The sequence below is a fragment of the Limnohabitans sp. TS-CS-82 genome, assembly GCF_002943475.1.
The window spans coordinates 1-56,017 of sequence record NZ_PTQX01000016.1 but is presented as its reverse complement, the minus strand read 5'-3'; the positions used below and the strand labels follow the sequence as shown (position 1 = coordinate 56,017).

The window sequence follows — 56,017 nt, the reverse complement described above, 5'->3', positions numbered from 1 at the left end:
CAGGCCAGTTGCCATTGGCTGATTTGTTGTCTGGGTACCAACGTGGTGCCGAACTTTTGGGTTACTGCCGTGCACAACTGGACGCGGTGGAGCAGCAAATCAAGGTGCTCGACAACGGGGCTTTGAAATCTTGGACACCCACGTGAGCGCTGCGATGACCCCCTCTATGACGTCTAACGAACTCGACCAATGGACTAACCACTGGTTGGCTGTTGTTGAAGACGCGTTGTCTGACTGGATTAGTCCTCAAGCTCCCGCAGACTTGGGTGAGGCTATGCGCTACGCCGTGCTCGATGGCGGCAAGCGTTTGCGCCCCCTGTTGGTGTTAGCGGCGCGTGAGGCCGTGGCCCACGGCCAGAAAGATGCAGCACTGGACGAGGCCGCATTGCGCGCCGCTTGCGCCGTAGAGCTGATTCATGCTTATTCACTGGTGCACGACGACATGCCTTGCATGGACAACGATGTGCTGCGCCGTGGCAAGCCGACCGTGCATGTGCAGTTTGGTGAGGCCCAGGCCTTGCTGGCGGGCGATGCTTTGCAGGCCTTGGCCTTTGAGTTCCTCACGCCTGACGCATCTTTGATTCCCTCTTGCGTACAAGCTCGGCTTTGTCGTTTGCTCGCCACCTCAGCCGGTCACGCCGGCATGGCCGGTGGTCAAGCTATTGATTTGGCTAGCGTGGGTGTGGCGTTGACTGAAGACCAGTTGCGCCAAATGCATCGCCTCAAAACTGGCGCCTTGTTAGAAGGCAGCGTCATGATGGGCGCAGCGTGTGGAGAAACCACACCGCAAGCGCTGAGTGGCTTGAAGCGCTATGGTCAAGCCTTGGGCTTAGCCTTTCAGGTGGTGGACGATATTTTGGATGTCATCGCCGATTCAGCCACGCTTGGTAAAACTGCGGGTAAAGATGCCGCGAATGACAAACCTACCTACGTGTCGTTGTTGGGTTTGGAAGAGGCAAAGTCATATGCGCAGTCGTTGTTGCGCGAGGCGCTCGATGCCTTGCACAGCACAGGCTTGACGCACACCCACACGCTGGCCGCGCTGGCCGAGCGCGTGGTGAACCGGAACACTTGAATACACATGCCTAATTTGTTGCAAACCATCAATTCACCCGCAGACCTGCGGGCTGTGCCGCGCCACCAGTTGCCAGCACTGGCCGATGAGTTGCGTTCGTTCGTGCTCAATAGCGTGGCTAAAACAGGTGGACACCTCAGCTCTAACCTCGGCACGGTTGAGTTGACTGTGGCTTTGCACTATGTGTTCAACACACCGCACGACCGCATCGTGTGGGATGTGGGTCACCAAACTTACCCACACAAAATCTTGACGGGTCGTCGCGACCAAATGGGCACGCTGCGCCAACGTCACGGCTTGAGCGGTTTTCCGCGCCGTGACGAAAGCGAGTACGACGCCTTTGGCACGGCGCACTCGTCCACCAGTATTTCGGCTGCTTTGGGCATGGCCATCGCCGCGCAACAAAAAGGCGAACAACGCCACGCCATCGCCGTGATTGGCGACGGTGCGATGACGGCAGGCATGGCCTTTGAGGCTTTGAATAACGGCGGTGTGTCTACATCCAAGTTGCTGGTCATCTTGAACGACAACGACATGTCCATCAGCCCACCCGTGGGTGCGCTGAATCGCTACTTGGCGCAGTTGATGAGCGGCAAGTTTTACTCTGCCGCCAAAGAGGTAGGTAAGCAAGTGCTCAAAGGCGCACCGCCTTTGTTTGAACTGGCCAAGCGTTTTGAAGAGCATGCCAAAGGCATGGTGGTGCCCGCCACTTTGTTTGAAAAATTTGGCTTCAACTACATCGGCCCGATTGATGGGCATGACCTTGAGTCGCTCATTCCCACGCTGGAAAATCTCAAGCATCTAGAAGGCCCGCAGTTCCTTCATGTGGTCACCAAAAAAGGGCAAGGCTACAAGTTGGCCGAAGCCGACCCTGTGGCCTACCATGGCCCGGGCAAGTTTGACCCTGCTGTGGGTCTGGTGCCTGCAACTAGCCCAGCTAAAACTACCTTCACCCAAGTGTTTGGCCAATGGTTGTGCGATATGGCTGAGCACGACCCATTGCTGGTGGGTATCACGCCCGCCATGCGCGAGGGCTCGGGCATGGTCGAGTTCAACAAGCGCTTCCCCGAGCGTTATCACGATGTGGGCATTGCTGAACAACATGCCGTCACGTTTGCGGCGGGTTTAGCCTGTGAAGGTTTGAAGCCTGTAGTGGCGATTTATTCCACCTTCTTGCAACGTGCGTATGACCAAGTGATTCACGATGTGGCACTGCAAAAGTTACCGATGGTGCTGGCGCTCGACCGCGCAGGCATCGTGGGTGCGGATGGCGCGACGCACGCAGGCTTGTACGACATCCCGTTCATGCGTTGCATTCCCAATGTCAGCATGGCTTGTCCTGCCGACGAAAACGAATGCCGTCAGTTGCTGACCACGGCTTACCAACAAGACCACTGTGTGGCCGTGCGTTACCCGCGCGGTGCTGGCGCTGGCGTGCCTGTGACGCGTGGCTTGAATGCGTTGCCTTTTGGTAAAGGTGAGGTGCGTCGCGAAGGCAAGCGCATTGCCATCCTCGCGTTTGGCACGCTGCTGTACCCAGCGTTGCAAGCGGGTGAAGCGCTCAATGCCACGGTGGTCAATATGCGTTGGGCTAAGCCGCTCGATACGGAGCTGCTTGCCAAGATTGCAGCCACGCACGATGCCTTGGTCACGGTGGAAGAGGGTGCCGTCATGGGCGGCGCAGGTTCAGCCGTGCTCGAGGCTTTGCAAGATTTGCAACAACCTAAGCCAGTATTGGTGTTAGGTATTGGTGATGCGTTCACCGAACACGGTGATCCAGTCAAGTTGTTAGCCGAGATGGGTTTGGATGCAGCAGGCATTCAAGCGGCCATCGAAAAGCGTTTTGCAACGCTTTTGAATTAACTTTCCATTGAAGTAATTTCAAGCCTTCTGAAGAATTTTGAAATACAAGTTCTTCGGGGGTAAACCCGCGCCTCTGAGGGTGTTCGCAACTGCATACAATGCCCCATCGTTTTGAAGCGCTCATCACAAATGTGTGTCGCAAAACGGTTTGTTTTAACAACTCAAGGGAGTCTTTCATGGACCGTCGTTCCGTTATTAAAAACGCTGGTATTGCAGGTATTTTGGCTGCCGGTGCAGCCCCAGCAGTGCACGCACAAGCCGCTATCCGTTGGCGCTTGGCTTCGAGCTTCCCCAAGTCGCTCGACACCATCCACGGTGCTGCTGACACATTCGCCAAGGCTGTCAAAGCCATGTCGGGTGGCAAGTTCGAAATCTCGGTGCACGCAGCTGGCGAAATCATGCCTGCGTTCGGCGTGGTCGATGGTGTGCAACAAGGCTCTATCGAAATGGCTCACACAGCCCCTTACTACTTCTTCGGTAAGGACGAAACCTTTGCTTTGGGTTGTGCCATTCCTTTCGGTTTGAACAGCCGTCAAATGACTGCTTGGATGTACGAAGGCAACGGCTTGAAGCTGATGCGCGAGTTCTACGCCAAGTACAACATCGTGAACTTCCCAGGTGGCAACACAGGTGCTCAAATGGGTGGCTGGTTCCGCAAAGAAATCAAATCGTTGAATGATTTGAAGGGCTTGAAGTTCCGTATTGGTGGCTTCGGCGGCAAAGTGTTGGAGCGTTTGGGCGTTGTGCCACAAAACATTCCTGGCGGCGACATCTATCCAGCGTTGGAAAAAGGCACCATCGACTCAGCCGAGTGGATTGGCCCATACGACGATTTGAAATTGGGCTTCAGCAAAGTGGCGCCTTTCTACTACTACCCAGGTTTCTGGGAAGGTGGTCCAGAGTTGGACTTCTTCATCAACGACAAAGCATTCGCTGCCCTGTCGCCTGAGAACAAGGCCATCGTGGAAGCCGCTGCTGCCATGGCACACACCGACATGCAAGCCAAATACGACGCACGTAACCCCGCTGCTTTGAAGCAGTTGGTGGGCTCTGGCACCAAGTTGCGCGAGTTCCCGAAAGACGTGATGGCTGCTGCTTTCAAAGAATCCATGGCTTTCTACGACGAAATCAGCGCCAAGAACGCGAACTGGAAAAAGGTCTACACCGACTACGCGAAGTTCCGTGGCGACTCCAACCTGTGGTTCCAATTCACGGAAGCCAAGTTCGACTCGTTCATGCAAAAGCAAAAGCTGTAATTCAGCCTTTGTGCAGGAACAAAAAAACCGCGCTACGGCGCGGTTTTTTTATGGGCCTTTGTTTTCAGTCTTTTTAAAACTCGCGAAACGCTGCCAGCTCTGCACTCAGGCGTTCGCATTCGGCTTGCACCTGTGGGCTGCTGATGTAGAACACGGCAAATTTGCCCATCAAGGTCCGCACATAAAAGCGTGGCGCCATGAACCACTCCAAGCCACGAATGCGGATGAGTTTGGCGTAGGCCAGTTCGTCGTAGCTCATGTGTTTGTCCCAAATCCAGGTTTGGTGAATGCCTTTGGCATCGAGTCGTGCACGGCTGTGCATGACATGCCATGTGGTCCAGGCGAGCAGGGTCCAACCCAACACAAACCAGCCCGCATTGCGTAAACCATTGACGCTGGTGTCGCCGCCAAATTTGCCTTGCTGCCACAGGGTCAGCAGCCAATAACCTGAACCCACCAAGGTGGTCCAGGTGATGGCTTGAAACCAGCGTGAGAACGCTGGACCTTCAACGCCATCGTCGATGGAGGGGTGAAACACAAAGGGTGTTGGGCCCAGGGCTGGCGTGGTGGTTTGTTCGGTGGTGGTCATACGGATAGGTGTGATGTGACTGGCAAGAAAAAGCCCCTCAGGCGTACCGGAGGGGCTGGTCGTCGTTGGGGACGTTATTTTTTGAACAAGTCTTCCATGCGCTTTTGCTCTTCGGCAGCGGTTTCGCCTGCTGCAGGCTTGGTGCCATCGAGCTTGAGCTCGGCTTCGGGTGTCTCTTGCTCGGTGGGCATTTCAATGACCACTTTATCGAGGTCGACCTTTTCTTCTTTGTCCAAGAACATGGTCACAGTCTCGGGCACGAAGATCACGATCACCACCAAGACCACTTGCATGATCACCCATGGAATGGCACCCATGTAGATGTCGTTGGACTTGACGGGTTTTTCGATGCGACCTTCTTTGAACAGGGTGTCCGCAATGCCGCGCAGATAGAACAGCGCAAAGCCGAAGGGCGGATGCATGAAGCTGGTCTGCATGTTCACGCACAGCAGCACGCCGAACCACACCATGTCGATGCCCATCTTCTCGGCAACTGGGCCGAGCATTGGCAAGATGATGAAGGCGATTTCAAAGAAGTCCAAGAAGAACGCCAAGAAGAAGATGAAGATGTTCACCACAATCAAGAAGCCCACCACGCCACCAGGCAAGCCTGTCAGCAAGTGTTCGACCCACTTGGCGCCGTCCACACCTTGGAACACCATGGAGAACACGCGTGAACCAATCAGGATGAACACGACCATGGCGGTGAGGCGCATGGTGCTGTGCATGGCTTCCCAAATCAGGTCTTTGTCCAAACGGTTATGAATGGCAGCCAAGATCAAAGCGCCCACGCAACCCATGGCACCGGCTTCGGTGGGGGTGGCGATGGCGGTGTTGATGCCCGGCAAACCGCCCATCGAGCCCAAGACCGCGAAGATCAAGAAGGCTGATGGGATGATGCCGCGCAAGCACTTCATCCACAGGTGGAAGCCGTCGGCTGTGCGTGCTTCTTTAGGAATGCCTGGCACGTGTTCTGGTTTGATCAAGCCGAGGGCAAATGTATAGAGCGCGAAGATGCCGACTTGCAGAATCGATGGGCCCCAAGCACCTTTGTACATGTCGCCCACAGAGCGGCCGAGCTGGTCAGCCATCACCACCAACACGAGTGAGGGTGGTACCAACTGGGTGATGGTGCCTGAGGCTGCCAGCACGCCAGTGGCGTAGCGCATGTTGTAGCCGTAGCGAATCATCACGGGCAGTGAAATCAAGGCCATGGCAATCACTTGGCCAGCCACCGTGCCGGTGATCGCGCCCAAGATGAAGCCTACGATGATGACCGAGTAGCCTAAGCCACCGCGCACGGTGCCAAACAGCTGACCCATCGAGTCGAGCATGTCTTCGGCGAGGCCACACTTTTCAAGGATGGCACCCATGAAGGTGAAGAAGGGGATGGCCAGCAACAAGTCGTTGCTGAGAATGCCAAAAATGTTCAACGGCAAGTTGGACATGAAGCTCACAGGGAACCAGTCCATGCTGATGGCGAAGAGACCACAAGCCAAGCCTAAAAATGCCAGCGAGAACGCGACAGGGAAGCCAATCAGCATCGTCAGCACAAGGCCGCCGAACATGATGGGTGCGAAGTTTTCCATTTGCATGATCGTGAGTCCTTATTGCACTGGCTTTTCGTAGTGCGTGTCCATTTCAAACTTGCCTTGCAAGTAAGCCACGCGCTTGATGATTTCACTCAAACCTTGCAGGAACATCCAAGCAAAGCCCAAGGGAAGAAGGAGCATGGCGGGCCAACGAATCAGGCCGCCTGCGTTGCTAGACATTTCGTTGGTGACCAGCATCTTGAGAAACAGAGGAAAGCTCAACCAAGCCAACATGGCCATCACGGGCAACAAGAACACCACCAAGCCAAACAAGTCCACGTAGACAGGCGCGTTCTTTTTGAGTTTTCCGTAGAACAGGTCCACGCGCACGTGTTCGTTGAGTTTGAGCACCAAGGGTGCGCCCAACATGACCGTGGCTGCGAACAAGTACCACTGAATTTCGAGCCAACCGTTTGAGCTGATGTCAAAGCCGTAGCGGATGAATGCATTGCCTGCCGAGATGACAGCGGCTGCTAATACGCCGAATGCCGCCAAGTGACCAAACTGTTCACTGATGCGGTCAACGCCTAATGCAAATTTAAGAAGTTTTGACACTGAGTGCCTCCATTTTTTGCCAACCCGTGATGGTACCAAGACAAACGCTTGCTGTGTCTTCACCCACATGAAGATTTCAGAGGTGACTTGAAATTAGTTCACATGCCCAGTGGTCTTATCAACTGGCCTTTTTGGTCCGTCTGAAGGTCCACCACGGCAGCTGTTGGTTCAGTGATTGCACCTGCCCACTGTCTTGGGCTGCGTAGCCCGGTAGGGCGTTGAGTACCTCATGCCAAGTAGGCGCTTGCAGCAGTGTGCGCAGGGCTTGTGTGGCGGGTGTGTCAAGCGCGGATTTGAGGCAAACCAAATGAAATTGTTCACGCACCAAGGGCACAAAGCCCAGGCTTCGTGCTGCGGCAGTGCTTTCAATTCCCAAGCCCACATCGCCCCGTCCTGAGGCAATGGCTTCGGCCAAAGCGGTGTGGGATGGCTCTTCCTCAGCGCTGCTGTTTAAGGCGTTTGGTTGGATGTGGTCTTGCCGCAGCAAGTCGTCCAGCAGCACACGTGTGCCGGTGCCTGGGCTGCGCTGCACAAACCGAGCTTGGGTGCGCACTACATCGGTCAAGTTTTGCAGCTGCAAAGGGTTACCCGCAGCGGTGATGAGGCCTTGAGAACGCGTGGCAAAGCCAATGATTTTGTGCAGGCCCGGCTGTAATAAATTTTTGTAGGCGGCCGCGGTGTGTGAGGCATCGCCAGGGTGGCTTTGCGTGTGAAAACCAGCCAAGGTGCAACGCCCTTCGTTGAGGGCGCGAATGGCGTCTACGCTTCCGCAAAAACGGATGTCCAAATGCAAACCTTCGTTGGCTGCGTGTTCGCGCAGGCGCGGCAATGCGTCGTCGTGGCTGGCATACAGGGTGAGCACGTGGGCGTCGGGGTCAAAAGCTACGGCAAAAGTGCGTTCTAGGTCTGCACGCAAAGCTTCTAGCTGAGGGGCTAAGCGGGCTTGGGTTTGGCGTTCGGCCCACATGAGCTTGCCACCAAATTCGGTCAGCTTGGCCGATTGGCCTTTTTCCCAAATGATGAGTTCGTGGCCCAGCACATCTTCCCAACGTTTGAGCTCACCCCACACGTGGCGATAAGACAAGCTGAGCTGTCGTGCGGCCGCAGAGATGGAGCCTTGTTGATCTACTGCTTGCAGCAAGTCCATCAAGGGATGACGCAACAAAGCAGCCTCGTTGTTTGAGGTTGTATCGCTGTCATCTCTGTGACTAAGTGTGTAGTGAAGGCTGACGCTATGCACGGATTTACATATGGTGGGGTATTAGGTAGCTGGCTACGATAACTGAAGTTTTGATTGATTTATGACGACGTTCACCGATACCGCGCTGACTGCGCTTCATTTACTGACTGAATTAGACCCCGTGCTTTGGTCCATTGTTGGCCGCTCACTGTGGGTGAGCGTGCTGGCTACGGCTATGGCGTGCAGCATCGGTGTGGTGCTGGGCGCTTGGCTGGGCGTGGCCCGTTTTACCGGGCGCGATGCGTTGCTGACGGTACTTAACACTTTGCTGGCTTTGCCCTCAGTGGTGGTGGGTTTGTTGGTGTATTTGTTGTTGTCGCGTACGGGGCCATTGGGATCACTGGGCTGGTTGTTCAGCCTCAAGGCTATGGTGCTGGCGCAAACCGTATTGGTGTTGCCGGTGGTCACGGCGCTCACGCGCCAATGTGTGGAAGATGCTGAGCGTAACCACGGCGAGCAGCTGCAGTCGCTGGGCGCCAAGCCTTGGCTGCGCAGCGTGCTGCTGGCGTGGGACGAGCGCTACACCTTGCTCACCGTGTTGATCGCGGCCTTCGGTCGTGCCATTTCCGAAGTGGGTGCGGTGATGGTGGTGGGTGGCAACATCGAAGGCTTTACGCGGGTCATGACCACGGCCATTGCGCTGGAAACCAGCAAGGGTGATTTGCCTTTGGCTCTGGCCTTGGGGCTGGTGCTCATGAGTGTGGTGTTGTTGTTGAACGTGTTGATTTCTGCGCTGCGTCGCTGGCGACAACGCATCGACGGTGCTGGCGCTGACCCCGTGCAAGGGGTGCTGGTATGAGCGCGGTGTTGAGTTTGAAAGATGTGTCGGTGCAGTTCGATACGCACATGGCGTTGCATGGTGTCAACTTGCAAATGAAGGCTGGCGAGCGTGTGGCTTTGGTGGGCGCGAATGGCTCTGGCAAAAGCACACTGCTGCGCGTGGCGCATGGCTTGTTGAAAGTTTCAAGTGGCAGCGTGTCTGTGGCTCCTGAGGTGCACCAAGCCATGGTGTTTCAGCGCCCGCACATGCTGCGCACCTCGGTGTTGCGATTTGTGGTGTGGGGTTTGTGGCTGCAAGGCACACCTTGGCGTGAAGCGCATGTGCGTGCCATGCAGGCGCTAGAGCGCGTGGGTTTGCAAGATATGGCTGAGCGTTCGGCACGCACTTTGTCGGGCGGGCAGCAGCAGCGCTTGGCACTTGCCCGTGCGTGGGCCTTGAACCCTAACTTTGTGTTGTTGGACGAGCCCACGTCTAGCCTTGATCCGCATGCCAAACGCGAGGTGGAGCGCTTGTTGGCTGAGTGGGTGGCATCGTCGAATGTGAGCCTGCTGTTCAGCAGCCACAACTTAGGCCAAGTCAAGCGCTTAGCCACCCGTGTGATTTATTTAGAGGCAGGCCGTGTGTTGGCCGACCTGTCCATGGAAGAGTTTTTCAATCGACCTTTGGGTGAGAGCCACCCCGAGGCACATTTGTTTTTAAAGGGAGAGTTGGGATGACACGTCGTACACATTTGGTTTCGTTGGCTGGTTTGCTGGCTGTGGCTTTGACATTTGGCAGCAGCGTGGCCCAAGCGCAAGCACCTAGCATCGTGATGGCGTCGACCACGTCCACCGAGCAATCGGGTTTGTTCTCACACTTGCTGCCGGCTTTCAAACAAGCCACGGGCATTGACATCAAGGTGGTGGCTCTGGGAACTGGCCAAGCTTTGGACACTGGTCGCCGCGGCGATGCAGATGTGTTGTTTGTGCACGATCAAGTGGCCGAAGAAAAGTTTGTCTCTGAAGGCTTTGGCGTGAAGCGCTTGCCTGTGATGTACAACGACTTCGTGCTGGTTGGCCCTGCGAATGACCCCGCCAAAACACGTGGCAAAGACATCGTGTCTGCCTTACAAAAAGTGGCCAACACGCAAGCCGGTTTTGTGTCACGCGGTGACAAAAGCGGCACACACGCGGCTGAATTGCGCTTTTGGAAACAAGCGGGTTTAGACAACAAAGGCGCAGGCTACAAAGAGTGCGGCTGTGGCATGGGCCCCGCGTTGAACATCGCCTCATCCACCGGCGCGTATGCGCTGACCGACCGCGGCACATGGTTGAATTTCAAGAATCGCCAAGACTTGCAAGTGTTGGTGGAGGGCGATAACCGTTTGTTCAACCAATACGGTGTGATGGTGGTCAACCCCGCCAAGCATGCCCATGTCAAAGCAGACGTGGCGCAGAAGTTTGTGGACTGGGTGGTGTCACCTGCAGGCCAAGCATCCATCAATGGCTACAAGATTGGCGGCGAGCAGCTGTTCTTTGCCAACGCCAACAAGTGAGTTATTTGTCGCCTGATTTTTGAGGTGATATTTTTCGATACAGCGTGGCGCGGCTGATGCCTAAGCGCCGCGCGGCTTCTGCCACATTGCCGCGTGCTTGCTGCATGGCACGGCGAATCAAATCAGTTTCGATGGCTTTGAGCACTGGGGCAGGTTGTGCGGCGATGGTCGATGTGCGTGTGTGGTCATCGAGCTGAATTTGCACTTGCAACCCCGTCCACAGCGGCACTTCGAGGCGTTGCTGTGGCGCTAAATCAAACAGTGACTGCCATGCGGTGGCAAACACATCGCCTGCATGTTCGGCATTTTGTAAATTCAAACCAGTGATGGCGCGTGCAGTACGGTTGGCGCACACGATTTGTCCATCGCTGTTCAAACCCATCAACCCATCGCTGTCGCTGCCGATGGACAGCCCCGCCCAATTGAAACGCAGCAACAAGGCGGGTGCCATTTGTTTGACCCAGTTGTTTTCGATGCTGCGCGCCGATTGCGCTGCGAGGTGTTGCAGCTCGGGACGCTCGGGCACATCCACACCGGTTAAATCCAACATGCCCACGCATTCACCTGTGGGGCCAAACAGGGGTGCTCCTGCACAGCTGTAGGCGGTGTTGTCGTTGAAAAAATGTTCGCCTCGGTGCAACCAAATCGGTTGGTGCTCGGCCAGCACTGCGCCGATGGCTGTGGTGCCTGCGTGTTGTTCGGACAGGTTGATGCCCACACGCGCAATGCGACTGGCACGTGCATCGTGTTTGTCAAACTCACCGCGTGTGTCGATCACCATGCCGTGTGCATCGGTCAACAGTGCAAAGTAGCGTGTGCCAGCAATGGCACGACTGAGGCGGTCCAGCTCCTCCTTGGCGGCTTGCAACATCGGTTGGTTGACCTCTTGCAGGCGTTGAACCTGAGCGCGGCTCACCGCCTCAAACGCTACCTGTTGCGATGGCGTGTGCCCCCATGCCAAGCAGCGTTTCCATGAACGCTCGATCCAGCTCTCGACCAAGGGGGCTTGTAAGCCTGTGCCTTGCTCAATCACCTGTTGACGCGCCTGCGCAATGCGGCTCAAGCGAGTGGCAGGTGTAGGCACGGTGTTCATGGTTGCGATTTTGTCCAAATTTGAGCAGGCGATCGCTTGGGCTGTCTCAAGTTGAGAAATTCTGAGGGGTATGCCTAGGAAGTCAAGGGTTATTCCCGAGCGGTGGTGTTGGGCGTTGTTCACAAAATCCTATGCAACACATTACATAGCCTTAGGAGACACAGATGCAAAAAATCTTGCACATCAACCCCGACAAATGCACCGGCTGCCTGCAGTGCGAGATGGCTTGCTCATTTGAAAACTACGGCACCTTTGCCACGGCCAAGTCCCGCATCAAGGTGTTTGACTTCCACGAGACAGGCAAAAAAGTGCCCTACACCTGCACGCAATGTGACGAAGCGTGGTGTTTGCATGCATGTCCTGTTGAGGCGATCACGCACGACAAAGTGACCGGTGCCATGGTGGTGAATGAAACCACCTGTGTGGGTTGCAAGGTTTGCACCATCGCATGTCCGTTCGGCACCATCAATTACGTGCAAGAGACAGGCAAAGTTCAAAAGTGCGATTTGTGTGGCGGTGACCCTGCCTGCGCATCGGCTTGCCCCACAGGCGCCATCACTTTCGTGGACGCCAACTGGACGGGCCTCGACAAAATGAAACAGTGGGCCGACAAACTCGGTAACCAACCCTCAGCCGCTTAAATCCAATTAGGAGCACACATCATGACTTGGGCTGGAAAAATTCTCCGTATCAACTTGACCACAGGGTCTGTCAAAACCGAACCCCTCAACATGCAATGGGCCCGCGATTACGTCGGCTCGCGTGGCTTGGGTTCTAAATACCTCATCAACGAAATCGACCCCAAGGTTGATCCGCTGTCGCCAGAGAACAAACTCATTTGGGCAACAGGTCCCTTGACAGGCACCATGGCTTCGACGGGCGGTCGCTACACCGTCATCACCAAAGGTCCTCTCACAGGTGCGATTGCTTGCTCTAACTCGGGTGGTTACTTTGGCGCTGAGCTGAAGATGGCGGGCTGGGACATGGTGATTTGCGAAGGCAAATCGCCCAAGCCGGTGTACCTCTACATCAACGACGACACAGTCGAGTTGCGCGATGCCTCTGGCCTGTGGGGCAAGAGCGTGTGGGAAACCGAAGCCGAGCTGAAGAAAACATTGCAAGACCCGCTGACCCGCGTTTCGTCCATCGGCAAGGCGGGTGAAAACCATGTGCTCTACGCCGCAGTGGTGAACGACTTACACCGTGCCGCAGGCCGCTCTGGCGTGGGCGCTGTGATGGGCAGCAAAAACCTCAAGGCCATTGCCGTTCGCGGCACCTTGGGTGTGGGCAATGTGCGTGACCCCAAAGCCTTCATGCAAGTCACCGCTGAGAAGAAAAAAATCTTGGCCGACAACGCCGTCACTGGTCAAGGCTTGCCCGCCTACGGCACACAAGTGCTGATGAACGTCATCAACGAAGTGGGCGCTTTGCCAACACGCAACCATCGCGATGTGCAGTTTGAAGGTGCGAAAGATATTTCAGCTGAGGCCATGGCCACACCACGCGAGACCGATGGCAAAAAACACTTGGTCACCAACCAAGCGTGTTTTGGTTGCACCATCGCGTGCGGTCGCATCAGCAAGATGGATGAGACCCACTTCACCGTGCAAAACAAACCTCAATATTGGGGTGCATCGGGTGGCTTGGAGTACGAAGCCGCTTGGGCTTTGGGTGCCGCCAACGGCGTGAAAGATTTGGAAGCGCTGCAATACGCCAACCTGCTGTGCAACGAAGAGGGCATTGACCCCATCAGCTTCGGTGCCACCGTGGGCGCGGTGATGGAGTTGTATGAAATGGGTGTGTTGACCCAAGAGCAACTTGGCATCGATGCCAAGTTTGGTTCTGCACAAGCCTTGGCTTTCTTTGCAGAAGAAACGGTCAATGGTCGTGGCTTTGGCATTGAAATCGGTCAAGGCTCTAAGCGCCTGACTGAAAAATACGGCCATCCTGACTTGAGCATGAGCGTCAAGGGACAAGAGTTCCCTGCCTATGACGGCCGCGCCATTCAGGGCATTGGCTTGGCTTATGCCACCTCTAATCGAGGTGCTTGCCACTTGCGCGGCTACACCATCGCTTCTGAAGTGTTGGGCATTCCTGTCAAGACCGATCCGTTGGAGCACGAAGGCAAGCCTGAATTGGTGAAGGCTTTTCAAGACGCCACCGCTGCTTTTGACTCATCAGGCTTGTGCATCTTCACCACCTTCGCGTGGGGCTTGGCCGACTTGGCGCCGCAAATGCAAGCCGCATGCAACGAGGACTACACCACCGAAGAGTTGGAAAAAATTGGTGAACGAATTTGGAACATGGAGCGCGAGTTCAACAATGCCGCAGGCTTCACAGCCAAAGACGACAGCTTGCCCAAGCGCTTGTTGACTGAGGCCGCCAAAACCGGCCCAGCCAAAGGCAAGGTCAGCATGTTGCCAACCATGTTGCCCAAGTACTACCAAGCGCGTGGTTGGGACAGCGAAGGCCGTCCAACGGCTGAAACCAAAAAACGCCTCGGTCTGTAAACGCCATGACCCATCACGTCATCCTTGGCGCTGGCCCTGCTGGCGTGATTGCCGCTGAAACCATTCGCAAGCACGCGCCCAACGACCGCATCACCCTCGTGGGGGATGAGGCCGAGCCGCCTTACTCGCGCATGGCCATTCCCTACTTGCTCATTGGCAACATCGACGAGCGAGGCACCTACTTGCGTAAATCGTCCAATCACTTTGGTGATTTGAAGGTTGCGCAAGTCCATGCACGCGCTGTGTCTGTGGATAGCAAAGCCAAAACGATTCAACTCGACAACGGCCAAGCCTTACAGTTTGACAAGTTGCTGATTGCCACAGGTTCACGCCCTGTGCGCCCGCCCATTCCGGGCATGGACAGCCCGCAAGTGCATCCGTGTTGGACCTTGGAAGATGCGCGCGCCATCATGGCGCTGGCGAAGCCCGGGGCACGTGTGGTGCAAATGGGTGCAGGCTTTATCGGGTGCATCATCATGGAAGCCTTGGCTTCACGTGGTGTGTCCCTGTCGGTGGTGGAAATGGGCGACCGCATGGTGCCGCGCATGATGGGGCCCGTGGCGGGCAACATGATTCGCGATTGGTGCGAGGCCAAAGGCGTGCAAGTGTTCACCAGCGCGAAGGTGCAAGCCATCGTGCCCAACGGCAGCGAAAACCCAGGCTTGCTGTCCAAGCTCGCCAATGCCGTGGGCTTGAGTGATGAGCCGACCGATGCCCCAGTGACGGTGCGTTTGTCGACAGGACAAAAACTGCCTGCCGATTTGGTGATCAGTGCCACAGGCGTGAAACCCTGTATCGATTTTTTGAAAGATTCAGGCGTCACCTGTTTGCAAGGCGTGCTGACAGACGAGCATTTGCAAACCAATGTGCCCGGCATTTATGCCGCCGGTGATTGTGCGGAAGCTTTTGACAAGGTCAGTGGTACCACCATCGTCAGCGCCATTCAACCCAATGCCGCTGAGCAAGCACGTGTGGCGGCTTTGAACATGGTGGGGCAAACGGCCACACTCAAAGGCGTGACGCAAATCAACGTGCTGGACACCTTGGGCTTGATTTCCACCAGCTTTGGCAATTGGCAAGGTGTGCCTGGCGGTGATCAGGTGTCGTTGACCGCAGCAGGTCGTCATCTGAGCTTGCAGTTCAAAGACGATGTGCTGGTGGGCTGCAACAGTGTGGGTTGGACAGAGCATGTGGGTGTGATGCGCGGCTTGGTCGAAGGCCAAGTGCATTTGGGCGAGTGGAAAGACAAGCTCAAGCAAGACCCCACCAAACTCATGGATGCTTACCTTGCCAGTGCACAAGGCCAAGGTGCATGGACGGGCGCAGGAGATACGCGCCGTCGTTGATGACTTGGCGGATGCGTTAACCTTGGCTCATGGACATCACCTTCAAACTTTTCGCCACGCTCACTGACTATTTGCCACCGAGCGCACGCCGCAGCAATGTGATGAACCTAGAGGTGGACGATGATGTGACGATTGCACAAGTCATCGAACCCTTTGGCATGCCTGAGAAGTTGGTGCATTTGGTGTTGGTCAACGGCACTTACATCCCGCCAGAAGACAGAGCCACGAAGGTTTTGGTCGATGGTGATGTGTTGGCCATTTGGCCGCCGATTGCGGGCGGTTAAACCCGTACGAGTGACGGCACTGTGCAAGCTTTTTACGAAGCCACTTTTTCTCGTGAGATGGGTTGTACCGAGGTCGAGTGGTTGGGCTGGTTGCCAGCCGCCATGGGGACTCACCATTGGCAGCGCAACGGGCAAAGCGCATGCGTGGACATTCAAAATGCCGACGGTTCGCAAGGGCAACTGAACCTTCGTTGGCAAGAGGCTCAGCCTCGTCGAATTGCGTTGATCAGCATTCCACGCTTGCTCGTGAGCTTTCAGTTTGAGGGCTTGAACGACGGGCAACGCTACACCTTCATGCGGCGCTTTGACCTCTACATGCAACGCGGCGGCGGATAAGATGCGCGCATGTCTGTGGCTGTGTTGCTCAAAATGCCGTTGTTGGATGCGTCAAATGCGCAGGCCATGTTTGCCTACGCGCAGCGCTTGGCGATAGACCAAGGCCTCACCCTCAGAGCCACACCACCTGAACCTACCACCTGCTGTGGACGCGGTTGCAATGGGTGTGTGTGGGAAGGGTTCTTTGCAGCTGCCATATTCTGGCGTGAAGATGCCGTAGAGGCATTGAACGCTACATCTCAGGCTTAGCGCTGAATGCTTGGCCGTTCACCGTCAAGCCTTGTTCTGAAAACTGCTGCGCTTTGTTTTGACGAATGCCTGAGACGCGTTGCATCAGATCGTTCCAGTCTTTGAAGGGGCCTTGTGTGCGAGCTTTGAGCACCTTGGCGCTGAGTGCTGGGCCCATGCCTTTGACACTGTCTAATTCGGCCTCGTTAGCTTGGTTGATGTCTAGCGCTAAGGCCATGTCGCAGCACATCAGTGCGACAGCAGCGCTCAACCATACGCGCGATAAACCCTTCTGTACGCTGCGTATCGTCGCCTTGAACATCGAGCAACCACCGAAGTCGTTTTGCAAGATGTTCATGGACGGCGTGCTTACTTGCTCAAAGTCGCCATGTATTGCGTCACACCGCTTTGCACATCGGCAAATGCGTGGTCGCAGCCGCTGGCGCGCAGGTTGGTCAGATCGGCTTGTGTGTAGCACTGGTATTTGCCACGCAGTGCGTCGGGGAAGGGTACGTATTCGATCAAGCCCGCTTTAGCAGCACCGGTCAAGTCCAACGTAGCTTCAACTTTTTTGGCACGCATGGCGTTAACTACGGACAAGGCCACATCGTTGAACGGTTGTGCGCGGCCAGAGCCGAGGTTGAAGATGCCAGATTTGTCTGGGTTGTCTAAGAACCACAGGTTCACAGCGACCACGTCATCGATGAAGACGAAGTCGCGCATTTGCGCGCCTTGGGCGTAGCCGCCGTATTCGCCAAACAACTTCACTTTGCCTTCAGCGTTGAATTGGTTGAACTGGTGAAACGCCACGCTGGCCATGCGGCCTTTGTGTTGCTCGCGTGGGCCGTACACGTTGAAGTAGCGAAAGCCCACCACTTGGCGCTTGAACTTTTTGAAGTTGTTGTTGCACTCCAAGCGCATGCGTTGGTCGAACAGCAACTTGGAGTAGCCGTACACATTGAGCGGCAACTCGTATTCAGGCGTCTCAATGAAGGTGTCGCTGCCGCCGTAGGTGGCAGCTGACGAGGCGTAGAGCAAACGTGTGCCAGCCTGTTGGCAGGCATTGAACAAACCACACGAGAGCGTGTAGTTGTTGTCCATCATGTACTTGCCATCGCTCTCCATGGTGTCGCTGCAAGCGCCTTCGTGAAACACGGCTTCGACTTTGCCGAAGGCGTTTTCGGCAAAGAGTTCATAGAAGACATCCTTGTCGAGGTAGTCGGCAATCTTCAAATCGGCGATGTTGCGAAACTTGTCGCCTTCTGTCAGGTCATCCACCGCGATGATGTTGGTGATACCGCGAGCATTCAAGCCCTTGATGAGGTTGCTGCCGATAAAACCAGCGGCGCCTGTGACGACGATTTTCATAACTTCTCCAGATTCATCAAGGCACTTTGCGTAGCCCTTGGTTTTGTATTTATCGGGCCTGGACTTAGGCCATCAATTCTTCGTAGCTGACCGTGGCCGTACCAAACTTGCCCACCACCACGCCACCTGCTTTGTTGGCCAAAGGCATGGCATCACGTAAGCTCAAGCCAGCCGCCACGAGAGTGGCCAAGGTGGCAATCACGGTGTCGCCAGCGCCTGTGACGTCAAACACTTCGCGTGCTTGGGCAGACACAGTCAATTCGCCTTGCGCATCGAACAAGGTCATGCCTTCTTCGCTACGGGTAAGGAGCAGTGCGTCGAGTTTGAGCTCTTGGCGCAAGGCGTGGGCTTTTTGCACCAGCTCGGCTTCGGTGCTCCACTTGCCAATGACTTGTTCGAGTTCCGCGCGGTTGGGCGTGATGCAAGTTGCGCCTGCGTAGCGTGAGTAGTCGCTGCCTTTGGGGTCAATCAACACAGCTTTGCCAGCGGCGCGAGCAGCTGCAATCATTTGCGACACATGGGCCAAGCCACCTTTGCCGTAGTCGGAGAACAGCACCACGTTGTGTGTGGGCAGCAGTTGTAGAAATTGGTCGGTTTGCGAGGCCAGCACTTCGTTTTGAGGCGTGTTCTCAAAGTCCACACGCAGCAGCTGTTGTTGGCGGCCAATGATGCGCAGCTTGACGGTGGTTTTGAGTTGGCTGTCGCGCCCTAAGTGTGGCGCGATGCCGGTCTTTGCCACCAAGTCTTCCAGCAAGTGGCTGGCTTCGTCGTCGCCGACGACGGACAAGAGCGAGGCTTTGCCACCCAAGCTCACCACGTTGTAGGCCACGTTGGCGCAGCCGCCCAAACGGTTTTCTTCACGGGTGATGCGCACCACAGGCACGGGAGCTTCGGGGCTGATGCGGTCGACGGCGCCATACCAATAGCGGTCTAGCATCACATCGCCGACGACCAAGACGTGGGCAAGGCTAAGTTGTTGTATGTTCACTGTCATAGTTCTTCCACGCGACGGGCGGGGTAGCTGTCCCAAGCTTGGCAGCCTGGGCATTGCCAAAAGTGTTGGCTGGCTTCAAAGCCGCAGGCGGCGCAGCGGTAACGTTGCAAAGGTTTGGCGGCGCGCTCTAAGGCGCGTTGCACTTGCGGGTGAAATTCTTCGTGCTCAAATTTTTCGTTGGCAATCCACTGCGTTGCAGCGACCAACGAAGGTTCTCGTTCTAAATGCTTCGCAAACAAGCCACCCGTGTTGGTTTCACCTTGCGCTTTGCGCAGCGTGACGATGGCGTTGAGCACATCGAGTGAGGCTGTTTTGGCGTAGCTGGTTTCTAGCAAGGCGATGGCTTTGGGCGCGCAGTGCAAAGTTTGCGCCAATGCGGCGAGCTTCGGCGCGAGCAAAGGCAAAGAGGCAGGCACTTGTGTGGCCAAGTTTTCCAGCGTGGCGTAGGCTTCGCTGGCGCGGCCTGTTTGCTCATAGGTCTTGGCCAATGCGATACGAGCCCGTGCGTTGTTGGGGGCTGCTTCTGTGGCTTGCTTTAGCAAGGCCACGACTTGATCGGTATGCTGTGCCACATCCAAGCTTTCGGCTTCTTCGCACAGGTAATGTGCCAAGCGGCCTTGGAAACTACCTTGTCCGCTATTGCTGAGCTTTTGTGCGATCACCGAGGCCTTGGCCCAGTCGCGTGAGCGTTCGTAAATGCTCAGCAAAGCCAAGTGGGCTTGGGCTTCGTGGGCGGTGCCTTCAAGTTTGCTTAAGGCGTCTTCTGCACGATCAAGCAAACCGGCTTTGAGGTAGTCCAAAGCCAAGGCATGTTGCGCGCGGTCGCGGTCGGCTTGGCTCAAATCGCCACGAGACAGCAGGTGTTGATGCACACGCACGGCGCGTTCGTATTCGCCACGGCGGCGAAACAAATTACCCAAAGCAAAGTGCAGCTCAGAGGTGTCGGGGTCGTGTTGCACGGCCTCGATGAAAGCATCGATGGCTTGGTCTTGCTGTTCGTTCAGCAAGTAGTTCAAGCCTTTGAAATACGCTTTTGGAGTTTGTCGGTTTTCAAGGCGCAACTGGCGCAAGTCCATGCGCGAGGCCACCCAACCCAAGATGAAGGCCAAGGGCAAGCCCAGCAAAATCCAGCTGAGGTCAAATTCCATGTGTAGGGTCCGCAGAAGAGGGGGCTGACACTGTCGGCTCAGAGGTTGAGGTGTTGGCCAGTTTGGCCAAGCGACGGTGTTTCCACCAGCGCGGCACCATGCCAATGACGCCTACCGCTACGCCCATGACGAAGACGGTCAGCAGCACCAACACCAACGGCGCGCTCCAGGTGGTGCCAAAAAAGAAATGGACCACGGCATCGTGTTGGTTGTTCAGCGCGAAAGCGAACAGGGTAAAAAAAATGGCTGCTTTCAGTAACAACTGAAGCAGCCACATGAGGTTTTTCAAGTTAGCTCCTCTGTGACGAGGACCATTTTAGCCTTGCGGCTGCTTGAAAAACTGTTTCTCAACCTTTGAGATCAGACTCCGCCAACAATTCCTTGGTGCGTGTATCCACCGCTTCGCGCAGGGCTTTGCCCGGCTTGAAATGAGGCACGCGCTTTTCAGGAATCGCCACGCTTTCGCCGGAACGCGGGTTGCGTCCCATGCGAGGAGGGCGACGGTTGATCGAAAAACTGCCAAAGCCCCGCAATTCAATGCGGTGCCCGCGCACCAGCGCGTCGCTCATCGCGTCAAGAAGCGTCTTGACAGCGAACTCGGCATCGCGGTGCGTGAGCTGCCCAAAGCGGGCAGCCAGTTCTTCGACCAGGTCTGAACGGGTCATCAGTTGTTGTCGAGCTTAGCGCGCAACAGAGCGCCCAAGCTTGTGGTGCCAGCGTTTTCGCTCTTAGATTGGCTAGACAAGGAAGCCATGGCTTCTTGTTGGTCCACAGCGTCTTTGGCTTTGATGGACAACTGGATGTTGCGGGTCTTGCGATCCACGTTCACCACCACAGCAGTCACTTCGTCGCCAACTTTCAACACGTGGCTTGCGTCTTCCACGCGGTCGCGTGAAATTTCGCTGACGCGCAAGTAACCGACGATGTCTTCGCCGAGGTCGATTTCAGCGCCCTTAGCGTCCACAGTCTTGACCTTACCGGTGACAGTTTGGCCTTTGTCGTTGATCGACACGAAAGTGGTGAATGGGTCTGAGTCGAGTTGTTTGATGCCCAAGCTGATGCGCTCACGGTCCACGTCCACAGCCAAGACCAAAGCCTCAACTTCTTGACCCTTCTTGAATTCGCGCACAGCGTTTTCGCCGGTTTCGTTCCAAGACAAGTCAGACAAGTGAACCAAACCGTCGATGCCGGCAGCCAAGCCAACGAACACGCCGAAGTCGGTGATGGACTTGATTGGGCCCTTCACGCGGTCGCCGCGCTTGGTGTTTTGAGCGAAATCTTGCCAAGGGTTAGCTTTGCATTGCTTCATGCCCAAGCTGATACGGCGCTTGTCTTCGTCGATCTCGAGGACCATGACTTCGACTTCGTCGCCCAATGACACGATCTTGGAAGGAGCCACGTTCTTGTTGGTCCAGTCCATTTCAGACACGTGCACCAAGCCTTCGATGCCTGGTTCGAGTTCCACAAACGCGCCGTAGTCGGCGATGTTGGTGATCTTGCCGAACAAGCGAGTGCTTTGTGGGTAGCGGCGGTTGACGCCCATCCAAGGATCGTCGCCCATTTGTTTGAGACCCAAGGACACGCGGTTTTTCTCGGTGTCGAACTTGAGGATCTTGGCAGTGATTTCTTGACCAGCCGTGACCACTTCAGATGGGTGACGGACGCGGCGCCATGCCATGTCGGTGATGTGCAACAGGCCGTCGATGCCGCCCAAGTCCACGAATGCACCGTATTCGGTGATGTTCTTGACCACACCATTGACGATAGAGCCTTCTTTCAAAGTCTCCATCAACTTGGCGCGCTCTTCGCCCATCGAAGCTTCCACCACAGCGCGGCGTGACAACACGACGTTGTTGCGCTTGCGGTCGAGCTTGATGACTTTGAATTCCATGGTCTTGTTCTCGTAAGGAGACAAGTCTTTGATCGGACGTGTGTCGATCAATGAACCAGGCAAGAAGGCGCGGATGCCGTTGACCAACACGGTCAAGCCACCCTTGACTTTGCCGCTGGTTGTACCAGTGACAAACTCGCCAGATTCCAGAGCTTTTTCCAAGCTCATCCACGATGCCAAACGCTTGGCAGTGTCGCGGCTCAAAATGGTGTCGCCGTAGCCGTTTTCAACGCTACCGATCGCAACTGACACGAAGTCACCAGCTTGGACTTCGAGCTCGCCCTTGTCGTTCTTGAATTCTTCGATTGGCACGTAGGCTTCAGACTTGAGGCCAGCATTCACCACAACGTGGTTGTGCTCGATGCGGATCACTTCAGCAGTGATCACTTCACCGGTGCGCATTTCGGAGCGCTTCAGAGATTCTTCAAATAGGGCGGCAAAAGATTCAGACATTTATTTCCTTTGTCTCATCACGGGAAAGCGGGCAGCGTAACTGCTGCGCCACATGGGCCTGCGATAAGCGGTGGTTTTGTGGCGTGAGCCACGGGTTAAGTTTTAGATCCGTAGGGCCAGTGCGCCAATGTGCAGCGCGAGGGGAGCCTAACGGGCCAGGTTTTGCAGCCTATTTCAAAAATTTAAAACGGCTGCTTTGCTTGCCACCACGTCAACACTTGATCTACCGAGGCTTCGATAGAGAGCGATGAGTTGTCGAGTTGGTAAGCATCTTGTGCCGCTTTCAAGGGCGCCACGCTGCGCGATGAATCGCGTGCGTCGCGGGCCTCTAAGTCGGCGCGAAGACTGTCAAGTGTAGTCGAAATACCCTTTGAAATCAATTGCTTATGACGACGTTCGGCGCGTTGCGCGGCGCTCGCCGTCAAAAACACCTTCAAAGGCGCATCAGGAAAGATGACAGTGCCCATGTCACGGCCATCGGCCAACAGGCCGGGTAGGCGCTGGAAATTGTGCTGTAGGGCTACCAAAGCGGTACGCACGGTAGGTAAAACAGACACTTTAGAAGCATTCATGCCCGCTTGTTCGGTGCGAATGGCGTTGCTGACGTCTTCTTGCCCCAACCACACGGTGTCGCCTTCAAAGTGCACGGGCAGGGTGCGGGCGAGGTCGGCAATGCTGGCTTCGTCGTTGGCTTCTAGTGACAGGCCTGCTTTCAGGGCGGCATAAGCCGTTACGCGATAAAGCGCGCCTGAATCGAGATAGTGATAGCCCAAAGTCTGCGCCACGCGGCTGGCCAAGGTGCCTTTGCCAGAAGCAGTGGGGCCGTCGATGCAAATGACGGGGATGTCTTGGCTGTTGGCGTGCGACACCGAGAACAAAGCCTCGAAGTAATCAGGAAACGTTTTAGCCACGCACTTGGGGTCTTCGATGCGAACGGGCACTTGATCGGCATTGAAAGCGGCGAGCGAGAAACACATCGCCACGCGGTGGTCGTCGTAAGTGTGGATGCTGGCGGCTTTCCAGCCATCTTTCAGTAGAGGGTGAACCGTGATCCAGTCTGGGCCTTCTTCCACAGTTGCGCCCAGCTTGCGGCATTCGGTAGCCATGGCTACGATGCGGTCGGTTTCTTTCACACGCCAGCTGGCAATGTTGCGCAGGGTGGTGGGACCGTCGGCATAAAGCGCCATCACAGCTAGGGTCATGGCCGCATCGGGGATGTGGTTGCAGTCGAGGGTGATGCCTTTGAGTGGCCAAGCGCCTCGGTTGATTTCGAGCCAGTTGGGGCCGCTGGTGATCTTGGCACCCATTTGTGCAGCGGCGTCCATGAAACGGATATCACCTTGAATGGAGTCTGCGCCCACGCCTTGAATGCGGATGCCAGAGCCCTCAGCGATGGCTCCTAAAGCGATGAAGTAGCTGGCAGAAGATGCATCGGCCTCGACGTGAATCGTGCCAGGCGATTGATAGCTGCACCCCTGCGGAATGGTGAAGCGCTGCCAGCCATCACGCTTCACCGCAATGCCGTAACGCGCCAACAGATTGAGCGTGATGTCGATGTAGGGCTTGCTGATGAGCTCGCCCACCACGTCAATCACGATGTCTTGTGTTTTGGCTACCAAGGGCAAGGCCATCAACAACGCCGTGAGGAACTGGCTGGACACATCGCCACGCACTTGAATAGGCGCATCCACTTTCAGAGCAGGCTTACCAATGTGCAGCGGGGGAAAACCGTCGTTACCCAAGTAGTCAATCGAGCAACCGAGCAAACGCAAGGCATCGACCAAGTCACCAATCGGGCGCTCGTGCATGCGCGGCACGCCTTTGAGTGTGAAGTCACCACCCAACACAGCGAGCGCAGCAGTGAGTGGGCGCATGGCAGTGCCAGCGTTGCCCATGAAGAACTCAATCGCGTCGTGGTGTTTGAGCGCTCCACCCAAACCTGTGATGGTCACGGTCGTGCCTTGCACATCCAAACCGCAGCCGAGTTGGCCTAGTGCGGCCAGCATCACGCGGGTGTCGTCGGAGTCCAGCAGGTCGTGCACGATGGTGGTGCCTTGGCACAGCGCCGAGAGCAACAGCACACGGTTCGAAATGCTTTTGGAGCCGGGTAGGGTGACGGTGCCAGAGGCGCCTTGCAGTGCAGGAAGGTCGAGAAAGGCTGTAGAGAACATTTATTTATCTTCAGAAGCTGAGTTGCAAGCGTTGCCCGCTTGCAGTGTCCAAGCCGAGCGCACATCGCTGGCTTGTTGAATCAGGCGTTGCAGCGCTTGAGCGTCGCCGAGTTTCAAGGCGTCTTCAAATTGGTCGAGAGCGGCGCGAAAGTGCGCCACTTGCGTGAGCACTTCTGCGTGGTTGGCACTCAAGATGTCGCGCCACACCGATGAATCGCTTGCAGCGATGCGTGAGAAATCTCTGAACCCAGGCCCGGCCATGTCCAAGAAAGCTGCCCCTTGCGGCTGAGCCATCAGTGCGTTGACCGCAGCAAACGCCAGCATGTGTGGCAAATGGCTGACGGCAGCAAACGTGGCGTCATGCGCCTCGGGTGTCATGGTGCTCACATGGCTGCCCACGGCTGTCCACACTTCGTGTGCAGCTTGAAGGCGATGAATGCCAGTTTTGGGAAGCGGCGTGAGGATGGTGCGGCGTTCTTGGTACAGCGTGCTTTCAGCGTGTTCGATGCCAGCCACTTCTTTGCCTGCAATCGGGTGGGCGGGCACAAAGCAACTCAGACGTTCGCCCAAGGTGGCTTGTGCGGCAGTAATCACATCGCATTTGGTGGAGCCCACATCCATCAGCAAAGTGTTGGGTTGCAACACGTCGCGCATGGCAGCAAAACTGCTGTGCATCGCGCCCACGGGCACGGCGAGCAGTACAAGGTCTGCGCCTTGCACGGCTTCGGCCACACTCGCGCAGGCTTGGTCGATGACTTTGAGTTCAACCGCGCGTTGGCGTGTTTTGTCTGAAGCGCTGAAGCCGACGATGGTTTGCACCAAACCTGCCTCGCGCAAGGCGAGCGCGAACGAGCCACCCATCAGGCCACAGCCGATCAAAGCAAGCCGTTGGAACCTCATGCAACGGTCACTCTGAAACCGGGTAAGAACCCAAGACTTTGTAAAACGCGCACAAGCCTTGCAGCTCATGCAGCGCTGCCGCCACATGAGGCTGGCTCACGTGGCCAGCGATGTCGATATAGAAGTAGTACTCCCACTGGCCCGATTTGGCAGGACGTGACTCAAAGCGCGTCATCGACACGCCGTTGTTTTTGAGCGGCACCAGCAGGTCGTGCACAGCACCCGGACGGTTGGGCACCGACACCACCAAGCTGGTGCAATCGTTGCCCGATGCAGGCGGTGTGGCCAAGGTTTGGGGCAGCGCGATGACAGCAAAACGGGTGCGGTTGTAGGCCTCGTCTTGGATGGCGTGGTGCACGATGTGCAAGCCAAATTGGCTGGCTGCACGCTCGCTGGCCAGCGCGGCCCAAGCAGGGTTGGTGGCAGCCAAGCGTGCGCCTTCGGCGTTGCTGGCCACCGCACGACGTTCGACGTGTGGCAAATGTTGAGACAACCAACCTTGGCACTGCGCCAAAGCTTGGGGGTGAGCCATGACCACTTCGATGCCGGCATCGGAATTGGTTTGGCGCATCAAGTTGTGGCGCACCAAGAGGCTGACTTCACCCACCACATGCACGGGCGAGCGCAAGAACAAATCGAGCGAGCGGGCGACCACACCTTCAGTGGAGTTTTCCATACCCACCACGCCGTATTGGGCTGTGCCCGCAGCGGTGGCGTGGAAGACTTCGTCGAAGTTGGCGCAGTAAATCAGGTTGGCTGCGCTGCCAAAAAATTCAATCGCGGCTTGCTCGCAAAACGTGCCTTGGGGGCCAAGCACCGCCACGCGCTGCGGCGCTTCGAGGGCCAAACAGGCGGACATGATTTCACGCCAGATGGAGGCGATGTGTTCGTTTTTGAGCGGGCCAGGGTTGGCTTGGGTGATCTTGTCGATCACTTGCGCCACACGGTCGGGGCGGAAGAAGGGTGAGCCTTCGGCGCGTTTGATTTCGCCCACAAGCTCTGCCACTTTGGCGCGGTCGTTGACCAGCTGCAGCAGTTGTTTGTCGAGTGCGTCGATTTGCACGCGCAAGGCGGCAAGGGCTTCAGATTGAACGGGTTGTTGGCTCATGGTGTTGTTGTTCGTTCAGATGCTCAATCAAGCCTGTGTTTTTTCAAACGCTTGCATGTAGCTCACCAGCGCTTGCACGCCCTCGATGGGCATGGCGTTGTAGATGCTGGCGCGCATGCCGCCGACCGACTTGTGACCTTTGAGCTGCAACAAGCCTGCGGCTTTGGCACCGGCCAAAAAAGCGTCGTTGCGTGACTCATCTGCCAAGAAGAAAGGCACGTTCATACGCGAGCGGCAGTCGTGCGCGACCTTGTTGCTGTAGAAGCTGGAGTTGTCTAAGAAGTCGTACAAAAGCTTGGCTTTGGCGATGTTTTGTTGTTCCATCGCAGCCACGCCACCTTGGCGCTTGAGCCATTGGAAGGTCAAGCCTGCCATGTAGATGCTGTAGGTGGGCGGCGTGTTGTACATCGAGCCGTTGTCAGCCACAGTTTTGTAGTTGAATGCGCTGGGGCATGCTTTGAGCGCGTGGCCCAGCAAGTCTTCGCGCACGATGACGAGCGTCACGCCTGCGGGGCCAATGTTCTTTTGTGCACCACCAAAGGCCACGCCGACTTTTGACCAATCGACAGTGCGCGAGAGCACGTGTGAAGAGAAGTCAATCACCAGCGGTGCATCAGAGCCCAAGGCTTTGAGGTCGGGCAGGATGTGGAACTCCACACCGTGAATGGTTTCGTTGGTGCAGATGTGCACGTATTGCGCACCCGCACTGAGTTGCCATTGCGCTGCGGCAGGGATAGACGTGAAGTGGCTTTCAGCACCCGTGGCTGCCAAATGCGATGTGCAGTATTTGCTGGCTTCTTTGTAAGACTTCTCGCTCCAGCTGCCAGTGACCACCACATCAACGATTTCGCCGCGTGAGAGGTTCAAGGGCACGATGGCGTTTTCTGCCAAGCCACCGCCTTGCATGAACAAGATTTTGAAGTTGGCTGGCACTGCCAACAGCTCGCGCACATCGGCCTCGGCCTGTTCGTAAATGCTGATGAACTCTTTGCCGCGATGGCTCATTTCCATCACGCCCATACCGCTGCCATGCCAATCGATCATTTCAGCAGCGGCTTGCTGCAAAACCTCCAGCGGCATGGCCGCTGGACCTGCAGAAAAATTGAAGGGGCGAGTCATGCTTGAATTAGCCTTCGCTTGGCGCGTCAGTGCCACCTTCGGCGTTGTCATCTTCTGCGCCTTCGCTGAAGTGTGCGTTGGCATCGTTTTCGACAATGCGTTGCAAGCCACTGAGCTTGGCGCCTTCATCCAAACCAATCAAGGTCACGCCTTGTGTGGCGCGGCCCATTTCGCGGATTTCAGCCACGCGGGTACGCACCAACACGCCGGTGTCGGTGATGAGCATGATTTCGTCGTCCGCTTGCACCAAGGTAGCTGCCACGACTTTGCCGTTGCGCTCAGATTGCTGGATGGCAATCATGCCTTTGGTGCCACGGCCGTGGCGGGTGTATTCGCTGATGTTGGTGCGTTTGCCGTAGCCGTTTTCGGTGGCGGTCAACACGCTGGCGCGGGCCACGGTTTCGTCAGTCACTGCTGCTGGATCTTCTTGTTCAGACACCAACATGGCGATGACGCTTTGGCCTTCTTCGATCATCATGCCGCGCACGCCGCGGGCACTGCGACCCAAGGGGCGCACATCGTTTTCGTCAAAGCGCACGGCTTTGCCGCCGTCGCTGAACAACATCACATCGTGCTTGCCATCGGTCAGGGCTGCACCAATCAAGAAGTCACCTTCGTCCAAGTTGACGGCGATGATGCCGCCCTTGCGTGGGTTGTTGAATTCGTCCAGAGACGTCTTCTTGACCGTGCCCATGGACGTGGCCATGAACACAAATTGGTCTTCAGGGAAGGTGCGTGCTTCGCCTGTCAGCGCCAAAACGACGTTGATTTTTTCGCCTTCTTGCAGCGGGAACATGTTGACGATGGGGCGACCGCGTGAACCGCGTGAACCCGCAGGCACTTCCCACACCTTGAGCCAGTACAAGCGGCCACGGTTGGAGAAGCACAGCAAATAGTCGTGCGTGTTGGCGATGAAGAGTTGGTCCACCCAATCGTCTTCTTTGGTTGCCGTGGCTTGCTTGCCGCGACCGCCGCGTTTTTGGGCGCGGTATTCAGACAGAGGTTGGCTCTTGATGTAGCCGCTGTGGCTGAGCGTGACCACCATGTCGGTGGGGGTGATCAGGTCTTCGGTGCCCAAATCTTGGGCGTTGTGCTCAATCACGCTGCGGCGTGCGCCGAGCTTGCTTTGGCCGAATTCATTTTTCACCACGGTCAGCTCGTCACCAATGATGGTGGACACACGCTCAGGCTTGGCCAAGATGTCGAGCAAGTCATCGATCTCGGCCATGACGTCTTTGTATTCGTTGACGATCTTGTCTTGCTCAAGACCCGTCAAGCGTTGCAGACGCATTTGCAGAATTTCTTGTGCTTGGGTGTCGCTCAAGCGGTACAGGCCGTCGTTGCCCATGCCGAATTCTTTTTCCAAGCCATCAGGGCGGTAGTCGTCAGCGTTGATCACGCCGCCATCGGCACGGCTACGGGTGAGCATTTCGCGCACCAGTTGGCTGTCCCATGACTTGGTCATCAACTCGGCCTTAGCCACAGGCGGCGTGGGTGCGTTGCGGATGATGCGAATGAACTCGTCGATGTTGGCCAATGCCACAGCCAAGCCTTCCAGCACATGGCCGCGTTCGCGGGCTTTGCGCAGGGTAAAGATGGTGCGGCGTGTCACCACTTCGCGGCGGTGGCCCAAGAACACAGCAATCAAATCGCGCAAATTGCACAGCTTGGGCTGGCCGTCAATCAAGGCCACCATGTTGATACCGAAGGTGTCTTGCAGCTGGGTTTGCTTGTACAGGTTGTTCAACACCACTTCAGGCACGGCACCGCGCTTGAGCTCAATCACCAAACGCATGCCTGACTTGTCAGACTCGTCTTGAATGTGGCTAATGTCTTCAATCTTCTTCTCGTGAACCAATTCGGCCATGCGTTCTTGCAAGGTCTTTTTGTTCACTTGGTAGGGCAGTTCGTCCACGATGATGGACTGGCGTTGGCCTTTGTCGATGTCTTCAAAGTGGCACTTGGCGCGCATGACCACGCGGCCGCGGCCCGTGCGGTAGCCGTCTTTGACACCGCTGATGCCATAAATAATGCCGGCAGTTGGGAAGTCAGGTGCTGGAATGATTTCCATCAATTCGTCAATGGTGGCTTCTGGGTGGCGCAGCATGTGCAAACACGCATCCACCACTTCGTTCAAGTTATGAGGTGGGATGTTGGTGGCCATACCCACGGCAATGCCGGAGGAGCCGTTGACCAGCAAATTAGGAATGCGGCTGGGCAGCACCAACGGTTCTTTTTCAGAACCATCGTAGTTAGGGCCGAAATCGACGGTTTCTTTGTCGATGTCGCTCAACATTTCGTGAGCGATTTTGGACAAACGGATTTCCGTGTAACGCATGGCCGCAGCGTTGTCGCCGTCGACCGAGCCGAAGTTACCTTGGCCGTCCACCAACATGTGGCGCAGCGAAAAGTCCTGCGCCATACGCACGATGGTGTCGTACACCGCACTGTCGCCGTGCGGATGGTATTTACCAATCACGTCACCCACGATACGGGCTGACTTCTTATAGGGGCGGTTCCAGTCGTTGTTGAGCTCGTGCATCGCGAACAAGACGCGGCGGTGCACAGGCTTTAAGCCGTCACGCGCATCGGGGAGGGCGCGGCCCACAATCACGCTCATGGCGTAATCTAGGTAGCTGCGACGCATCTCCTCTTCTAGGCTGATGGGCAAGGTTTCTTTGGCGAACTGGGTCATGAAAGAGGCCGTAAAGCAGGAAACCGAACATTTTAGGCTGATAAGTAGGCGGCCTACTTGTGGCAGCTATGCAACAACTTTTGACTTACCTGGTGATGAGTAGAAGTTAGGTGTTTTGGATATGGCACAATATTTCTAAGCGTCACAGGTAAGCATGCCTTGACTGCCTGAATTCGCAGAGTGGTCTGCGGCTTATAAATCCCTCAGAGGTGAATCATGAAAAACTTGAAGAACTTGGCAGCTTTTGTTGCTACCGCTGCTTTGGCAACTGCTGCTATGGCTCAAAACGTTGACAACTGGCGCAATGCTTCTGGCGACGTGTGGAAAAACTCCACAGGTTTGTGCTGGCGTGATGCCAACTGGACACCTGCTACTGCAGCTCCTGGCTGTGACGGCGCTGTTGCTGCCGCTCCAAAAGCTCCTGCTGCCGCTCCCGTAGCCGCTGCTTCTAAAGTGACTTATGCTGCTGATGCATTCTTTGACTTCGACAAGTCGGTGGTCAAGCCTGCAGGTAAGGCCAAGTTGGACGACTTGGTGTCCAAAGTCAAGGGCATTAACTTGGAAGTCATCATTGCTGTGGGTCACACTGACTCTATCGGCTCTGACGCTTACAACCAAAAATTGTCAGTGCGTCGCGCTGAAGCTGTGAAGGCTTACTTGGTCTCTAAGGGCATCGAGAAAAACCGCATCTACACCGAAGGTAAAGGCGAGAAGCAACCTGTTGCTGACAACAAAACCAAAGAAGGTCGCGCTAAGAACCGTCGTGTTGAGATCGAAGTTGTGGGTACCCGCAAGAACTGATCTGACTTGATCTAAAAAAGAAACCCCGCCTCGGCGGGGTTTCTTTTTGGTTGAACGACAATACAGACCATGCATCAAACAGCCACGCACACCAACGCCGATCCTGCCGAATTGGCCAAATTTTCAGACCTCGCCCACCGCTGGTGGGACCCCGAGAGCGAGTTTCGCCCTTTGCACCAAATCAATCCATTGCGTTTGGATTGGATCAATGGCATTACGCCTTTGCAAGGCAAAAAAGTGTTGGACGTTGGCTGTGGTGGTGGCATTTTGACTGATGCCATGGCGCGTTCTGGTGCCCACGCTTTGGGCATTGATTTGGCGACCAAGTCGCTCAAGGTGGCGCAACTGCACGCTTTGGAAGCGCAAACGCTCAATGTGCAGTACCGCGAAGTGGCCGTAGAAGCTTTGGCTGTTGAGCAGCCTGCCAGTTTTGATGTGGTCACCTGCATGGAGATGCTGGAGCACGTGCCAGATCCGTCGTCCATTGTGCGTGCGTGCGCCCAATTGGTGAAGCCCGGTGGTCATGTGTTTTTCTCCACGCTCAACCGCAACGCCAAATCGTTTTTGTTTGCCATCGTGGGGGCGGAGTATGTGTTGAACCTGCTGCCCCGTGGCACGCACGAGTACGCCAAGTTCATCCGTCCCAGCGAGCTGGCGCGTGATTGCCGCGAAGCCGGCCTTGAGTGGCAACACACCCGTGGAATGGAATACAACCCGCTCACTCGTCGCTACTGGTTGAGTGGTGACACCAGCGTCAACTACATGGTTGCAACGCAAAGGCCTCTGTGATGCTGAAACATATCCGAGCGGTGCTGTTCGATTTGGACGGAACCTTGATTGATAGTGCTCCTGACCTTGGCGCAGCTGCTGACAAAATGCGTACCGACCGCGGTATGCCGTCACTCCCCTACGAGTTGTACCGTCCTTTGGCGGGTGCTGGTGCACGTGGCATGTTGAAGGTCGCGTTTGACATGACGCCCGAACACCAAGGCTTCATGGCCATGCGCGAAGAGTTCTTTGCCAACTACGAAGCCGCCATGACCGTGCGCACCTATGTGTTTGACGGCGTGGACGATTTGATTGAGCATCTTCAACTGCGCCAAATGCCTTGGGGCGTGGTGACCAACAAAATGGCGCGTTTTACGGATCCGCTCACAGCCGCCATGCCCTTGTTTGCAAGTGCGCGCGCTATCGTGAGCGGCGACACCACACCGCACCCCAAACCGCATCCCGAACCCTTGTTTGAAGCAGCCCGCCGTTTGGCCTTGCCGCCCGAGGTGTGTTTGTATGTGGGTGACGACGAGCGTGACATTGCTGCAGGTCGAGCCGCAGGCATGCCTACCGTGGCTGCCACCTACGGATATTTGGGCGAAAAGACCGATGTCAGCACCTGGGGTGCAGATTTATCTGTTGATTCACCAAATAAGCTCTTGCAATTGCTGGCAGAGGCCTAAAATACGAGACTTGGGGCTGCACTGGTTTCGACATGGGTTCGGACGCGTGGCAGGGCATGTCGAGGTTCTGATCCTCGTTAATCTTCGGAAAAAAAACTAACTGCAAACGACGAACGTTTCGCACTCGCCGCTTAATCCGGTGAGCCTTGCAACAGTTGGCCGATAGGCTGGGTTAGGGGGTCGCAAGACTTCCTAGCTGCAAGGGAAAACATATGGGCTGGCATCACCTCGGGTACCTTGAGGTGGTGTGAGAAAAAAGGGTACTGGCTGGGTGCGTAGCGTGTCGCTGCGCGACGCACACGGCGAGACTCAAATCAGACGACTACACATGTAGAACTGTACGAAAAAGGCTTGTGGACGCGGGTTCAAATCCCGCCAGCTCCACCATACACGGGGGACAGACTTTCTCTGTCCCCCTTTTTCTTTCCCGGAAAGCCCTGTTTCTGCAGGCTTTTGCGTTTTTTCTTGTGGACGCGGTGGGTCAAATTCACTGGTGTTTGTCCACAGAGAGCGAATTTCTCTCCTTTTTCTCTCCCGGCTTGTGGACGTGTCCATGAGCCGAGCCCAGTATTCATGCGGGTTTCAGGGATTGAGTTGGACCCAGCCAATTCCCGAGCAAAAGGGATTGGAACCGGTCGGAATCAGGCTTTTGGACTGACTTTCTCACTTGGTTTTAATCGAGCTCGATAGGTGGTTTCCGGCCAGGAGCTGCCGTTAACCAATGCCCGCCCTGTAGGTTAAAGCGGTCATTTGAAAAAAGCCAGACTATGAAGTTTTAGGAAATTCAATGGCTAGAAGGGGTTCGGTATTGGGGTGCATCGCGAAAAACCATGAGATGGCGTAAAAGTACGGTTTTTAGACCCCGACAAGCCGCATTGAAATTTCACGTGCGGCAGCAGTAAGTTCGGGCAGGTGCGCCTTCACTATCTGCGGAACAGTCGCAACCTTGTGCATCCATGTCAAATTTAGCGCTGCGATTACTTCGTCACCCGCCCAGATCGGTACAGCAATCGAATCTCTGTCGTCATCCCACTCCCTGCGTGTCTGGTCGAAATGGCCGCCAAAGTCAGGGGTTCGGTGACCGTACCCTAACCGCCTTGTCTCATCGAGTAGTCGCTCAACCATCACTGGTTGGCGCGCCATGAAATTACCTGGTTCGCTGCTAGCCACTAAGCGCTGCAGCATCGCCTGACGTTCGCTCTCGCTGCAAAAAGCAATGTATGCGCGGCCAGACGCTGATCGCAGCATGTTTATGCGGAAGCCTATTGGACCTACCGGTACATGCGAGAAGTAGGATTTGGGTCGATTGGTCTCAATCACCTCCATGCAATCGAGGCGCGGGACAGCAAGTACCGAAGGCCAGTTGACCTTGCGACAAAGACGCTCCATCACCGGAGCAGAAACCTCTACCAAATAGTTCTCATCACTGAGCTGTGCTGCGCGTGGTTGCAGGGTGTGGCTGGCCATGTAGGCACCGTCGGCTAAACGCTGCCAAACCAATCCGCGCTTTTCAAGCGTGACGATCAAGCGCGTCAATGTGGCTTTAGGGAGGTCGGTCGCGAGGAACAGATCATGCAGGCTGGCGGCTCGCGCCTGGTGCAGGTACAGCAGCACTTCAAGGCCCCTGTCCAGGGCACGAATCGACTTGACTTTGTAGTCACGCATGATTTGTAGGATTTTAGTGAGTTTCACCAGGAGAAAACTTAGTACGTGATCCTACCTGATGAACATGCCTGATGCAGATACTCGCGTTAATCCCGGATTTGATATGTCGGGATGCAAAAAAATTGACAGGAGACAAGACAGCACTGGACACAGCCGTTGAGGTCGGTGTGTCGCGTCTCCTTAATTACTGCACAGTCGCAGCCGTGTATTCAAGGAGACATGTTCATGAGTTTTTCCCACGAAGACGTTCAGCGTCTACTCCAACTGTTAGACAGTTCGCATTTCGATGAATTGCAGCTTGAAGCCGATGGCATCAAGCTGTCACTGCGCAGGGGAGGAGTAATCTCAAGCCCAGCACAAAACGCACCTTCAGTACCCGAGGCAGCAGCGACACCTTCTATTTCTGCGCCTATGGTAGCCCCCACAAAAGTGGCACCACAAGTCAGTGACGACATACCATTGCTTGAAGTCCGCGCTCCAATGTTGGGCACATTTTATGGCGCACCCAAGCCCGGCGCAGAACCGTTTGTTAGCGTTGGTGGCCGTGTCAGCGTGGACACCCCCGTGGGGATCATTGAGGTCATGAAGCTGATGAATTCGATCTCTGCCAAGGTAGAAGGCGTGGTTGTCGAAGTCTTAGCCCGCGACGGTGACCTGGTCGAGTTCGATCAGGTTCTTATGCGAGTGCGTCCGTCGTGAGCGCGGCCATGAGAAAAGCAGACCAACTGGCCCTGGACGGCCCGATCCGCAGGGTGCTGGTGGCCAATCGTGGCGAGATTGCCGTTCGCATCATCCGCACGCTCAGGCGCCTTGGCATCGAGTCGGTGCTGGCGGTTTCGGCGGCTGACCGCGACAGCATGGGCGCACGCTTGGCTGATCGCGCTGTATGTATTGGTCCTGCACGTGCCACAGACAGTTATCTGCGTATCGGCACCCTTATCGAGGCGGCTCGTGGTGTCGGCGCCCAGGCGATTCACCCGGGTTATGGCTTTCTGTCGGAACGAGCGGAGTTCGCCGCGGCTTGCGAAGAAAACGGACTGGTCTTCATCGGCCCCACGGCTGAGCAGATTGAACGGGTAGGCAATAAACTCGAGGCGCGTCGCTGCGCAGAACAGGCCGAAGTGCCCATTGCACCTGGCGGCCAGGTAGACGATCTGCCTGCAGCGCTGGAGATGGCCGAACAGATTGGCTACCCGGTACTGATCAAGGCTGTGGGCGGTGGCGGCGGACGCGGTTTAAAACGCGCCAACACGCCGACAGAATTGAGCGAGCTGTTCGATTTGGCCAGCTCAGAGGCCCTGGCTGCTTTCGGTGACGGACGGGTTTATGTGGAGTGTTTCGTCACGCAAGGTCGCCACGTAGAAGTGCAGATCCTGGGCGATGGCAAAAACGTTATCCACCTCGGTGATCGAGACTGCTCGGTACAACGCCGCTACCAAAAGCTGATCGAGGAGGCCCCAGCCCCCAACCTCAGCAACGAGATGCGCCGAGACCTGCACGCGGCAGCGGTTCGCTTTTCCAAACACATCAACTACCGAAGTCTGGGAACGATTGAGTTCCTGGTCGATGTGGCGCGCCAACGCTTCTACTTCCTAGAGATGAATGCGCGCATCCAGGTGGAGCACCCCGTGACCGAGCAGATCACTGGGCTTGATCTTGTGGCCGAACAAATCATCGTGGCGCAAGGGCACGCCTTGCGCATGAAGCAGTCCGACGTGCGACTGACGGGCCACGCGATCGAGTGCCGCATCAACGCCGAAGACCCGACGCAGGATTTCCGACCTGCACCGGGCAGACTTTCCACGGCCCACTTCCCAGCCAGGACAGACTTGCGCGTGGACACCCACATGGAGGCTGGAGCCATGATCCCTCCGTACTACGACTCGATGATCGCCAAGGTGATTGCCACGGGCAGCGACCGTGAGCAAGCACGGCAACTGCTGGAGTCTGGGTTGGCGGATGTGCACATCAAAGGTGTGCTCACCAATATTGCACTGCACCGTGCCGTACTGGCTACACCCGAATTTATCGAGGGCGGATTCGACACCGGCTTTCTCGGGCGATTTCTGGCGAGCTCCGGTGCGGCCATCTTTGGCCAGCAAGCTACTCACCCCGTTTCTGAAGGATCTCGCTCATGAGCGCTAACAGCCCTGACTTCATCGACACCACGCTGCGTGACGGCAACCAAAGCCTGTGGGGCGCCACGGGTCTGCGCACCGGCATGATGCTGGAGATCGCTTCCGATCTCGACCGCGTCGGCTACCGCGCGATCGACTTCACCACCAGCACGCACATGGCTGTGACCGTTAGATTCCACAAGGAAAACCCTTGGGAACGCATCCGCCTGATGAAGGCGCGTATGCCGCGCACGCCACTTAGCTTCCTGTCAACTGGGATGCGATTCATTTCATGGGAGACTGCGCATCCTGAGCTGATGGCACTGTCCTACAAGCTACTGGTACGTAATGGCATCGAGCGATTCATGGTGATGGATCCCATGAACAACATGCAGGCCGTAACCGATACTGCCAACGCTATTGCGGCAGCGGGCGCACGCGAGATCGTGGGTGCCGTGGTCTACACGGTCAGTCCAATCCACGATGACGCACACTTTGCCGATGCTGCGCGCAAGCTTGCTGCTGTGCCTGCTATCACTCGCGTCTACTTGAAAGACCCGGGGGGCTTGCTGACGCCCGAGCGCGCCCGCACGCTGCTGCCTGCGCTGCGCGCAGCGCTGGGAGGAAAACCACTGGAGTTGCATTCTCATTGCACGATCGGCCTGGCCCCTTTCACCTACGCCGAAGCGCCAGAGCTCGGCGTCCAGACCCTGCACACCGCCGCACGGCCACTGGGCAATGGCAGCAGCCAACCCGCTATCGAGAACGTGGTGGCGAATCTGCAAAGCCAGGGTGTCTCAGTGAACCTCGACATGGAAGCCATCGGTCGAATCAGTAGCTACTTTGCTGCGCTTGCCGCTGCCGAGGGCCTCGCCCCCGGCGTACCGCAGGAGTACGACATGCGCTACTTCCAGCATCAACTACCGGGAGGAATGATCGGCACCATGCGGCGTCAGTTACGCGAGATGCGCCAGGAGCACCGTCTACCCGAAGTATTTGAAGAAGTTGGACGCGTTCGCCACGAATTGGGCTATCCCATCATGGTCACACCGTTCTCGCAAGTGGTTGGGACGATGGCTGTGATGAATGTGTTGGCTCCAGAGCGCTACGCCAACGTGCCTGACGAAGTTATTCGCTACGTGATCGGCCGCTTCGGCACTCCGCCTGCACCGATGGACGCCAACGTGCGTGACCGAATAGAGCAGCTGCCTCGGGCTCGTGAGCTGGCCAAGCAGAGTTCAATGCCGGAACTGGCGGAACTGCGTCGCCGGTTCGATTCTCGCCTGTCCGACGAGGAGTTCATTTTGCGCGCCACGATGCCCGCTGAGCAGGTGGACGCGATGGTGGCTGCAGGCCCATGCCGCCAACACTACAGCCCGGTGGCCAGCCCAGTGGAACGGCTGGTCGGCGAGTTGGCTCGGCGGCCCGATGTCACTCATGCGCGGGTTGAAAGGGAAGGCTTTCTGCTGGACCTGCGGTCCAACCGGCCCGGTACAACCACGGGAGCAGTCACATGATTCAGAAAACGGTTCACACGCCAGCGCCTGCCTACGCCGAAACCCGATTGTCCAACGTACGCGGCTTTGTGTTCGACATCGACGGAACCCTTGCACTCGCCGACAAACGCCTGAGTGGATATCAGCCATTACCGGGTGCCTGTGAATTATTGGCCTTGCTGCGCGAACGGTGTATTCCACATGTCGGGTTCACGAATGGCAGCACCAAAACGCCCCAGCAGTTGTCGCAGGCCTTGACCGCAATCGGCATCGAGCTTGATGAGCGGCATACCATGACTCCCGTCAGCGTGGCGATTGATCTCTTCCAGCGCCGTGGATACAAGCGTTTGCTGGTCCTAGGCGGCGAAGGTGTGTGGAGGCCTTTGGTTGATGCAGGTTTTGACGTTGTGCGTTCTCCTGAACGTGCGGACAACGCGGACGCAGTGCTGATCGGTTGGCATCCTGAGTTCGTCTTGGCCGACCTGGACGCGGCATGCCGCGCTGTCTGGTCAGGCTCGGCGTTTTATACCGTTTCCAAAGCAGCCGTCGTCGCCAGTCGTGAAGGTCGAACGCTGGGCATTTCGGGTGCCCTCTCGGCGGCAGTGCAAAGCGTCACGGGTAAGAAAGCAGTGGTCGTGGGCAAGCCCTCGACCCAGGCCCTGACCTGTGCCAGCGGCCGCCTGGGTGGTGTGAGGCCATCTCAGATGGCGATCGTTGGCGATGACATCAGCCTTGAGAACGCGATGGCACATCGCGGTGGAGCCATGTCGATTGGTGTTCATACAGGACTGAGTAGCGCCGAGGACTTCGAGCGTTTGCCAACAGCCAGTCGCGCGCATCTGTCTATCCGTGGCGTTGACCGTTTGCTGGAAATGCTGTCATGAACACTTTGAATTCAAACCAAGAGACCGCCGCGGTCCTTTGGACACCCCGACCGGATCAGATCAAACCGACTCGGCTCGCGGCTTACATGCGCTGGCTGGCCACAGAAGAGGGCCTGAACTTCAACAGTTACAGCGACCTTTGGGCGTGGTCTGTCGATGAGTTGGAGGCGTTCTGGCAGTCGATCTGGGACTTCTTCGGCGTGCAAGCCGATGGTGTCAGCGAACCCGTGCTGGGCTCTGCGACGATGCCTGACGCACAGTGGTTTCCAAATGCCCGTTTGAACTACGCCGAACATGTGTTTCGTTGTGCCACCGACAAGCGCCCAGCAATCATCGCACGCAGTGAAGACACTGGAACCCACGAGGTCTCGTGGGCAGACCTGAAGCGTGACACTGGTGCCATGGCAGCCCGTCTGCGTGAGTTGGGGGTAGGTCCTGGTGATCGGGTGGCGTCGTACATGCCCAATCGGCCCGAGACGGTGGTGGCATTCTTGGCCTGTGCCAGTCTGGGTGCGATCTGGTCAAGTTGTGCGCCCGACATGGGGGTCTCTGTGGTACTGGATCGGTTCCGGCAGATCGAACCCAAAGTTCTGTTGGCCGTGGACAGCTACAGCTACAACGGTAAGACCCACGACCGGCGCGAACTGGTGGACGAATTGCTGCTGGCCTTGCCCACCGTTCGACATGTCATCCACGTGGCCGGACCGATTTGCCGAGCAGTGTCCCACAAGCCACCTGCATGGCGAGATCGTTTGGAGTGGTCGGAGGTCGTTGCAGCTGACGCTGAGTTGCGATTTGAACGTCTGCCTTTTGCACATCCGCTGTGGATCGTGTATTCGTCGGGTACCACCGGGCTGCCGAAAGCCATTGTGCACAGCCAGGGCGGCATTGTGCTGACGCACTTGAAGACCATGGCGCTGCAGCACGATCTTCGACCAGCCGACCGTTTGCTGTTTCTCGGCGGGACGGGCTGGATCGTCTGGAACCTCCAGATCGGTGCCTTGCTGACTGGCGCGAGCATCGTGCTTTACGACGGCAACCCAGCATGGCCGGAAGCCGAAGAGTTATGGCGTTTCATCGACGAAAAAAAGGTTACTCTTTTCGGCTGCGGCGCGGCCTATTTGATCAATTGCATGAAGGACGGTCTGCGCCCACGCGATATCGTGCCACTGCAAAGTCTGCGAGCCATCAACGCCACTGGTTCACCGCTCCCCATCGACGCCTACCACTGGGTCTACGACGCAGTGAAGCCCGACATCTGGCTCGCCTCGATCAGTGGTGGCACCGACATCGCCTCGGGTTTTGTGGCCTGTGCGCCAATCCTGCCGGTGACTGCAGGCGAAATTCAGTGTCGCGAGCTGGGTGTGGCCGCCTATGCCTTCGACGACAACGGCCAATCGGTGATCGACGAGGTAGGTGAACTGGTGGTCACCAAGCCCATGCCATCAATGCCTATTTGCTTCTGGGGTGACCTCGAGCAACGCCGTTACCTGGAAAGCTACTTTGAGATGTATCCAGGCATCTGGCGTCATGGCGACTGGATTCGCTTCACGACACGTGGTACCTCTGTGATCTACGGCAGGTCAGATTCGACCATCAACCGCTACGGTATACGCATGGGGACTGCCGAAATTTATCGGGTGGTGGAGGAGTTATCAGAGATCCGTGACAGCCTGGTGGTTGACCTCGAATACCTGGGACGTCCCTCGTTCATGCCTTTGTTTGTGGTGCTTGTGCCAGGCCAGGTGCTGAACGAGGCCTTGAAGGCTCGGATCGTTCAGCAGATCAAGTCCAAGGCGTCCGCCAGACACGTACCCAACGAGATCTATCAGGTCGATGAAATTCCGCGCACGCTCACGGGAAAAAAGATGGAAGTACCGGTACGCAAACTGTTGTTGGGCGCAATAGCCGACAAGGTGGCCAGCCCCGATGCGATGGCCAACCCCAAGAGTATTTCCTTTTTTCAGCGTCTAGCCAATGAGCTGAATGCATCGCAAACCACCTGATCCGATTTCACCAAGGCCTTTTTTTACCCCCCCCCCCGCGGAAAGCCGCAATTCGACGGAAACCGCATATTTACTGTGTATCAACACAAGAAGGAGACAAGCATGAGCAATAAACCCAAAGTCCTGATGATCATCACGCTGGACACCAAGGCAGTGGAGGCGAAATTCATTCGCGAGGTATTGGAGTCACAAGGTGTGGACGTGGTCCACCTTGACGCCAGCATCCGCAGGTCGACCGATTCGAGCGTCGAAATTCCACCGGAGGCCATTGCGGCGGCGGCCGGCATGACATTGGAAGAAGTTCGCGACCTGAAGCACGAAGGCAAATGCCAAGGCGTGATGATTGAAGGTTCGGTCAAATGCGCCCTTGAATACCACGCCAAGCACGGCTTGAGCGGCATCATCGGCGTAGGTGGGTCAATGGGCACCGCCCTGGGCACCGTCGTCATGGGCATGTTCCCTTACGGCCTACCCAAAGTCATGGTGTCGACCATGGCTTCAGGTTTCACCAAGCCCTTTATTGGCGCCAAGGACATCAACATGTTCAACCCGGTGTGCGACATCGCCGGCTTGAACAGCATCACGCGTGACGTGTTCCGCAATGCAGCGTTAGCCACCGCAGTCATGGCCAAAAACTATTCTCCGACACGCGTTGAGCCGAAGCCACTGGTGGCGATGACGACGCTCAGTACCATCGACGCCTGCACCGTCAACGTGCGAAAGCAACTGGAAGCCAAGGGCTTCGAAGTGATGGTATTTCACACCTTGGGCACCGGTGGCATGGCTATGGACCAGATCGTAACGGAGCGCGACGTGGTGGCGGTGGTCGATACCTCGCTTGTGGAGATCAACGACTTCCTCAACAACGGCCTGTGCAGTGCCGGGCCAGATCGTGCTAAGGCGGCATTAGCCAAGGGTGTGCCAGTGATCTTTGCGCCTGGCAATGCCGACTTTATGGTGGCCGGCCCGATCGATGTGGCGAAGACCATGTTCCCTAACCACAAATACCACATGCACAACCACGCCTTGACGGCAGTTCGAACCGAGCCAAGCGAACTCAAGGCGCTGGCAAAGCACATGGGTGGTCTGATCGCAGATGCCAAAGGTCCCGTGTCGTTCTTTGTGCCGCTTACCGGCTTCTCACACCACGACAGCCCTGAAGGCCACCTGCACGACCCAGCCATGTGCCCGGTGTTTCTGGATGCCTTGAAGGAGGTATTGCCGAAAACAGTGGTGGCTCGCGAGTTCAACTGCCACATCAACGATGCGCAGTTTGCGGACGCAATCGTCGAGCAGGTACTGGCACATACTCAAAATAGGGCAACTGCCACGGCATGAAGATAATCGGTGCACGCCAAACATCTTGGTGTGCACCGTCTTTTGTCCGCACAATGAGGTAAATCAAATGGACATTGACAATCTGATCGCCATCGACACGCACACCCACCTAGAAGTGTCGTGCCGTAACCCGTTTGACAATTACGGGGAGGAATACGATCGCGCAGCCGACAAGTATTTCCGTTCGAGCAGGCGTCCAACCATGCAAGAAACGCTGGCTTACTACCGAGAGCGCAAGGTCGGATTTGTCAATTTCACGGTAGATGCCGAGGCACAACTGGGCCGTCAGCGTATCAGCAACGAAGAGATCGCGGAAGCAGCCATGGCCAACAGCGACATCATGATCGCGTTTGCAAGTATTGATCCGCACAAAGGCAAGATGGGGGCTCGTGAAGCGAGAAGGCTGATTGAGGACTTCGGTGTGAAGGGCTTCAAGTTCCACCCGACCGTGCAGGGTTTTGAACCACAGGACAAGATGGCTTGGCCAATCTACGAAGTCATCAACGAATACCAACTACCAGCCATCTTTCACAGTGGTCACTCCGGCATTGGATCGGGGATGCGTTGTGGTGGTGGCCTCCGATTGCAGAACTCGAATCCGATGCTGCTGGAGGATGTTGCGATCGCATTTCCCGACATGCAGATCGTCATCGCGCATCCGAGCTGGCCGTGGCAAGACGAGGCAATCTCTTTGGCCATGCACAAGCCCAACATCTGGATCGATCTCTCGGGCTGGAGCCCCAAGTATTTTCCGCCACAGTTGGTGCAGTACGCGAATACCTTGCTCAAAGACCGCATACTGTTTGGCAGCGATTACCCGCTAATTACGCCTGATCGCTGGATGAAAGACTTCGCCGAGGCGGGCTTTAAGCCCGAGGTCCACCCGCTAATTCTCAAAGAAAATGCGATGCGACTGTTGAAGCTTCTACCTAAGGCAAACTAGTTCCTGCCGTAATCGTCGCGGTGCACTGATTCAAGAATCTGTGGCCCACCCCAGGTCTGGCACCCGTCGATGCCAGTCTGTTGCTTGCTGGAAAGCGGAACCAAGTGCCAACAGCCGAGCCTCAGTGCCAGCCCTACCAACGAGTTGTATAGCGACTGGCATTCCGAGGGTATCGAATCCTGCAGGGAGCGTGAGCGCGCAACCACCGACATGATTGACCCAGCGGGTGAACTGCCCCAGCGGAGATCCGCATTCGTCGACGGAGTCGAGAGCAGGTGCGCTGCAATGCACTGTTGGAAGCAGCAGGATCTCACCGGCTTGTAACCAACTCCGGAAACGCTCGCTTGCCTCGACACGGGCACCACGTGCGGCGGCTATCGCGGCTGGGTCCGCCATGCGCGCTTGTTCGAAGCGTCGTTGCAGGTCCGCTCCAAAAGCACTTGGGTCCAGCTCAAATAGCGCGCCGTGAACGGTCCACGCTTCCGCGCCAATCAGTATTCCTGCATCTCGTGTCAGATCCGCCAACGCGAAGGGGGGCGAGCATTTACTGGAATGTAGGCCTAGGCGATTGAAAACATTCACCGCCGCATCGATTGCATGCTGAACAGCTGATTCCACCGGGACCGGAAAGGCTGCATTTTCTAGAACGCGGACCCGACTGTCATGTAAATTTTGCAATGGTGGAAGGCAGGTTGCCGTTAATACCTCGAACAGTTTTGCACAGTCATTTGCGGATTGCGCCATCGGACCAACGCTGTCATACGAAGGAGCCAGTGGAAAAACGCCATCTTCTGGAATCAGTCCGAATGTGGTTTTAAGCCCGGTAATACCGCACAATGCACTAGGCATTCTTATGGATCCCGCCGTGTCACTGCCCAAAGCTGCAGACACCATACGTGCCGCTACTGCAACCGCAGAGCCACTGCTCGATCCACCCGCCACTCGGACAGTGCGGCCATCCCATGGGTTGCGCGGCGTGCCCATAGAGGCGTTGATGCCCCAACCGCCAAACGCCAGTTCGACCATATGGGTATGACCAACGATACATGCCCCGGCATCCAGCAATCGCTTTACGGCGGTGGCGGTTCTTGTCACCCTGCGTACTGTGAACATTGGCGATCCGACGCTTGCAATCTCTCCCGCAAGGTCGAAGCAGTCCTTAATCGCGATGTTCCATCCTTGCAGTGGGCTTTCTGCTACAGAAGGCTGCACGGTCGTGCTAACTCTGACAAACGCGTGCAATGCGTCGTTCAGGGCATCAAAGTCTTCATGGCGCGTTTGTGATGAGGGCATCACTTTGGTGGTTGGTCACCCGTGCCACAGCTCAGACGATAACCCACGGGCAGGAGTTGCAACCCCAGGCGATGCTCTATTTCACCCCAGATGCCGCGCGGCATCAAAAGGGCAAACAACAAAGCAGTTGCGCCGAGGCCAATGAGGTAGGTCACACCAGTGGCACCAAACAGGGTTTCAATGGTGAAAAACAGAACCGCACCGAGGATCGGGCCTTCGTATGTGCCGATGCCACCGACCAGCACCATGAAGATCATGTAGGCCGTCCATTGCACACTAAAGTAGGTCTTGGGCTGAAACGTGATCGAGCTGGCAAGCCACAATGCGCCTGCAGCAGCGCAGCCGAATGCCGACAGCACGAAGATCAAGCGTTTGGAGGACAGTACCCGAACGCCCACCGAGCCGGCGGCTTCTTCGTTGTCGCGGATCGCTTGCGCCGCTGTCCCCATCTTGCCGCGCAACATCACGAAGACCAGCCAGGCCAGGGCGGCCATGGTACCTAAGGCCGCCCAATAGGTGTAGCTGCGACGGTCATCCGCGGCGTAAGCTTGCAACGCGATCAGCGAAGTGCCTGTCTCTCCCTGGACGAGGTTGTCCAGATTGACCAGCAGATGGCACAGTGCGGCCATTACCCACATACCGATTGCAAATTCACCGCCACGCAGTCGAAGCATGAAAGCGGCAATCGGTATGGAAAGCGCGCCGACCAGCGTCGCAGCCATCAGCAGTGCTGGGTAAGGGCTGACCCCCCAGTCGGCCAGACGAATTGCTGCATACGCACCGAGCCCAAAGAACGCCTGATGCCCCACAGATAGCAGACCAGCGTAGCCCGCCAGCGCATTCCACATCAAAGCAAGGATGCCGTAGATGAACAGGGTGGTGAGTCGCTCAACCACGTTGGGCGAGAGGAACAGCGGCCCCGCGACGAGCACGAGCTGGGCGGTGACCACCAGAGATACCGTCGCGATCGATGGAAGTGTCCAGCGCGTGACACGGACGGTGGTAGAGGGTGCGTGTGGAGTAAGGTTCATGGCGTTCAAGCTCGGCCGCGGAATCGGCCAGTGGAAGATCGGATCCAGCGGCGGAGGGTGTCTACGGCATACACCCGTGCAAGCAGCACAGCCAGGAAGACAACATGTCCAGCGATGAGAAAGCCTTGTGGGTGCACTTGTGCACCTATGCTCTGCGCGACCCCCAAAACGATGCCTCCCAAAAGCGTCCCCCATAAGGCCCCGCCACCAATGATCACCGCTTCGAATGCGAAGATCAGCTGGTAGGGGCCGGTATAGGGATCAAACGTGGCTCGCATCGCGAGGAAGGCACCAGCGATCGCCACCGTGGCCATCGCAATTGCGGTTGATGCCGCATAGACTGCACGAGCATCGACTCCAACCAGCTGCGCAGTATCTGGATCGTGAGCGGCAGCGCGAATGCGTCGGCCCAATGCGGTATGCGCCAGTATGAGGTGTAGTCCACCTAGCAGTGCAATGGCGACGACCAATGTGAGGACCGCGAGTTGCCCAACGATGATGCCGCCTGGCAGCGTCCAGCCATCATAGCTAAGCGAATCGATGTAGGGGGCGAGAGAACGTGTGTCAGCATCAAACGCTTGGAACATGGAATTGTCCAACACGCTCGCGAGACCGAAGGTGCTCAACAATGGAATCAGGGCACCTGCACGAGCGCTGCGCTCCAGCACTAGCCGGTGCAGCACCCAACCGATCAGCGCCATCACAGGGATGACTGCAACAAGCCCTAGCAGGGGATGCACTGCAAAGCGTTCTGCCAGCAGAAACAGCATGTACGCCGCCAGCACCGCCAGACTGCCATGCGCCAGATTGATAATGCCCATCACACCAAACATGAATGAGAGACCACACGCCAGTAACGCGTAATAGCCCCCCAGCATCAGGCCTTGGACGAGTTGGTTCAGCCAGATCATGTTGTTCCTGTCGGTTGTGAAGTTAGGCTTGATGTGGGCGTGCGATGGCCGAAGTAATAGGCCATTACTTGCTCGCGTGTCATCTCATCAGACCGCCCGATGGCCACCACTTTGCCTTCGAGCATGCATACGATGCGGTCCGCAACTTGAAATGTACGTTGCAGGTCTTGCTCGACCAGCACGACGGTGGTGCCGTGAGCCGTTCCCTTGCCCATGAGGGTGTTCAATGAGTCATAGACGCCTTGGACTGCCAGCGGCGAGAGGCCGAGGGACACTTCGTCCAGCAACAGCACTCGCGGATTCGTCATCAACGCACGGCCAATGGCCACGGCCTGTTGCTGACCTCCCGACAAGGTGCCGGCTGCCGCCTTCAGTTTGGGTTTGAGTTGCGGAAATGCTTCGAGCACAGTTCCTAGATTCCAATTTCCCTCACGCTTGGCGGAAAGCGCCACCAGCAAATTCTCTTGTACCGTCATCGCTGGGAACAGCTTGCGCCCTTCGGGCACGAGTGCAAGCCCCGCCATGACCCGATGATGCGCTGGCAGTGCACTCACATCGACGCCGTCGAAAACGATGCGGCCACCAGTTACTGGATGCACGCCCGCCAGCGTTCGAAGTAGAGTCGTTTTGCCGGCACCGTTGGCGCCGACAAGTGCCAGCGTTTCGCCTTGCTCGATGTCCAGACTAATGCCCTGGACGGCTGTAAGGAGACCGTGTCTGGCTACAAGGCCTTCAATTTTCAGGAGACTCATCGGCCGCCTCCCAGGTAAGCATCCATCACAGTGGCATTGGATAACACCTCATTTGGATCGCCAGCGGCAATTACACGACCAGAATCCATGCATACCAGCCGCTTCGCTACCTGCAGCAGTACATGCACGATGTGCTCGATCCAAACAATGGCGATATCCCGACCATGTAGAACCTTGATGGTCTGCACGAGTTCTGCAGCCTCGCCGTCGGTGAGGCCGCCGCCGATCTCATCCAGCAGCAACACCTGCGGGTTGGTTGCCAGTGCGCGGGTCAACTCCAGCCGCTTTCGGTCCAGCAGGCCGAGTGTCGCGGCACGCCGATTAGCCACCTTAGTCATGCCGCAGAGCTCGATCGCATCTATGCAGCGATCATAGGCTTCGGCTCCGCGGAATCCACCTCCATGGGTTGCGGCGGTGAAGACGTTTTCGAACACCGTCATACCACTGAAGGGCTGCGGGACCTGATGGGTCCGCACGATACCCATCCTGCAACGTCTAGCGGCATCGAGCGATGACACATCATTGCCCTTAAAGTCAATTGATCCGTTTGTCGGGGCTTGCGATCCGGACAAAACACTGAGCAGGGTTGTCTTCCCAGCACCGTTCGGCCCGACGATGCCGATCGCATCGCCGCGCCGAACCTCGAAGTCCACGCCGTCCAGGACGACCAGTGCACCGTACTGCTTGCGCAGTCCCCGTGCAGAAATCAATACATCAGTTGACGACATGGTGTAGCGAACCTGTGCTTTCAAGCGTACGGACGCAGTTTGACCGCCACCGGAACGTTGGCATCTGCTGCATTCTCTGTAATGACATAGTCATACTTGTACTTAGAGCCCGCAGGAGCTTTGACCCACTGCGTGCCAATGAGTGGCGTGGTGCAAGCACCCTGCACGGGTCCCTTGGTGAAGTCGACCTTGCCCACCGTGGTCGTGGTCACCAGCGAACCAAGCGACTTGGCCACACTGGCCTTGTCCTTAGGATTGGTGCTGGCCTTCAAGGCCTCGAAGCCTGCATCAAGCAGAGACATCGAAGCTCCAAGTTGCTGGTTCCATTGTTTGTTCGCAGCCTTCTCATAGCCGTCGGCCAGCTGCATGCTGGATACACCCGTCAAAGGCGATTTGTAAGGGAACGTCTTGTGCCAATAGCAGGCACTTGAGAGATTGAACCCGAGCGGCCCCAATGCCTCGACGCTGGACGGAAACAATCCAGTCTTGGCGACTTGGACAATCTTCATGGTTTTCGTGAGTCCTTGCTGGGCAGCCTGCCGCCAGAAAGTGGCGAAATCTGGCGGGATAGGGAAGGTATTGAAGATGTCGCACTTCTCGGCCTTGAATTTTGCAATTTGAGCTGAGAAATCGGTGGTGCCTGTCTCGTAGGGGCCTGCATCAACGATGGTGAAGCCCGCTTTCTGCAATGCAGGTGCCAGACTGGCGCGAATGGCGTTGCCATCGGCATCATTTGGGTAGAGTGCGGCCACTTTTTTATTGGTGGAGAGCTGACTCCATTGCGAGGTGTAGCTCTTGACGAATTCACCCACGCCGAACGAGAAGTGGAAAGTCCATTTGAATGGTGATGGCTCGCCGGGTTTAGCACCGCGTCCGAAGTACCATGCTTCCCATGGTGTCACGGTTGATAGACAAGGAACGCCTGCACCTTCGCAAGCGTCTGCAACCGGGTTCACGGTCTCGGGGGCCGATGTCACCAAGATGAGATCAACCTTATCGGAGTTAATCAGCGTCTTTGCCAATTGGCTCGCACGGGCCGGATCAGATTGCGTGTCGCGATCCAGAATCTCGACTGCGTATCTCTTTCCGCCCACGGTCAGTCCGTCTTTCAACGATTTACGGGCCAATTCGAGCACATAGCCATCGGCCTCGCCGAAGCTTGCCAAAGCACCGGTTCGCGGGCTGATGAAACCGACACGAATAGTGTTGGCGCCATCGGCACCCTGGGCGAAGATGGAAGCAGGGTTCAGCAGAACCAACCCCACTGCGCCACCGGCACCCAGCACGGTACGCCGTGAGGGCAGCGGCTGGCTGCTTGTGTCTGCGGAATTTTTGTCAGCTACATTCATGTTTGTCTCCTAGGGTTTGAGGGAAAGAACTATCTCGGGATCTACTTGGCCATGCAGCCACCATCGGTGACTAACATCAATCCGGTTGTGAAACTCGAAGCGTTTGAGGCGAGGTACAACGCCGTGCCCTTGATCTCGCTGGCGTCGGCGACGCGCCCCATCGGCGTGAATGCGGTGATCGCGGCTACGAATTCAGGATCGTCGTAGGCGCCTGCTGCCAATCGGGTGCGAAAGAAACCAGGGCATATTGCGTTCACCTGAATGTTTTGCGTTGCGTATTCAAGTGCTAGTTCGCGCGTCAGGTTGACCACTGCGCCTTTCGCCGCGTTGTAGGCGGGAATGGGTGCAACGCTCGATGCGCCAGCCAAGCCCCACATTGAAGCAATGTTTATCAGTTTCCCGCTTTGTTGGCGCACCATGATCTTCAGAGCTTCACGGTCGGTGTAGAAAACACCTTGCAAATTGACCGCCATCACCGCATTCCAGTTATCCGTTGGATAGTCATGCAGCGACTGCGGGACGAGATCTGCAATACCGGCGTTGGCGAATACGATATCGACACGACCAAATGCCTTGTCTGCGGTCTGGAAAAGACTCGCCACATCACTTTCCCGCGTTACATCGCACCGAATACTGAGTGCCTTGCGTCCGAATGCCTCGACGCGCGCAGCGGTCGCTTCATTCCTTGCCGTGTCGATGTCAGCACACACAACATCGGCACCCGCCTCTGCCATCGCTTCGGCAAACTGGTAGCCGAGGCCGTTGCCCGCACCCGTGATGACGGCAACTTTGCCGCTCAAGTCGAACATTTTCATGACATGCATGGTGTTGATTCCCTGGTTCATTGACCGCGTTCGTGGTGCGAATTCAGCTGACTGTCATCGCACCGTCGGCGACGAGTTCCGCACCTGACATCCAGCGCGACAGATCAGAGGCAAGGAACAGGGCCAGATTGGCGATGTCACTCGGCAGACCGGTGATGCCCAAAGGATGTGCAGCCTTCATTTGTGTGTAGGCGTCGTCGCGATCCTTGAACATGCCCAAACTTACAAAATCGTTGAGCAACTTCTCGCCCATCTCGGTTTCCACCAAGCCCGGGTGGATGGAATTCACTCGAATGCCGTAACCGAGTCGACCGAATTCGACAGCTGCCGCTTTGGTCAACAAACGCACCGCGCCTTTGGACGCAGAGTACACGCCCAAACCAGGCGTGCCAATCAGGCCGGCCACCGACGACAGATTGATGATGCTTCCGCCCTTGCCAGCACGACCGCCTGGTTTCATAGCACGTACCGCATGTTTGTGACCGATTAGCACACCCGTCACGTTCACGGAGAGGAGCTTCTGAATGTCAGCGACAGTAATGTTTTCGAGAAAGCAGGTTTGCTCGATCCCGGCATTGTTGACCAGGATGTCTAGGCCGCCGAAGTTGTCCAGCGCGGCGTTGATGAACGCGATCCATTGATCTTCATTGGAGGTGTCGTGCACCACAAATTTGGCCTGGCCGCCAGCGTCGCGAATCTGCTGGGCGACTTGCTCACCGCGCTCGGCTTGCACATCACCCAAAACAACCCTTGCCCCTGCCATCGCCAAGGCACGAGCCACCTCTGCACCAATGCCGCCCGCAGCGCCAGTTACGGCTGCAACTTTGCCATTCAAATCAATCATTACGTCTCCATCGCGCCGACCGGTGGAAATAACAGTTCCCACTTCGATGTACAAGCGTCATTTTTTTCCGCGACCCGATACGTGGCCTTGGATTTGTGTGAATGATGTGTTCCCGCGCATTCGAAGCTGTAGCCATCTCTAACAACATTTCACTGAGTGAAAACATAAAATTACGCGGGTAAATCCTTATAGAAGACGCTGAGAACAGCAAATTAGATATGGTTTGCAGTCTCATGATTTGCCAGCATTTACGCGTCCGTTACAGTGTCGTTTTGAGTGCAGTCAAAGCGAATGGAGCCTGTGATGAAAGCTGCTTTTTATGAACAGACCGGACCCGCGGATCAAGTGCTTCTCGTGGAAAATTGGCCAGACTTCCAGCCAGCCACCGGTGAGGTATCGGTTCGTTTGCAGTGGTCTGGTCTGAACCCTTCTGACGTGAAGGCACGCTCGGGAGTGCGCGGACCAACAATGCCATTTCCGCGCGTCATTCCTCACAGCGACGGTATGGGGGTGATCGATGCAGTCGGTGCGGGTGTTGATCCAGCGCGAATCGGTGAGCGGGTCTGGCTTTGGAACGCTGGCTGGGCTCGGCCTTTCGGAACTGCTGCCGAGTTGGTGTGTTTGCCCGAGCAGCAGGCGGTCGCCCTGCCAGCTAATGTGCCTGGTGAAGTTGGTGCTTGCCTGGGTATTCCCGCTCTAACGGCTCTGCACGCTGTATTGACGGATGGTGGCGTTGAAGGTCAACGTGTTCTTGTCGCAGGGGGAGCGGGTGCGGTGGGGCACTACGCTGTACAGTTTTGCCGCTTGATGGGCGCGAGCCAGGTCATCACCACAGTCAGCTCACCAGAGAAAGCTGCATTGGCGCTTACCGCTGGTGCCGATTTGGCCATCAACTACCGAACTGAATCCGTCGTACAACGGATATTGGAGGAAACGCTGGGTGCTGGTGTTGATCGCGTGATCGAAATGGACATTGCAGCGAATGCTGCCATCGACATGGACGTCGTGCGGCCGGATGGTCAATGGGTGGTGTATGGAAGTGGAACAAGGCAGTTCACATTGCCGTTTTTTCCGATGATTTCGCGTAACTTTGGCGTTCGTTTTTTTATTGTCTACAACTTGAGCGATTCGGCCCGCCACCGTGCCATCGAAATCTTGACTGATTTTTTGCTGCAAGATGCGCTCCAGCACAACATTGGTCTGAAACTCCCCTTGGCTTCAATTGCTGAGGCGCATCAGGCAGTTGAAAGCGGAGCTGTAACTGGAAACGTTGTTTTATCTATTGGTTAATTTGCAGTGAGTAATCTTGGATGACTGAACTCGGCCATCATGCGATGTCACGCATGCGTAGTGAGGTTCCCGTCATTCGGACCTTCGTGTCCTGCTTTCGTGGACGCGTGAATGACTGCTTTCAGGCGACAAATTGAACTGACACAACACCCGCTTTGGGTCGGTTGGCGACGATCAATGATGAGTAACCCTGTTCGTCTTATCCCGGATGCAGGAAGGTCGGACCTCATACTGTCCTTCGGTATATTGGCTCACTGGCGAGTTTGCCACTCAAAAACCAGCGCATACTTGCTAAATAAGCGAGTCTGACAGGCCAAATCCAAAAACCTCGCAGCTATTCGTTAGGTATTCGAAATACGACCATGCCATTAAAAAAATTGAACATTCGCGGCGCAGCGGCAATCACTACTGCGGGAGGTCAAGTTGTATTCCCAGTCAAAGATACGCACACTCTTATTCAAGCCGCTGGTTATCTAAAGCACGTACGTGGGCAGCAGAACTCAGAGCTAGTGTTCTTTCGTGGTGAATCAAAAATTTATCCAACCTTGCCACCAACCGCTTTCCGGGGAATAACTACAAAGAGGGGGCAGTCAAGTGCCGTTCAACGTATAAATAAGGCAATCACTCATTTCTCCAGACCTCTAGCGGCCACAGAATCATATGCACATGAAGCTCTGCTCCAGCACTACGGTCTAAAAACCACTTGGATTGACCTTGTTGACAATATTTGGGTCGCGCTTTGGTTTGCATGTCACCAAGCACGCTCAGCTGGGCCTTGCGGAGAGTACCTTCACTTCGAGCGCCGGGTTCCTCGCACAGATGTCACCGGAAAGGCATATGTCTTACTGGTAGGGGCGGATGCCGTTGCCCCCGACCCTGCTAAACCTGGACTATACGTTGGCCGTAATACTGAACTTATTGACCTAAGAGTCGCCGCACCTTCGGTGTTTGTAAGGCCACATGCCCAGCATGGATTACTAATGCGCATGAAAGGAAACCAAACACAACGTCCAACCGATTATTCACCACAAATACGCGGCGTTCTGGAGATTGATTTATCGGATGCACTTGAATGGCTTGGCAACAGTACTGCACTCAGTACGCATAGTTTATTTCCTCCGCCAGCCTACGATAATGGCTACAGCACTCTGCTGCAGGCCTATTTTCCCGGAGAAAAAAATGTTGGCTGCATACAGCATATCGGGGCGTAGCGTATCTGGTCGGTCAAGCGGACGCGTACATTGGACGTTGAAACCCTTTCAGGTGACTCGCCCGGGTATGAACTGTTCGTGCCACAGATCGGGTAGCGCATTGCGTGTGAACCACATCATGCTGACCTGCTGAGGCTGTTTCCCTTCAAGGATGTCCATCACCAATGCTGGATCAAGCAACGTCAGTCTCAGCAGTTCATTGACTGTGCTCGGGTCAAGCCCTTCCAGTTGGGCAATTTCTGACCCACTGCGGACCTCGCCCGCATCTAAGAGTCGTTGCCAGTAGTGGGCCCGAGCGAGCCCATGGAACAGGGCAATTTGGTTGCTCTTGTTCATACACTCGCCACTCATGTGACCTTCAGCAGTTTCAGGAGCCATCACCACGGTTTTGATACCTGGGCGGCGCTTGAGCTTGAAGGGGGTGCGCGTGGTGAGCCGAAAATTGTCACCGCTAATGTCGTCGCTGGTGGTCGTTTCGCTCATGCGGGCATCTCCATTTCCAATAACTCTGCGCCGACTGTTTTGGGCTTCATGGTCTCCAGCAGAGGTATCCAGTTATCTGTGCGCCAGCTGACTTCAACCGTATCGTCCTCATGCAGCGTGATCCGTTCCACCAGGCTTCGGATGATGTGACTTTTCACCTGATCAAAGTAGTTGTCCCAGATCTTTGCTGTGCGCTGCAAGATGAGCACGACCGCCTGCGGTTCTGCAATGCCAGGGTTGATGGACTGAATGCGGTGCCAGTATTGGGTGAGCATCGTGCCCGAGCGCAGGAAATCCAGAACCTGCTTGGTCACCTCTTGTTCGAGGGGTTCTGCCGGTTGGTTCGGAATGCTGCTCTGGCTTGCACCTTCGTGCATCTTCTTGTTGTGCACGTAGTACCGATAGACCTTCCCAGATTTCTTTTGTGTGGCCATTGGCAGATACAGGTCACCACCAGGACTGTAGATCAGGCCACGCAACAGAAACTCGGTGCGCGCCTTCATGGCCCAGGTGGCCTGGTTCTTGGCCTCGCTGGTGCGCGCCATCAGTTGTTGCACGCAGTCCCATTTGGCCTGGTCAACCAATGGCTGATGGGCCCCAGCGTAAAACTGTCCCTTGTGGGAAATCATGCCGAGATACACCCGGTTTTTCAGGATTTTGTGAAGTGATTGCTTGCAAAAGTGTCGTCCTGATTTCGTCAAGCGGTTCTGCTGTTTCATTTGCTGGACCATGAGCGTGGTGGAGCCTGTGCTGACATATGTGTCAAAGATCCAGTTCACGGTTTCTGACTCTTGCGGGTCAATCAGCAGCTGGCGGTCTTCAACCCGATAGCCCAACGGCACCACACCCCCCATCCACAAACCTTTGCGCTTGGAGGCTGCAATCTTGTCGCGGATGCGCTCGCCGGTCACTTCGCGCTCGAACTGAGCAAATGACAGCAGCATGTTGAGCATCAGGCGCCCGGTTGATGTGGCTGAGTTGATCTGCTGGGTCACCGAGCTGAAGCTGACCTGGTGCTTGTCAAAGACCTCCACCATCTTGGCGAAGTCAGCCAGGGAGCGGGAGAGACGGTCAATTTTGTAGACCACCACCATGTCCACCTTGCCTGCCTTGATGTCAGCCATCAAGCGCTTGAGACCTGGGCGCTCCATATTCCCGCCCGAGTAGCCCGGATCCTCGTAGGTGTCCTGTACTGGGACCCAGCCCTCATTGCGTTGGCTGATGACATGGGACAAGCCAGATTCGCGTTGTGCATCGATGGAGTTGAACGATTGGTCCAGTCGTTCGTCAGAGGAAACGCGACAGTAGACCGCACACCGTTTGGGAGTCATCATGCTCATGCTCCCTCCTTGGCTTTGAGGCCGAAGAAGGCAGGTCCTGACCACTGTGTGCCGGTGATGGTCTTGGCGATCGCCGACAGGCTTCCGTAGATCTGCCGGTTGTATTCGTAGCGGCCGTCTGCCAGCACCTCAACCCGGTATTCCTTGCCATCGAATTCCCGCACCAAAGTCGCGCCGGGCATGGCCACCGCCTTGAGTGGCTTTTTGCTCTTGATCTTGGAGAGCTGCTGACCGTAGTCGGCCAACCTTTCTCGGGCGGGCTGGGGCAAGGTGCCAAAGGCTAACTCTTGAAATCGGTGTGACAGACGAGCGGTCATGAATTTGCGGTTGGGATGAATTGGACGGCGCGGAAAGTGCACATCCCAGACCTTCCAGAGATCAGGCATCTTTAAGGCATCGAGGGCTAAAACCTTGTTCTGGATGGCATTAAGTTGATCGAGGCTGCGCTGCTCGCGCGGGGTGATGGATCGTGTTTTCATGGGTGAACTCCTTGTTCTATAGACGGGTTCACATTCACGCTCTGCCAGGCATGGAAGTCCACGAACTCGTCCAGCTCAGTGGCGTAAACCTGACTGCTGTGTGCTTCGCTCAGCATTTGGTGTTGACTGACAGCACCTTGAGCCATCAGTTCGCCGATCTGCGACAGGGAGAGAAATCCGCTCTTTTCGGAGCGCTTGCCGAGGTGGCTTGTGGAGGGGTTCAGGTGATCTGTCATGGGTAGGGGATTTGGTGAAAAAACCGTCCACAAATCGTATGAGTGAGCCCCTCCAGAGGTAACGTGTTTTGGCGGGCCAATGGGGGTCACGAGCTGGAATCCCGCATAAATCCTGGACTTTTAGAGCCGGTATCAGCAGCCAAGCGGCTTGCATGAGTGCTTTTGACAAACCTGTAAAAAGCTGTATATTTATCCAGCAATCCGGCAAAACTCATCCCAAGTCCCAGGTCTTCAGATCAGGGGCTGAGACTGTTGAATTGCATCCAATAGTGAGCCACTAAACCTAGGTATTTGCATCCAAATTTGACCCACGTAGTCAAACTGTCCTGCTCAGCATTGAGCAGGAGGCACAGGAGTGATCAACGTGGCGTTATTAAGTGTGATCAGGCGGTGGCACCTGAGAGATGGAATGA

55 protein-coding genes and 1 other RNA gene (1 of these 56 cut by a window edge) are annotated in these 56,017 nt (G+C 56.2%); 26 read left to right on the top strand and 30 right to left on the bottom strand.

All coding sequences use genetic code 11. The features are described from left to right. From C5F52_RS24315 to C5F52_RS24300, 4 genes are all read left to right on the top strand, one after another. On the top strand, positions 1-146 hold the 3' portion of the coding sequence (locus C5F52_RS24315; RefSeq protein ID WP_104800951.1) for an exodeoxyribonuclease VII small subunit. 100 nt of this gene lie to the left of the window's left edge; the window shows 146 of its 246 coding nt (coding positions 101-246); the start codon falls outside the window, past its left edge; its stop codon occupies positions 144-146. 20 nt (positions 147-166) lie between these two features. Then, positions 167-1,075 (top strand): polyprenyl synthetase family protein, encoded by a 909-nt coding sequence (locus C5F52_RS24310; RefSeq protein WP_236658000.1) that lies wholly within the window; start codon positions 167-169, stop codon positions 1,073-1,075. A gap of 6 nt (positions 1,076-1,081) precedes the next feature. After that, positions 1,082-2,938, top strand: a complete 1,857-nt coding sequence (gene dxs, locus C5F52_RS24305) for a 1-deoxy-D-xylulose-5-phosphate synthase (RefSeq protein ID WP_104800949.1) — start codon at positions 1,082-1,084, stop codon at positions 2,936-2,938. A gap of 176 nt (positions 2,939-3,114) precedes the next feature. Further along, positions 3,115-4,194 (top strand): TRAP transporter substrate-binding protein, encoded by a 1,080-nt coding sequence (locus tag C5F52_RS24300; RefSeq protein WP_104800948.1) that lies wholly within the window; start codon positions 3,115-3,117, stop codon positions 4,192-4,194. Positions 4,195-4,267: 73 nt separating this feature from the next. Here C5F52_RS24300 and C5F52_RS24295 read toward each other — a convergent pair whose 3' ends face one another. From C5F52_RS24295 to C5F52_RS24280, 4 genes are all read right to left on the bottom strand, one after another. Beyond that, positions 4,268-4,783: a hypothetical protein gene (locus C5F52_RS24295; RefSeq protein ID WP_236657999.1), complete on the bottom strand. Its 516-nt coding sequence runs from the start codon at positions 4,781-4,783 to the stop codon at positions 4,268-4,270. Positions 4,784-4,857: 74 nt separating this feature from the next. Next, positions 4,858-6,378: a TRAP transporter large permease subunit gene (locus C5F52_RS24290; protein ID WP_104800947.1), complete on the bottom strand. Its 1,521-nt coding sequence runs from the start codon at positions 6,376-6,378 to the stop codon at positions 4,858-4,860. Positions 6,379-6,390: 12 nt separating this feature from the next. Then, entirely contained in the window at positions 6,391-6,930 is a 540-nt protein-coding gene (locus C5F52_RS24285) for a TRAP transporter small permease subunit (RefSeq protein ID WP_104801055.1), read from the bottom strand. Between the two features lie 118 nt (positions 6,931-7,048). After that, a complete protein-coding gene (locus C5F52_RS24280; protein WP_104800946.1) occupies positions 7,049-8,170 on the bottom strand; it encodes a substrate-binding domain-containing protein in 1,122 nt (373 codons plus the stop codon). Between the two features lie 61 nt (positions 8,171-8,231). On the opposite strand from C5F52_RS24280, the gene C5F52_RS24275 reads away from it, so the two are divergent. The 3 genes from C5F52_RS24275 to C5F52_RS24265 are packed head-to-tail and all read left to right on the top strand — an operon-like array spanning position 8,232 to position 10,485. Further along, positions 8,232-8,969, top strand: a complete 738-nt coding sequence (locus C5F52_RS24275) for an ABC transporter permease (protein WP_104800945.1) — start codon at positions 8,232-8,234, stop codon at positions 8,967-8,969. Continuing rightward, a complete protein-coding gene (locus C5F52_RS24270; RefSeq protein ID WP_104800944.1) occupies positions 8,966-9,667 on the top strand; it encodes an ATP-binding cassette domain-containing protein in 702 nt (233 codons plus the stop codon). Before C5F52_RS24275 ends, C5F52_RS24270 begins: the two co-directional genes overlap by 4 nt. Continuing rightward, positions 9,664-10,485, top strand: a complete 822-nt coding sequence (locus C5F52_RS24265) for a substrate-binding domain-containing protein (protein ID WP_104800943.1) — start codon at positions 9,664-9,666, stop codon at positions 10,483-10,485. Before C5F52_RS24270 ends, C5F52_RS24265 begins: the two co-directional genes overlap by 4 nt. Position 10,486: 1 nt before the next feature. Here the strand turns inward: C5F52_RS24265 and C5F52_RS24260 are convergent, their stop codons facing one another. Then, complete coding sequence (locus C5F52_RS24260; RefSeq protein WP_104800942.1) at positions 10,487-11,578, bottom strand: helix-turn-helix domain-containing protein; 1,092 nt, start codon at positions 11,576-11,578, stop codon at positions 10,487-10,489. Positions 11,579-11,742: 164 nt separating this feature from the next. On the opposite strand from C5F52_RS24260, the gene C5F52_RS24255 reads away from it, so the two are divergent. Genes C5F52_RS24255 through C5F52_RS24230 form a run of 6 tightly spaced genes read left to right on the top strand, consistent with a single transcriptional unit; the run spans position 11,743 to position 16,303 of the window. Next, positions 11,743-12,219, top strand: a complete 477-nt coding sequence (locus C5F52_RS24255; protein WP_104800941.1) for a 4Fe-4S dicluster domain-containing protein — start codon at positions 11,743-11,745, stop codon at positions 12,217-12,219. Positions 12,220-12,240: 21 nt separating this feature from the next. Continuing rightward, complete coding sequence (locus tag C5F52_RS24250; RefSeq protein ID WP_104800940.1) at positions 12,241-14,088, top strand: aldehyde ferredoxin oxidoreductase family protein; 1,848 nt, start codon at positions 12,241-12,243, stop codon at positions 14,086-14,088. A 5-nt stretch (positions 14,089-14,093) separates the two neighbouring features. After that, positions 14,094-15,434: an NAD(P)/FAD-dependent oxidoreductase gene (locus C5F52_RS24245; RefSeq protein ID WP_104800939.1), complete on the top strand. Its 1,341-nt coding sequence runs from the start codon at positions 14,094-14,096 to the stop codon at positions 15,432-15,434. 29 nt (positions 15,435-15,463) lie between these two features. Next, positions 15,464-15,718 (top strand): MoaD/ThiS family protein, encoded by a 255-nt coding sequence (locus tag C5F52_RS24240; RefSeq protein ID WP_104800938.1) that lies wholly within the window; start codon positions 15,464-15,466, stop codon positions 15,716-15,718. Between the two features lie 21 nt (positions 15,719-15,739). After that, positions 15,740-16,054, top strand: coding sequence for a hypothetical protein (locus C5F52_RS24235; RefSeq protein ID WP_104800937.1), 315 nt, complete (start codon positions 15,740-15,742; stop codon positions 16,052-16,054). A 9-nt stretch (positions 16,055-16,063) separates the two neighbouring features. Further along, entirely contained in the window at positions 16,064-16,303 is a 240-nt protein-coding gene (locus C5F52_RS24230; protein WP_104800936.1) for an oxidoreductase-like domain-containing protein, read from the top strand. On the opposite strand, the gene C5F52_RS24225 is transcribed toward C5F52_RS24230, so the two are convergent. The 12 genes from C5F52_RS24225 to gyrA all read right to left on the bottom strand — a co-directional run bounded on the left by C5F52_RS24225 (position 16,287) and on the right by gyrA (position 30,129). Beyond that, complete coding sequence (locus tag C5F52_RS24225) at positions 16,287-16,640, bottom strand: helix-hairpin-helix domain-containing protein (protein WP_236657998.1); 354 nt, start codon at positions 16,638-16,640, stop codon at positions 16,287-16,289. The genes C5F52_RS24230 and C5F52_RS24225 overlap by 17 nt on opposite strands. An 11-nt stretch (positions 16,641-16,651) precedes the next feature. Next, positions 16,652-17,650, bottom strand: a complete 999-nt coding sequence (rfaD, locus tag C5F52_RS24220; RefSeq protein WP_104800935.1) for an ADP-glyceromanno-heptose 6-epimerase — start codon at positions 17,648-17,650, stop codon at positions 16,652-16,654. A gap of 64 nt (positions 17,651-17,714) precedes the next feature. After that, positions 17,715-18,644 (bottom strand): D-glycero-beta-D-manno-heptose-7-phosphate kinase, encoded by a 930-nt coding sequence (gene rfaE1 / locus C5F52_RS24215; protein WP_104800934.1) that lies wholly within the window; start codon positions 18,642-18,644, stop codon positions 17,715-17,717. Continuing rightward, on the bottom strand, positions 18,641-19,792 hold the full coding sequence (gene lapB, locus C5F52_RS24210) for a lipopolysaccharide assembly protein LapB (RefSeq protein ID WP_104800933.1): 1,152 nt from the start codon (positions 19,790-19,792) through the stop codon (positions 18,641-18,643). The genes rfaE1 and lapB overlap by 4 nt, the downstream gene beginning before the upstream one ends. After that, positions 19,782-20,081 carry a lipopolysaccharide assembly protein LapA domain-containing protein gene (locus C5F52_RS24205; RefSeq protein WP_201747086.1) on the bottom strand — a complete coding sequence of 100 codons (300 nt, stop codon included), beginning with the start codon at positions 20,079-20,081 and terminating at the stop codon, positions 19,782-19,784. The genes lapB and C5F52_RS24205 overlap by 11 nt, the downstream gene beginning before the upstream one ends. 58 nt (positions 20,082-20,139) lie before the next feature. Continuing rightward, positions 20,140-20,457 carry an integration host factor subunit beta gene (locus tag C5F52_RS24200; RefSeq protein ID WP_104800931.1) on the bottom strand — a complete coding sequence of 106 codons (318 nt, stop codon included), beginning with the start codon at positions 20,455-20,457 and terminating at the stop codon, positions 20,140-20,142. Next, positions 20,457-22,136 carry a 30S ribosomal protein S1 gene (gene rpsA, locus C5F52_RS24195; RefSeq protein WP_104800930.1) on the bottom strand — a complete coding sequence of 560 codons (1,680 nt, stop codon included), beginning with the start codon at positions 22,134-22,136 and terminating at the stop codon, positions 20,457-20,459. The genes C5F52_RS24200 and rpsA overlap by 1 nt, the downstream gene beginning before the upstream one ends. Before the next feature lie 182 nt (positions 22,137-22,318). Continuing rightward, complete coding sequence (locus C5F52_RS24190) at positions 22,319-24,307, bottom strand: bifunctional 3-phosphoshikimate 1-carboxyvinyltransferase/cytidylate kinase (RefSeq protein WP_104800929.1); 1,989 nt, start codon at positions 24,305-24,307, stop codon at positions 22,319-22,321. Further along, positions 24,308-25,207: a prephenate dehydrogenase/arogenate dehydrogenase family protein gene (locus C5F52_RS24185; protein WP_104800928.1), complete on the bottom strand. Its 900-nt coding sequence runs from the start codon at positions 25,205-25,207 to the stop codon at positions 24,308-24,310. A gap of 7 nt (positions 25,208-25,214) precedes the next feature. Continuing rightward, positions 25,215-26,315, bottom strand: a complete 1,101-nt coding sequence (gene pheA / locus C5F52_RS24180; protein WP_104800927.1) for a prephenate dehydratase — start codon at positions 26,313-26,315, stop codon at positions 25,215-25,217. Between the two features lie 27 nt (positions 26,316-26,342). Beyond that, positions 26,343-27,434, bottom strand: coding sequence for a 3-phosphoserine/phosphohydroxythreonine transaminase (gene serC / locus C5F52_RS24175; protein WP_104800926.1), 1,092 nt, complete (start codon positions 27,432-27,434; stop codon positions 26,343-26,345). Positions 27,435-27,441: 7 nt separating this feature from the next. Next, a complete protein-coding gene (gene gyrA / locus C5F52_RS24170; protein WP_104800925.1) occupies positions 27,442-30,129 on the bottom strand; it encodes a DNA gyrase subunit A in 2,688 nt (895 codons plus the stop codon). 216 nt (positions 30,130-30,345) lie between these two features. Here gyrA and ompA point away from each other — a divergent pair, with 216 nt between their 5' ends. The 4 genes from ompA to ssrA all read left to right on the top strand — a co-directional run bounded on the left by ompA (position 30,346) and on the right by ssrA (position 32,771). Beyond that, positions 30,346-30,930 carry an outer membrane protein OmpA gene (gene ompA, locus C5F52_RS24165; protein ID WP_104800924.1) on the top strand — a complete coding sequence of 195 codons (585 nt, stop codon included), beginning with the start codon at positions 30,346-30,348 and terminating at the stop codon, positions 30,928-30,930. A 69-nt stretch (positions 30,931-30,999) separates the two neighbouring features. Continuing rightward, the gene (ubiG, locus tag C5F52_RS24160) at positions 31,000-31,719 is read left to right on the top strand and encodes a bifunctional 2-polyprenyl-6-hydroxyphenol methylase/3-demethylubiquinol 3-O-methyltransferase UbiG (protein WP_104800923.1); all 720 of its coding nucleotides are present in this window, start codon (positions 31,000-31,002) and stop codon (positions 31,717-31,719) included. Continuing rightward, on the top strand, positions 31,719-32,384 hold the full coding sequence (locus C5F52_RS24155) for an HAD-IA family hydrolase (protein ID WP_104800922.1): 666 nt from the start codon (positions 31,719-31,721) through the stop codon (positions 32,382-32,384). The genes ubiG and C5F52_RS24155 overlap by 1 nt, the downstream gene beginning before the upstream one ends. A 12-nt stretch (positions 32,385-32,396) precedes the next feature. Further along, positions 32,397-32,771, top strand: a transfer-messenger RNA (tmRNA) gene (gene ssrA, locus C5F52_RS24150). A 468-nt stretch (positions 32,772-33,239) separates the two neighbouring features. Here ssrA and C5F52_RS24145 read toward each other — a convergent pair. After that, positions 33,240-34,049 (bottom strand): helix-turn-helix domain-containing protein, encoded by an 810-nt coding sequence (locus tag C5F52_RS24145; protein WP_104801053.1) that lies wholly within the window; start codon positions 34,047-34,049, stop codon positions 33,240-33,242. 225 nt (positions 34,050-34,274) lie between these two features. Here C5F52_RS24145 and accB point away from each other — a divergent pair, with 225 nt between their 5' ends. The 7 genes from accB (at position 34,275) to C5F52_RS24110 (ending at position 42,833) form a co-directional block, all read left to right on the top strand. After that, complete coding sequence (gene accB, locus C5F52_RS24140) at positions 34,275-34,748, top strand: acetyl-CoA carboxylase biotin carboxyl carrier protein (RefSeq protein ID WP_161499761.1); 474 nt, start codon at positions 34,275-34,277, stop codon at positions 34,746-34,748. 8 nt (positions 34,749-34,756) lie between these two features. Further along, on the top strand, positions 34,757-36,187 hold the full coding sequence (locus C5F52_RS24135; RefSeq protein ID WP_104801052.1) for an acetyl/propionyl/methylcrotonyl-CoA carboxylase subunit alpha: 1,431 nt from the start codon (positions 34,757-34,759) through the stop codon (positions 36,185-36,187). Beyond that, entirely contained in the window at positions 36,184-37,683 is a 1,500-nt protein-coding gene (locus C5F52_RS24130) for a biotin carboxyl carrier protein (RefSeq protein WP_104800920.1), read from the top strand. Before C5F52_RS24135 ends, C5F52_RS24130 begins: the two co-directional genes overlap by 4 nt. After that, a complete protein-coding gene (locus C5F52_RS24125; RefSeq protein WP_104800919.1) occupies positions 37,680-38,546 on the top strand; it encodes an HAD-IIA family hydrolase in 867 nt (288 codons plus the stop codon). The genes C5F52_RS24130 and C5F52_RS24125 overlap by 4 nt, the downstream gene beginning before the upstream one ends. Then, a complete protein-coding gene (locus tag C5F52_RS24120; RefSeq protein WP_104800918.1) occupies positions 38,543-40,552 on the top strand; it encodes an acetoacetate--CoA ligase in 2,010 nt (669 codons plus the stop codon). Before C5F52_RS24125 ends, C5F52_RS24120 begins: the two co-directional genes overlap by 4 nt. Before the next feature lie 102 nt (positions 40,553-40,654). Beyond that, positions 40,655-41,890, top strand: a complete 1,236-nt coding sequence (locus C5F52_RS24115) for a Tm-1-like ATP-binding domain-containing protein (protein ID WP_104800917.1) — start codon at positions 40,655-40,657, stop codon at positions 41,888-41,890. A 67-nt stretch (positions 41,891-41,957) separates the two neighbouring features. After that, complete coding sequence (locus tag C5F52_RS24110) at positions 41,958-42,833, top strand: amidohydrolase family protein (RefSeq protein WP_104800916.1); 876 nt, start codon at positions 41,958-41,960, stop codon at positions 42,831-42,833. 30 nt (positions 42,834-42,863) lie between these two features. On the opposite strand, the gene C5F52_RS24105 is transcribed toward C5F52_RS24110, so the two are convergent. From C5F52_RS24105 to C5F52_RS24070, 8 genes are read right to left on the bottom strand one after another with little or no spacing between them, the layout of a single operon-like run. Then, positions 42,864-44,126, bottom strand: coding sequence for an amidase (locus C5F52_RS24105; RefSeq protein ID WP_104800915.1), 1,263 nt, complete (start codon positions 44,124-44,126; stop codon positions 42,864-42,866). Next, positions 44,126-45,157, bottom strand: a complete 1,032-nt coding sequence (locus C5F52_RS24100; RefSeq protein ID WP_104800914.1) for a branched-chain amino acid ABC transporter permease — start codon at positions 45,155-45,157, stop codon at positions 44,126-44,128. The genes C5F52_RS24105 and C5F52_RS24100 overlap by 1 nt, the downstream gene beginning before the upstream one ends. Positions 45,158-45,162: 5 nt before the next feature. After that, the gene (locus tag C5F52_RS24095) at positions 45,163-46,068 is read right to left on the bottom strand and encodes a branched-chain amino acid ABC transporter permease (RefSeq protein WP_104800913.1); all 906 of its coding nucleotides are present in this window, start codon (positions 46,066-46,068) and stop codon (positions 45,163-45,165) included. Then, on the bottom strand, positions 46,065-46,820 hold the full coding sequence (locus C5F52_RS24090) for an ABC transporter ATP-binding protein (RefSeq protein ID WP_104800912.1): 756 nt from the start codon (positions 46,818-46,820) through the stop codon (positions 46,065-46,067). The genes C5F52_RS24095 and C5F52_RS24090 overlap by 4 nt, the downstream gene beginning before the upstream one ends. Then, entirely contained in the window at positions 46,817-47,572 is a 756-nt protein-coding gene (locus tag C5F52_RS24085) for an ABC transporter ATP-binding protein (protein ID WP_236657997.1), read from the bottom strand. The genes C5F52_RS24090 and C5F52_RS24085 overlap by 4 nt, the downstream gene beginning before the upstream one ends. After that, positions 47,569-48,897, bottom strand: a complete 1,329-nt coding sequence (locus C5F52_RS24080; protein ID WP_104800910.1) for an ABC transporter substrate-binding protein — start codon at positions 48,895-48,897, stop codon at positions 47,569-47,571. Before C5F52_RS24080 ends, C5F52_RS24085 begins: the two co-directional genes overlap by 4 nt. 41 nt (positions 48,898-48,938) lie before the next feature. Beyond that, complete coding sequence (locus tag C5F52_RS24075; protein ID WP_161499760.1) at positions 48,939-49,712, bottom strand: SDR family NAD(P)-dependent oxidoreductase; 774 nt, start codon at positions 49,710-49,712, stop codon at positions 48,939-48,941. 52 nt (positions 49,713-49,764) lie between these two features. Beyond that, positions 49,765-50,565, bottom strand: coding sequence for an SDR family NAD(P)-dependent oxidoreductase (locus C5F52_RS24070; RefSeq protein ID WP_104800908.1), 801 nt, complete (start codon positions 50,563-50,565; stop codon positions 49,765-49,767). Positions 50,566-50,868: 303 nt separating this feature from the next. Between C5F52_RS24070 and C5F52_RS24065 the strand changes: the two genes are divergently transcribed. Both C5F52_RS24065 and C5F52_RS24060 read left to right on the top strand, forming a co-directional pair. Further along, the gene (locus tag C5F52_RS24065) at positions 50,869-51,855 is read left to right on the top strand and encodes an NADPH:quinone reductase (protein WP_104801051.1); all 987 of its coding nucleotides are present in this window, start codon (positions 50,869-50,871) and stop codon (positions 51,853-51,855) included. A gap of 362 nt (positions 51,856-52,217) precedes the next feature. After that, positions 52,218-53,066 (top strand): FRG domain-containing protein, encoded by an 849-nt coding sequence (locus C5F52_RS24060; RefSeq protein ID WP_104800907.1) that lies wholly within the window; start codon positions 52,218-52,220, stop codon positions 53,064-53,066. 48 nt (positions 53,067-53,114) lie between these two features. Here the strand turns inward: C5F52_RS24060 and C5F52_RS24055 are convergent, their stop codons facing one another. Genes C5F52_RS24055 through C5F52_RS24040 form a run of 4 tightly spaced genes read right to left on the bottom strand, consistent with a single transcriptional unit; the run spans position 53,115 to position 55,604 of the window. Further along, entirely contained in the window at positions 53,115-53,549 is a 435-nt protein-coding gene (locus C5F52_RS24055) for a hypothetical protein (protein WP_104800906.1), read from the bottom strand. Next, positions 53,546-54,889: a recombinase family protein gene (locus C5F52_RS24050; protein ID WP_104800905.1), complete on the bottom strand. Its 1,344-nt coding sequence runs from the start codon at positions 54,887-54,889 to the stop codon at positions 53,546-53,548. The genes C5F52_RS24055 and C5F52_RS24050 overlap by 4 nt, the downstream gene beginning before the upstream one ends. Further along, positions 54,886-55,368 (bottom strand): DUF2924 domain-containing protein, encoded by a 483-nt coding sequence (locus tag C5F52_RS24045; protein ID WP_104800904.1) that lies wholly within the window; start codon positions 55,366-55,368, stop codon positions 54,886-54,888. Before C5F52_RS24045 ends, C5F52_RS24050 begins: the two co-directional genes overlap by 4 nt. Continuing rightward, the gene (locus tag C5F52_RS24040; RefSeq protein ID WP_104800903.1) at positions 55,365-55,604 is read right to left on the bottom strand and encodes a hypothetical protein; all 240 of its coding nucleotides are present in this window, start codon (positions 55,602-55,604) and stop codon (positions 55,365-55,367) included. The genes C5F52_RS24045 and C5F52_RS24040 overlap by 4 nt, the downstream gene beginning before the upstream one ends. Positions 55,605-56,017 lie beyond the last annotated feature (413 nt).

Excerpts from the sequence above, each read along its gene's own strand:
- C5F52_RS24075 (WP_161499760.1), bottom strand. The coding sequence starts at position 49,712 with ATGAAAATGTTCGACTTGAGCGGCAAAGTTGCCGTCATCACGGGTGCG.
- C5F52_RS24245 (WP_104800939.1), top strand. The coding sequence starts at position 14,094 with ATGACCCATCACGTCATCCTTGGCGCTGGCCCTGCTGGCGTGATTGCC.
- C5F52_RS24225 (WP_236657998.1), bottom strand. The coding sequence starts at position 16,640 with ATGAACATCTTGCAAAACGACTTCGGTGGTTGCTCGATGTTCAAGGCG.
- C5F52_RS24260 (WP_104800942.1), bottom strand. The coding sequence starts at position 11,578 with ATGAACACCGTGCCTACACCTGCCACTCGCTTGAGCCGCATTGCGCAG.
- C5F52_RS24265 (WP_104800943.1), top strand. The coding sequence starts at position 9,664 with ATGACACGTCGTACACATTTGGTTTCGTTGGCTGGTTTGCTGGCTGTG.
- C5F52_RS24145 (WP_104801053.1), bottom strand. The coding sequence starts at position 34,049 with ATGCGTGACTACAAAGTCAAGTCGATTCGTGCCCTGGACAGGGGCCTT.
- serC (WP_104800926.1), bottom strand. The coding sequence starts at position 27,434 with ATGACTCGCCCCTTCAATTTTTCTGCAGGTCCAGCGGCCATGCCGCTG.
- C5F52_RS24310 (WP_236658000.1), top strand. The coding sequence starts at position 167 with ATGACGTCTAACGAACTCGACCAATGGACTAACCACTGGTTGGCTGTT.
- C5F52_RS24050 (WP_104800905.1), bottom strand. The coding sequence starts at position 54,889 with ATGAGCATGATGACTCCCAAACGGTGTGCGGTCTACTGTCGCGTTTCC.
- ompA (WP_104800924.1), top strand. The coding sequence starts at position 30,346 with ATGAAAAACTTGAAGAACTTGGCAGCTTTTGTTGCTACCGCTGCTTTG.
- dxs (WP_104800949.1), top strand. The coding sequence starts at position 1,082 with ATGCCTAATTTGTTGCAAACCATCAATTCACCCGCAGACCTGCGGGCT.
- gyrA (WP_104800925.1), bottom strand. The coding sequence starts at position 30,129 with ATGACCCAGTTCGCCAAAGAAACCTTGCCCATCAGCCTAGAAGAGGAG.
- C5F52_RS24080 (WP_104800910.1), bottom strand. The coding sequence starts at position 48,897 with ATGAATGTAGCTGACAAAAATTCCGCAGACACAAGCAGCCAGCCGCTG.
- C5F52_RS24105 (WP_104800915.1), bottom strand. The coding sequence starts at position 44,126 with ATGCCCTCATCACAAACGCGCCATGAAGACTTTGATGCCCTGAACGAC.
- C5F52_RS24040 (WP_104800903.1), bottom strand. The coding sequence starts at position 55,604 with ATGACAGATCACCTGAACCCCTCCACAAGCCACCTCGGCAAGCGCTCC.
- C5F52_RS24240 (WP_104800938.1), top strand. The coding sequence starts at position 15,464 with ATGGACATCACCTTCAAACTTTTCGCCACGCTCACTGACTATTTGCCA.
- C5F52_RS24135 (WP_104801052.1), top strand. The coding sequence starts at position 34,757 with ATGAGAAAAGCAGACCAACTGGCCCTGGACGGCCCGATCCGCAGGGTG.
- pheA (WP_104800927.1), bottom strand. The coding sequence starts at position 26,315 with ATGAGCCAACAACCCGTTCAATCTGAAGCCCTTGCCGCCTTGCGCGTG.
- C5F52_RS24255 (WP_104800941.1), top strand. The coding sequence starts at position 11,743 with ATGCAAAAAATCTTGCACATCAACCCCGACAAATGCACCGGCTGCCTG.
- C5F52_RS24250 (WP_104800940.1), top strand. The coding sequence starts at position 12,241 with ATGACTTGGGCTGGAAAAATTCTCCGTATCAACTTGACCACAGGGTCT.
- C5F52_RS24275 (WP_104800945.1), top strand. The coding sequence starts at position 8,232 with ATGACGACGTTCACCGATACCGCGCTGACTGCGCTTCATTTACTGACT.
- C5F52_RS24100 (WP_104800914.1), bottom strand. The coding sequence starts at position 45,157 with ATGAACCTTACTCCACACGCACCCTCTACCACCGTCCGTGTCACGCGC.
- C5F52_RS24190 (WP_104800929.1), bottom strand. The coding sequence starts at position 24,307 with ATGTTCTCTACAGCCTTTCTCGACCTTCCTGCACTGCAAGGCGCCTCT.
- C5F52_RS24130 (WP_104800920.1), top strand. The coding sequence starts at position 36,184 with ATGAGCGCTAACAGCCCTGACTTCATCGACACCACGCTGCGTGACGGC.
- C5F52_RS24230 (WP_104800936.1), top strand. The coding sequence starts at position 16,064 with ATGTCTGTGGCTGTGTTGCTCAAAATGCCGTTGTTGGATGCGTCAAAT.
- lapB (WP_104800933.1), bottom strand. The coding sequence starts at position 19,792 with ATGGAATTTGACCTCAGCTGGATTTTGCTGGGCTTGCCCTTGGCCTTC.
- C5F52_RS24060 (WP_104800907.1), top strand. The coding sequence starts at position 52,218 with ATGCCATTAAAAAAATTGAACATTCGCGGCGCAGCGGCAATCACTACT.
- C5F52_RS24115 (WP_104800917.1), top strand. The coding sequence starts at position 40,655 with ATGAGCAATAAACCCAAAGTCCTGATGATCATCACGCTGGACACCAAG.
- C5F52_RS24095 (WP_104800913.1), bottom strand. The coding sequence starts at position 46,068 with ATGATCTGGCTGAACCAACTCGTCCAAGGCCTGATGCTGGGGGGCTAT.
- C5F52_RS24110 (WP_104800916.1), top strand. The coding sequence starts at position 41,958 with ATGGACATTGACAATCTGATCGCCATCGACACGCACACCCACCTAGAA.
- C5F52_RS24065 (WP_104801051.1), top strand. The coding sequence starts at position 50,869 with ATGAAAGCTGCTTTTTATGAACAGACCGGACCCGCGGATCAAGTGCTT.
- rpsA (WP_104800930.1), bottom strand. The coding sequence starts at position 22,136 with ATGTCTGAATCTTTTGCCGCCCTATTTGAAGAATCTCTGAAGCGCTCC.
- C5F52_RS24045 (WP_104800904.1), bottom strand. The coding sequence starts at position 55,368 with ATGAAAACACGATCCATCACCCCGCGCGAGCAGCGCAGCCTCGATCAA.
- rfaE1 (WP_104800934.1), bottom strand. The coding sequence starts at position 18,644 with ATGACAGTGAACATACAACAACTTAGCCTTGCCCACGTCTTGGTCGTC.
- C5F52_RS24155 (WP_104800922.1), top strand. The coding sequence starts at position 31,719 with ATGCTGAAACATATCCGAGCGGTGCTGTTCGATTTGGACGGAACCTTG.
- C5F52_RS24120 (WP_104800918.1), top strand. The coding sequence starts at position 38,543 with ATGAACACTTTGAATTCAAACCAAGAGACCGCCGCGGTCCTTTGGACA.
- C5F52_RS24290 (WP_104800947.1), bottom strand. The coding sequence starts at position 6,378 with ATGCAAATGGAAAACTTCGCACCCATCATGTTCGGCGGCCTTGTGCTG.
- C5F52_RS24300 (WP_104800948.1), top strand. The coding sequence starts at position 3,115 with ATGGACCGTCGTTCCGTTATTAAAAACGCTGGTATTGCAGGTATTTTG.
- accB (WP_161499761.1), top strand. The coding sequence starts at position 34,275 with ATGAGTTTTTCCCACGAAGACGTTCAGCGTCTACTCCAACTGTTAGAC.
- C5F52_RS24185 (WP_104800928.1), bottom strand. The coding sequence starts at position 25,207 with ATGAGGTTCCAACGGCTTGCTTTGATCGGCTGTGGCCTGATGGGTGGC.
- C5F52_RS24295 (WP_236657999.1), bottom strand. The coding sequence starts at position 4,783 with ATGACCACCACCGAACAAACCACCACGCCAGCCCTGGGCCCAACACCC.
- C5F52_RS24055 (WP_104800906.1), bottom strand. The coding sequence starts at position 53,549 with ATGAGCGAAACGACCACCAGCGACGACATTAGCGGTGACAATTTTCGG.
- C5F52_RS24125 (WP_104800919.1), top strand. The coding sequence starts at position 37,680 with ATGATTCAGAAAACGGTTCACACGCCAGCGCCTGCCTACGCCGAAACC.
- C5F52_RS24070 (WP_104800908.1), bottom strand. The coding sequence starts at position 50,565 with ATGATTGATTTGAATGGCAAAGTTGCAGCCGTAACTGGCGCTGCGGGC.
- C5F52_RS24200 (WP_104800931.1), bottom strand. The coding sequence starts at position 20,457 with ATGACCCGTTCAGACCTGGTCGAAGAACTGGCTGCCCGCTTTGGGCAG.
- C5F52_RS24090 (WP_104800912.1), bottom strand. The coding sequence starts at position 46,820 with ATGAGTCTCCTGAAAATTGAAGGCCTTGTAGCCAGACACGGTCTCCTT.
- C5F52_RS24270 (WP_104800944.1), top strand. The coding sequence starts at position 8,966 with ATGAGCGCGGTGTTGAGTTTGAAAGATGTGTCGGTGCAGTTCGATACG.
- ubiG (WP_104800923.1), top strand. The coding sequence starts at position 31,000 with ATGCATCAAACAGCCACGCACACCAACGCCGATCCTGCCGAATTGGCC.
- rfaD (WP_104800935.1), bottom strand. The coding sequence starts at position 17,650 with ATGAAAATCGTCGTCACAGGCGCCGCTGGTTTTATCGGCAGCAACCTC.